Annotated in this window: 56 protein-coding genes and 1 pseudogene (1 of these 57 running past the window's edge); 19 read left to right on the top strand and 38 right to left on the bottom strand. The window is 28.6% G+C overall.

Translation table 11 applies throughout. The features are described 5' to 3' along the window. The 3 genes in view from ABY863_RS01025 to ABY863_RS01015 are tightly spaced (at most 27 nt apart) and all read left to right on the top strand, a layout consistent with a single transcriptional unit that may run on beyond the window. Window positions 1-817: the 3' portion of a dimethylarginine dimethylaminohydrolase family protein gene (locus tag ABY863_RS01025; protein WP_372792394.1), read on the top strand. The gene continues 98 nt to the left of window position 1, outside the view; the window shows 817 of its 915 coding nt (coding positions 99-915); its start codon lies off the left edge, out of view; the stop codon is at window positions 815-817. Between the two features lie 3 nt (window positions 818-820). Next, window positions 821-1,759, top strand: coding sequence for a citrulline utilization hydrolase CtlX (gene ctlX, locus ABY863_RS01020; RefSeq protein ID WP_372792393.1), 939 nt, complete (start codon window positions 821-823; stop codon window positions 1,757-1,759). A 27-nt stretch (window positions 1,760-1,786) separates the two neighbouring features. Continuing rightward, window positions 1,787-2,203 (top strand): Rrf2 family transcriptional regulator, encoded by a 417-nt coding sequence (locus ABY863_RS01015; RefSeq protein ID WP_372792392.1) that lies wholly within the window; start codon window positions 1,787-1,789, stop codon window positions 2,201-2,203. A gap of 61 nt (window positions 2,204-2,264) precedes the next feature. Here ABY863_RS01015 and ABY863_RS01010 read toward each other — a convergent pair whose 3' ends face one another. The 5 genes from ABY863_RS01010 to ABY863_RS00990 all read right to left on the bottom strand — a co-directional run bounded on the left by ABY863_RS01010 (window position 2,265) and on the right by ABY863_RS00990 (window position 7,566). Next, complete coding sequence (locus ABY863_RS01010) at window positions 2,265-4,061, bottom strand: hypothetical protein (RefSeq protein WP_372792391.1); 1,797 nt, start codon at window positions 4,059-4,061, stop codon at window positions 2,265-2,267. Between the two features lie 183 nt (window positions 4,062-4,244). Next, window positions 4,245-4,967, bottom strand: a complete 723-nt coding sequence (locus ABY863_RS01005) for a head GIN domain-containing protein (RefSeq protein WP_372792390.1) — start codon at window positions 4,965-4,967, stop codon at window positions 4,245-4,247. A gap of 93 nt (window positions 4,968-5,060) precedes the next feature. After that, window positions 5,061-6,824, bottom strand: a complete 1,764-nt coding sequence (locus ABY863_RS01000; RefSeq protein ID WP_372792389.1) for a PspC domain-containing protein — start codon at window positions 6,822-6,824, stop codon at window positions 5,061-5,063. Beyond that, a complete protein-coding gene (locus ABY863_RS00995) occupies window positions 6,821-7,162 on the bottom strand; it encodes a PadR family transcriptional regulator (protein WP_372792388.1) in 342 nt (113 codons plus the stop codon). The genes ABY863_RS01000 and ABY863_RS00995 overlap by 4 nt, the downstream gene beginning before the upstream one ends. A gap of 32 nt (window positions 7,163-7,194) precedes the next feature. Continuing rightward, window positions 7,195-7,566 carry a DUF4870 domain-containing protein gene (locus tag ABY863_RS00990; RefSeq protein WP_372792387.1) on the bottom strand — a complete coding sequence of 124 codons (372 nt, stop codon included), beginning with the start codon at window positions 7,564-7,566 and terminating at the stop codon, window positions 7,195-7,197. A gap of 156 nt (window positions 7,567-7,722) precedes the next feature. Between ABY863_RS00990 and ABY863_RS00985 the strand changes: the two genes are divergently transcribed. Next, window positions 7,723-8,184, top strand: a complete 462-nt coding sequence (locus ABY863_RS00985) for a DUF4442 domain-containing protein (RefSeq protein WP_372792386.1) — start codon at window positions 7,723-7,725, stop codon at window positions 8,182-8,184. A 15-nt stretch (window positions 8,185-8,199) separates the two neighbouring features. Further along, window positions 8,200-9,000, top strand: coding sequence for a TIGR00266 family protein (locus tag ABY863_RS00980; protein WP_372792385.1), 801 nt, complete (start codon window positions 8,200-8,202; stop codon window positions 8,998-9,000). Between the two features lie 35 nt (window positions 9,001-9,035). Here ABY863_RS00980 and ABY863_RS00975 read toward each other — a convergent pair whose 3' ends face one another. From ABY863_RS00975 to ABY863_RS00960, 4 genes are all read right to left on the bottom strand, one after another. Further along, window positions 9,036-9,671 (bottom strand): hypothetical protein, encoded by a 636-nt coding sequence (locus tag ABY863_RS00975; protein ID WP_372792384.1) that lies wholly within the window; start codon window positions 9,669-9,671, stop codon window positions 9,036-9,038. A 3-nt stretch (window positions 9,672-9,674) separates the two neighbouring features. After that, window positions 9,675-10,169, bottom strand: coding sequence for an RNA polymerase sigma factor (locus ABY863_RS00970; protein WP_372792411.1), 495 nt, complete (start codon window positions 10,167-10,169; stop codon window positions 9,675-9,677). Window positions 10,170-10,347: 178 nt separating this feature from the next. Next, entirely contained in the window at window positions 10,348-11,043 is a 696-nt protein-coding gene (locus ABY863_RS00965) for a DUF4369 domain-containing protein (RefSeq protein ID WP_372792383.1), read from the bottom strand. Between the two features lie 54 nt (window positions 11,044-11,097). After that, window positions 11,098-12,399: a DUF819 domain-containing protein gene (locus tag ABY863_RS00960; protein WP_372792382.1), complete on the bottom strand. Its 1,302-nt coding sequence runs from the start codon at window positions 12,397-12,399 to the stop codon at window positions 11,098-11,100. 101 nt (window positions 12,400-12,500) lie between these two features. On the opposite strand from ABY863_RS00960, the gene ABY863_RS00955 reads away from it, so the two are divergent. Both ABY863_RS00955 and ABY863_RS00950 read left to right on the top strand, forming a co-directional pair. After that, window positions 12,501-14,699 carry a S46 family peptidase gene (locus ABY863_RS00955; protein ID WP_372792381.1) on the top strand — a complete coding sequence of 733 codons (2,199 nt, stop codon included), beginning with the start codon at window positions 12,501-12,503 and terminating at the stop codon, window positions 14,697-14,699. Between the two features lie 34 nt (window positions 14,700-14,733). After that, the gene (locus tag ABY863_RS00950) at window positions 14,734-16,911 is read left to right on the top strand and encodes a S46 family peptidase (protein ID WP_372792380.1); all 2,178 of its coding nucleotides are present in this window, start codon (window positions 14,734-14,736) and stop codon (window positions 16,909-16,911) included. 61 nt (window positions 16,912-16,972) lie between these two features. On the opposite strand, the gene ABY863_RS00945 is transcribed toward ABY863_RS00950, so the two are convergent. From ABY863_RS00945 to ABY863_RS00920, 6 genes are all read right to left on the bottom strand, one after another. Continuing rightward, window positions 16,973-17,143 (bottom strand): Arc family DNA binding domain-containing protein, encoded by a 171-nt coding sequence (locus tag ABY863_RS00945; protein ID WP_372792379.1) that lies wholly within the window; start codon window positions 17,141-17,143, stop codon window positions 16,973-16,975. 3 nt (window positions 17,144-17,146) lie between these two features. Continuing rightward, window positions 17,147-18,085, bottom strand: coding sequence for an alpha/beta hydrolase family protein (locus ABY863_RS00940; RefSeq protein WP_372792378.1), 939 nt, complete (start codon window positions 18,083-18,085; stop codon window positions 17,147-17,149). Continuing rightward, window positions 18,075-18,578, bottom strand: a complete 504-nt coding sequence (locus tag ABY863_RS00935; protein ID WP_372792377.1) for a hypothetical protein — start codon at window positions 18,576-18,578, stop codon at window positions 18,075-18,077. The genes ABY863_RS00940 and ABY863_RS00935 overlap by 11 nt, the downstream gene beginning before the upstream one ends. Before the next feature lies 1 nt (window position 18,579). Continuing rightward, window positions 18,580-18,747, bottom strand: coding sequence for a DUF4177 domain-containing protein (locus ABY863_RS00930; RefSeq protein ID WP_372792376.1), 168 nt, complete (start codon window positions 18,745-18,747; stop codon window positions 18,580-18,582). Beyond that, window positions 18,748-18,918: a hypothetical protein gene (locus ABY863_RS00925; RefSeq protein WP_372792375.1), complete on the bottom strand. Its 171-nt coding sequence runs from the start codon at window positions 18,916-18,918 to the stop codon at window positions 18,748-18,750. An 81-nt stretch (window positions 18,919-18,999) separates the two neighbouring features. Then, window positions 19,000-19,860: an SPFH domain-containing protein gene (locus tag ABY863_RS00920; RefSeq protein ID WP_372792374.1), complete on the bottom strand. Its 861-nt coding sequence runs from the start codon at window positions 19,858-19,860 to the stop codon at window positions 19,000-19,002. A 111-nt stretch (window positions 19,861-19,971) separates the two neighbouring features. Here ABY863_RS00920 and ABY863_RS00915 point away from each other — a divergent pair, with 111 nt between their 5' ends. Beyond that, entirely contained in the window at window positions 19,972-20,760 is a 789-nt protein-coding gene (locus ABY863_RS00915) for a S1/P1 nuclease (RefSeq protein WP_372792373.1), read from the top strand. Between the two features lies 1 nt (window position 20,761). Here ABY863_RS00915 and ABY863_RS00910 read toward each other — a convergent pair whose 3' ends face one another. The 4 genes from ABY863_RS00910 to htpG form a co-directional block, all read right to left on the bottom strand. Beyond that, entirely contained in the window at window positions 20,762-21,550 is a 789-nt protein-coding gene (locus ABY863_RS00910) for an RluA family pseudouridine synthase (RefSeq protein ID WP_372792410.1), read from the bottom strand. A 232-nt stretch (window positions 21,551-21,782) separates the two neighbouring features. Beyond that, the gene (locus ABY863_RS00905) at window positions 21,783-22,166 is read right to left on the bottom strand and encodes an NUDIX hydrolase (protein ID WP_372792372.1); all 384 of its coding nucleotides are present in this window, start codon (window positions 22,164-22,166) and stop codon (window positions 21,783-21,785) included. Between the two features lie 5 nt (window positions 22,167-22,171). Then, the gene (locus ABY863_RS00900; RefSeq protein ID WP_372792371.1) at window positions 22,172-22,861 is read right to left on the bottom strand and encodes a hypothetical protein; all 690 of its coding nucleotides are present in this window, start codon (window positions 22,859-22,861) and stop codon (window positions 22,172-22,174) included. Between the two features lie 141 nt (window positions 22,862-23,002). Then, window positions 23,003-24,892, bottom strand: a complete 1,890-nt coding sequence (gene htpG, locus ABY863_RS00895) for a molecular chaperone HtpG (RefSeq protein WP_372792370.1) — start codon at window positions 24,890-24,892, stop codon at window positions 23,003-23,005. 126 nt (window positions 24,893-25,018) lie between these two features. Here htpG and ABY863_RS00890 point away from each other — a divergent pair, with 126 nt between their 5' ends. Together ABY863_RS00890 and ABY863_RS00885 are read left to right on the top strand one after the other, a co-directional pair. Next, on the top strand, window positions 25,019-26,584 hold the full coding sequence (locus ABY863_RS00890; RefSeq protein WP_372792369.1) for a GMC oxidoreductase: 1,566 nt from the start codon (window positions 25,019-25,021) through the stop codon (window positions 26,582-26,584). An 11-nt stretch (window positions 26,585-26,595) separates the two neighbouring features. Then, complete coding sequence (locus tag ABY863_RS00885) at window positions 26,596-27,288, top strand: nitroreductase family protein (protein WP_372792368.1); 693 nt, start codon at window positions 26,596-26,598, stop codon at window positions 27,286-27,288. 40 nt (window positions 27,289-27,328) lie between these two features. On the opposite strand, the gene ABY863_RS00880 is transcribed toward ABY863_RS00885, so the two are convergent. Continuing rightward, entirely contained in the window at window positions 27,329-29,740 is a 2,412-nt protein-coding gene (locus tag ABY863_RS00880; protein ID WP_372792367.1) for a prolyl oligopeptidase family serine peptidase, read from the bottom strand. A 291-nt stretch (window positions 29,741-30,031) separates the two neighbouring features. Between ABY863_RS00880 and ABY863_RS00875 the strand changes: the two genes are divergently transcribed. Continuing rightward, complete coding sequence (locus ABY863_RS00875; protein WP_372792366.1) at window positions 30,032-31,039, top strand: 3-oxoacyl-ACP synthase III family protein; 1,008 nt, start codon at window positions 30,032-30,034, stop codon at window positions 31,037-31,039. A 196-nt stretch (window positions 31,040-31,235) separates the two neighbouring features. Here the strand turns inward: ABY863_RS00875 and ABY863_RS00870 are convergent, their stop codons facing one another. Together ABY863_RS00870 and ABY863_RS00865 are read right to left on the bottom strand one after the other, a co-directional pair. Then, the gene (locus tag ABY863_RS00870) at window positions 31,236-33,617 is read right to left on the bottom strand and encodes a TonB-dependent receptor domain-containing protein (RefSeq protein WP_372792365.1); all 2,382 of its coding nucleotides are present in this window, start codon (window positions 33,615-33,617) and stop codon (window positions 31,236-31,238) included. A gap of 33 nt (window positions 33,618-33,650) precedes the next feature. Beyond that, window positions 33,651-33,779, bottom strand: coding sequence for a hypothetical protein (locus ABY863_RS00865; RefSeq protein WP_372792364.1), 129 nt, complete (start codon window positions 33,777-33,779; stop codon window positions 33,651-33,653). 201 nt (window positions 33,780-33,980) lie between these two features. On the opposite strand from ABY863_RS00865, the gene ABY863_RS00860 reads away from it, so the two are divergent. Continuing rightward, the gene (locus ABY863_RS00860) at window positions 33,981-34,343 is read left to right on the top strand and encodes a CoA-binding protein (RefSeq protein ID WP_372792363.1); all 363 of its coding nucleotides are present in this window, start codon (window positions 33,981-33,983) and stop codon (window positions 34,341-34,343) included. A 28-nt stretch (window positions 34,344-34,371) separates the two neighbouring features. Here the strand turns inward: ABY863_RS00860 and ABY863_RS00855 are convergent, their stop codons facing one another. Both ABY863_RS00855 and ABY863_RS00850 read right to left on the bottom strand, forming a co-directional pair. Beyond that, window positions 34,372-34,653 carry a chaperone modulator CbpM gene (locus tag ABY863_RS00855; RefSeq protein ID WP_372792362.1) on the bottom strand — a complete coding sequence of 94 codons (282 nt, stop codon included), beginning with the start codon at window positions 34,651-34,653 and terminating at the stop codon, window positions 34,372-34,374. After that, window positions 34,650-35,543: a DnaJ C-terminal domain-containing protein gene (locus ABY863_RS00850; protein WP_372792361.1), complete on the bottom strand. Its 894-nt coding sequence runs from the start codon at window positions 35,541-35,543 to the stop codon at window positions 34,650-34,652. The genes ABY863_RS00855 and ABY863_RS00850 overlap by 4 nt, the downstream gene beginning before the upstream one ends. Before the next feature lie 195 nt (window positions 35,544-35,738). Here ABY863_RS00850 and ABY863_RS00845 point away from each other — a divergent pair, with 195 nt between their 5' ends. Both ABY863_RS00845 and ABY863_RS00840 read left to right on the top strand, forming a co-directional pair. After that, window positions 35,739-37,475, top strand: a complete 1,737-nt coding sequence (locus ABY863_RS00845; RefSeq protein WP_372792360.1) for an ABC transporter ATP-binding protein — start codon at window positions 35,739-35,741, stop codon at window positions 37,473-37,475. Window positions 37,476-37,492: 17 nt separating this feature from the next. Next, window positions 37,493-38,233, top strand: coding sequence for a hypothetical protein (locus tag ABY863_RS00840; RefSeq protein ID WP_372792359.1), 741 nt, complete (start codon window positions 37,493-37,495; stop codon window positions 38,231-38,233). A gap of 19 nt (window positions 38,234-38,252) precedes the next feature. On the opposite strand, the gene ABY863_RS00835 is transcribed toward ABY863_RS00840, so the two are convergent. From ABY863_RS00835 to pyrR, 12 genes are all read right to left on the bottom strand, one after another. Continuing rightward, window positions 38,253-39,020: an NAD(P)H-binding protein gene (locus tag ABY863_RS00835; protein WP_372792358.1), complete on the bottom strand. Its 768-nt coding sequence runs from the start codon at window positions 39,018-39,020 to the stop codon at window positions 38,253-38,255. Window positions 39,021-39,038: 18 nt separating this feature from the next. Next, on the bottom strand, window positions 39,039-39,920 hold the full coding sequence (locus ABY863_RS00830; RefSeq protein WP_372792357.1) for a hypothetical protein: 882 nt from the start codon (window positions 39,918-39,920) through the stop codon (window positions 39,039-39,041). A 134-nt stretch (window positions 39,921-40,054) separates the two neighbouring features. Then, entirely contained in the window at window positions 40,055-41,011 is a 957-nt protein-coding gene (locus ABY863_RS00825) for a tRNA dihydrouridine synthase (protein ID WP_372792356.1), read from the bottom strand. Between the two features lie 88 nt (window positions 41,012-41,099). Further along, complete coding sequence (locus ABY863_RS00820; RefSeq protein ID WP_372792355.1) at window positions 41,100-41,720, bottom strand: class I SAM-dependent methyltransferase; 621 nt, start codon at window positions 41,718-41,720, stop codon at window positions 41,100-41,102. 253 nt (window positions 41,721-41,973) lie between these two features. After that, entirely contained in the window at window positions 41,974-43,206 is a 1,233-nt protein-coding gene (locus ABY863_RS00815; protein WP_372792354.1) for a DUF3999 family protein, read from the bottom strand. Beyond that, on the bottom strand, window positions 43,190-45,754 hold the full coding sequence (locus tag ABY863_RS00810) for a DUF2339 domain-containing protein (RefSeq protein ID WP_372792353.1): 2,565 nt from the start codon (window positions 45,752-45,754) through the stop codon (window positions 43,190-43,192). Before ABY863_RS00810 ends, ABY863_RS00815 begins: the two co-directional genes overlap by 17 nt. Window positions 45,755-45,989: 235 nt before the next feature. Beyond that, window positions 45,990-46,880 (bottom strand): DUF6268 family outer membrane beta-barrel protein, encoded by an 891-nt coding sequence (locus ABY863_RS00805; RefSeq protein ID WP_372792352.1) that lies wholly within the window; start codon window positions 46,878-46,880, stop codon window positions 45,990-45,992. A gap of 129 nt (window positions 46,881-47,009) precedes the next feature. Next, window positions 47,010-47,927, bottom strand: coding sequence for a ribonuclease Z (locus tag ABY863_RS00800; RefSeq protein WP_372792351.1), 918 nt, complete (start codon window positions 47,925-47,927; stop codon window positions 47,010-47,012). After that, window positions 47,924-48,283: a T9SS type A sorting domain-containing protein gene (locus tag ABY863_RS00795; RefSeq protein WP_372792350.1), complete on the bottom strand. Its 360-nt coding sequence runs from the start codon at window positions 48,281-48,283 to the stop codon at window positions 47,924-47,926. Before ABY863_RS00795 ends, ABY863_RS00800 begins: the two co-directional genes overlap by 4 nt. A gap of 19 nt (window positions 48,284-48,302) precedes the next feature. Beyond that, a complete protein-coding gene (locus tag ABY863_RS00790) occupies window positions 48,303-48,635 on the bottom strand; it encodes a hypothetical protein (RefSeq protein WP_372792349.1) in 333 nt (110 codons plus the stop codon). A gap of 5 nt (window positions 48,636-48,640) precedes the next feature. Continuing rightward, window positions 48,641-49,570, bottom strand: a complete 930-nt coding sequence (locus ABY863_RS00785) for an aspartate carbamoyltransferase catalytic subunit (protein WP_372792348.1) — start codon at window positions 49,568-49,570, stop codon at window positions 48,641-48,643. Between the two features lie 5 nt (window positions 49,571-49,575). Beyond that, window positions 49,576-50,115, bottom strand: coding sequence for a bifunctional pyr operon transcriptional regulator/uracil phosphoribosyltransferase PyrR (gene pyrR, locus ABY863_RS00780; RefSeq protein WP_372792409.1), 540 nt, complete (start codon window positions 50,113-50,115; stop codon window positions 49,576-49,578). A 188-nt stretch (window positions 50,116-50,303) separates the two neighbouring features. On the opposite strand from pyrR, the gene ABY863_RS00775 reads away from it, so the two are divergent. The 5 genes from ABY863_RS00775 (at window position 50,304) to ABY863_RS00755 (ending at window position 56,549) form a co-directional block, all read left to right on the top strand. Further along, on the top strand, window positions 50,304-51,650 hold the full coding sequence (locus ABY863_RS00775; RefSeq protein WP_372792347.1) for a tetratricopeptide repeat protein: 1,347 nt from the start codon (window positions 50,304-50,306) through the stop codon (window positions 51,648-51,650). A 35-nt stretch (window positions 51,651-51,685) separates the two neighbouring features. Continuing rightward, window positions 51,686-52,618 (top strand): DUF368 domain-containing protein, encoded by a 933-nt coding sequence (locus tag ABY863_RS00770; protein ID WP_372792346.1) that lies wholly within the window; start codon window positions 51,686-51,688, stop codon window positions 52,616-52,618. Window positions 52,619-52,621: 3 nt separating this feature from the next. Next, the gene (locus ABY863_RS00765) at window positions 52,622-53,644 is read left to right on the top strand and encodes a DUF368 domain-containing protein (RefSeq protein WP_372792344.1); all 1,023 of its coding nucleotides are present in this window, start codon (window positions 52,622-52,624) and stop codon (window positions 53,642-53,644) included. After that, window positions 53,637-54,383 carry a shikimate dehydrogenase gene (locus ABY863_RS00760; protein WP_372792342.1) on the top strand — a complete coding sequence of 249 codons (747 nt, stop codon included), beginning with the start codon at window positions 53,637-53,639 and terminating at the stop codon, window positions 54,381-54,383. Before ABY863_RS00765 ends, ABY863_RS00760 begins: the two co-directional genes overlap by 8 nt. Window positions 54,384-54,512: 129 nt before the next feature. Then, on the top strand, window positions 54,513-56,549 hold the full coding sequence (locus tag ABY863_RS00755) for a DUF349 domain-containing protein (protein WP_372792340.1): 2,037 nt from the start codon (window positions 54,513-54,515) through the stop codon (window positions 56,547-56,549). 72 nt (window positions 56,550-56,621) lie between these two features. Here ABY863_RS00755 and ABY863_RS00750 read toward each other — a convergent pair whose 3' ends face one another. Further along, the gene (locus ABY863_RS00750; RefSeq protein WP_372792338.1) at window positions 56,622-57,287 is read right to left on the bottom strand and encodes a T9SS type A sorting domain-containing protein; all 666 of its coding nucleotides are present in this window, start codon (window positions 57,285-57,287) and stop codon (window positions 56,622-56,624) included. 69 nt (window positions 57,288-57,356) lie between these two features. Further along, window positions 57,357-57,671, bottom strand: a pseudogene (locus tag ABY863_RS00745) (hypothetical protein); the annotation flags it as partial.

The following is a 57,671-nucleotide window of genomic DNA, read 5'->3' as shown; positions in this document are numbered from 1 at the left end:
ATATGACCCCAAATCTATAGAGCACATTAAATCAGGAACATACCCTTTAGAAAAAGATATGGTTCTTGAAATGGAAGCTCTTAATAAAGTATTTGAAAAATATGAGGTAAAAGTTTATAGACCAAATGTAATAAAGGACTATAACCAAATATTTTCTAGAGACATTGCCTTTGTTATTGAAGATAAGTTAATTAAATCAAATATATTACCAGATAGAGAAAAAGAAATTGATGCAATTAAATATGTTTTAGATAATATTGATCAATCCAATATTATTGAAACGTCTAGTGATGTTCATTTTGAAGGTGGCGATGTTATGCTGTGGAACAATCATATTTTTATAGGCACTTATAAAGGTGATGACTATAAAAATTATATTACTGCTCGAACAAATATGAAAGGTGTTAATTTTATTAAAAATTTGTTCCCAAATAAAATAGTTAAGGAATTTGATTTAGTGAAGTCTAATGAAATTGCTAGAGAAAATGCATTACATTTAGATTGCTGTTTTCAACCAGTTGGAAAAAATAAAGCGATTATCCATAAAGAAGGGTTTAGAAATGAAGCCGATTATCAATATTTGGTAGATTTATTTGGTATGGAAAATTTGTTTCATATTACAAAAGATGAAATGTATCAGATGTTTTCAAATGTATTTTCTATTTCAAATGAAGTTGTAGTATCAGAGCAAAATTTCACAAGATTAAATGATTGGTTAAGAGAACAAGGGTTTATTGTTGAAGAAATACCTTATGCAGAAATAGCAAAACAAGAAGGACTTCTAAGATGTTCCACAATGCCTTTAATAAGAGATTAAATTATGAAGCAAATTACAAATACCATTTTAATGGTTAGGCCAGTTTCATTTCGTATGAATGAACAAACTGCAGTAAATAATTATTACCAACAAGTTTTAGATAATTTAACACCTGAAAGTGTTCAGTTTAAAGCTTTACAAGAGTTTGATAGTTTTGTTGAAAAATTAAGAGCAGTTGGAGTTCAGGTTATTGTTATTGAAGATACTAAAGATATTGATACGCCAGATTCAATTTTTCCAAATAATTGGGTGTCATTTCATGAAAGTGGAGATGTAGCATTATACCCAATGTTTGCCGAAAACAGACGATTAGAAAGAAGAGAAGATGTGTTAGAAACGCTTGAAGAGTTAGGGTTTGTAATTGAAAATGTAATAGATTATACTTCTGCGGAAGAAGAAAAATTATTTTTAGAAGGTACGGGAAGCTTATTATTAGACAGAGAAAACAGTAAAGCATATTGCGCTTTGTCTCCAAGAGCTGATGAAGATTTATTGATTGAATTTTGTGAAGATTTTGAATACACACCAATTTCTTTTGTGTCATATCAAACAGTTAATGATAAGCGATTACCAATTTATCATACCAATGTTATGATGTGTTTAGCTGAAAAATTTGCTGTAATTTGTTTAGATAGTATTGATGATAAAAAGGAAAAGAAAAATGTGATTAAACATTTAAAAGAAGATAAAAAAGAAATTATAGTAATTTCTGAAGAACAGGTGAATTGCTTTGCAGGCAATATGTTACAAGTTTTAGGTGAAAATGATGAACGTTATACTGTAATGTCAAATTCAGCTTTTGAAAGTTTAACGAAACAACAAATTAATCAAATTGAGAAACACAGTAAAATACTATCTAGTTCATTAGACACTATTGAAGCCTGTGGTGGAGGAAGTGCTAGATGTATGATGGCAGAAGTTTTTTTACCAAAAAACGATTAAATTTATTCAAAATTAATTAAGTAAAGAATGCTCTCTAAAAAAACAAAATATGGGCTAAAAGCATTAAGTTTCCTTGCGAAGCAAGAGCAAAATGTACCCGTTTTAATTTCAGATATTTCAACTTCTGAAAATATCTCAAAAAAGTTTTTGGAAAGTATTTTACTTACTTTAAAAAAGAGTGGTATTCTTTCATCCAAAAAAGGCAAAGGCGGTGGTTATTTTTTATTAAAAAAACCAAATGAAATAAAAATAGCAACAATTATTAGATTACTTGAAGGTCCAATAGCTATGTTACCTTGTGTAAGTTTGAATTATTATGAAAAATGTGATGACTGTGCTAGTGAGGAGAAATGCAGTTTAAGTATATTAATGGCTGAAGTACGAGATAGTACATTGAAAATACTTGAAAGTAAAACCTTAGAAAACTTTAACTGTGGAGATTAAACAGTGTTGATTAAATAGATAAATTAAAAAAGGTCTTTCATTTGAAAGACCTTTTTTATGATTATACTTTAACTAAAATTGGGATTTGAACATTAAATAATTTGTTTTTTAAAGTTTCTAACTCATTTAATAAATTTTCTTTGTTTGATTCAAAAGAAGAAAATAAATTGTGATAATATTCAATTCCATCATTTAAATTACTTTGAAATGTATTTAAATATTTTTCATTTTTTGAGTTTAAAGAATCTTTAAACTCATCTACTTTGTTTGTGAAATAATCAACATACATATGTAATTCCTTAATAAACATATGTGGACGGTCATTTGTATCAACCACATTTATTTTTCCGTATATATGAGCCACCATTTCTTTTAATGAAAGTTCTTTTGAAAAATAAGCCATATTTGGCCCTGGGCAAATTGCAACACCTTGCTTTTCACCTTTATGTTCAATATCGTATTGAATAAGAGCAGCATTTGATAACCCTTCACATAAACAAGCTTTATCCGTAATTTGACTTGCCTTTTTTTGATACTCAGTACTACTTAAACTTTCAAGATTTAGCTCATTTAATTTTATAGTCTGATATTTTTTAGATGCAGTACAAATTACTTTTTCAGTAAATTCGGTGTTAGATGATAAAAATTTCTTTGGACAAGAACTTCCGGGTTTGTTATTTGCTATTCTTTCATTCTTAAGAATTTCATTGGTGTTTCCTCTTAAACTATTAAAAGGTACGCCTAAAGGAGAAATATTACTTAAATATAAATCTTTTTCTTTAGCCGCTTTTAATGCTTCCATAGTTTGTTTATCAACCGTTGAAGCCTCAGGAACTAATAAAAAAGGTGATCCCCATCCTACTGTATCAATATTGTAATTATCTATTAAAAACTCATGTTCTTCAGAAGTTCCAACACCACCTTGAGCAGTAATTTTTAATTCTAAAGGTGAGTTTGGGATGTGTTTTCCTTTATTTTCTAAAGCTCCAACCAAAATGTTGTGAACATCGCTTATTAAATCATCTTTATGGTTTTTAAATTCTTCTAATATAGGTCCCATTAAATAACCATCAGAAGCAAATGCGTGTCCGCCACAGTTTAAGCCAGATTCTATCCTATATTCAGAAACCCAAAGGCCTTTTTTAGCTAAGAATTTCCCTTGAATTAGTGCAGATCTATAATCACTTACTTTTAGAATAATTTTTTTCTTTTGAATACCATCTTCATTTGGAAAAAAATCATTAAAATTTTCAAAATAACTATACAATCTTGGGTTCATTCCGGCTGAAAGAACAACAGATGATTCTAAATTACTATTCGCAAAACCTCTTAATGCAGCATGTGCATCATTAAATTCAGATGGTAATAATTCGTTTTTACTATAATTTGGCTTATCTAGCTTCGTCATAATATTTACATCTATACTACCTGCTTTTAGGTTATTTTGAATCCAGTTAGTTACATCTTCTTTTAAAGTATTACTGTGAATTGTTTCTATGAAACTTTGTTTTAATTCTGAAAAATCTGGAAGCATATCCATGTATTTTTCAAATTCACTACTTTTTTCTTCAAAACTCTTCTTCAGCGTTTCAAATTTATGTTTTACAATAGTGTCAACCGTATTTAGATATGACGTAATTCTTTTAGCTCTATAATCTTCAACTTTTGTAGAAATTGCTTTAAAAGGAATTTCAAATTTAGTTGAATAGTATTCATTCATTTTTTCAATTATAATGTCATCAACAATTGAAATAACAGATGATATACCATATTTTGCAACTTTAATAGGACTGTCTATTGTAAAAGCAAGCCCCATAACTGGTATATGAAATGAATGTGGGTTTGTTTTTTTTTGCATATTATTTCTTTAATATTTAATATTCAGATTGTTATTAAACGCAAAAATAGGGAACTTGTTTTCATTAATGGTGACTAATATCATAATTCTTAAAAATTGTGATATCATTAAGAGTATTAATTTAAAAAAAAGCCAATTCAAACTTATTGAATTGGCTTAACAATTTAAATAAATAAATTGGAATTAGCTTCCTGATACACTACCTCCAGATGAGGTATCTTTGTTTACGTCTTTTGGGTTTCCTTCATAATCAATATCTCCGCCGCTACTTGCTTTTGCAGTAAGTTTACCTGTAACATTTACATTAATATTTGCTCCGCTACTTACTTTGGCGTAAACATTTACAGCTTCTAACTCATCAGCATCAATAGAACTTCCGCTGTTTGCATTTGCTGAAAAGGTTTCTGTATTTCCAAAAATATCAATATCTGAACCACTAGATGATTCACTTGTAACTTCACTAGCATTTACATGAATTTTTATTGAGCTTCCGCTACTTGAATCCAAATCTAAAGAAGTTACTTGTAATGTGTTTTCAGACTTTACTGAAGCACCGCTTGAGGTTTTTATTTTTGCAATGGTATTTGTTGTTAAGTATACATTTCGTTTTTTAGCACGGTTAACATTTTTATCGAAATAAACTTTTAATTCACCATTTTTCACTTCAGTAATTAATAAATCTAATATGTTTTCATCAGCTTCAACATTAATTTTTGTTTTGTTTCCTTGTGTTAAGTACAAATTAATTCCTTGTTGTACTTTAATTATATCAAAGTCTGAACTAATGGTTCTATCTTCTGAAATTACATTTCCATTACCTTTTATTCCTGTTATTCCATCTAAAAAACAAGACGAAGTTGTAAATACAAGTATAAGTATTGCTATTATTTTTGTTGCTATTCTCATGAGTATAAGTTTTAGTTATTCAAATGTATTTTTAAACTAGTTTTTTACAAAATATATATGTTTGAACTGTTTAATTAAGTAGCTGAATTGTTATTATTTAATAATAATTCCATTTTCATCAATTTTAACTTCGGCATCCTTAACGCCATCATTTACTTTAAGCTTCACGCCATTTTCATCGATGTTTAGATTAAAATGTTCATTTTCTCTTTTAAAATTATTTCCAAAGATACTTGGGTCACAGTCTAAACATTCTAATCCTTTTTCAGTCATTTTATAAAGATGTTTTGGCATATCACTGTCATGAATATCTTGAATATTATCTACATCATCTAAAAATGTACGTGTTGAGCTGTCTAAATAAATTAGAGAATTTACGGGTAAATTAATTGTAATATCAATTAATTGGTCTTTAAATTTAGTGTTAATATCAGATAAAAAATATCCGTTTAATTCTAAATTTTTATCATTTAAATTGAATTGATATTCAATTGCTTCAGCATCATTATTTGCTGTTAAACGATTTTTGCCTTCAGACTCTTTTCGGATTTTTACAAATGCATTTGTTTTATCGGTTGATTTTATGTCAACATTAATTCTAGTTGAAAATAGTTTTTCAAGATCTTTATCATAGACGGTTTCTGAATTGTATTCTCTTCTTAATTCTTTACGATTCGATAAATTATCATTTCCAATCATTTTTATTTTTAGAGTATCATTTGCTATTATTGGTAGCTCTTCAGTTTGGTTATGTACACCGTCATAAGCAGTTCTGGTTGCAAAATTTGCGGCTGCAATACCTAAACCTAACAATGAAATTATCCAAATACCTAATAATGATAATTTTGTGGTGGTACTAAATGATTTTACATTGCTTGATATTATTTTTAGGCCAAGTATAAATAGTACAATAAATGGAACTGCAATGGCTAAAAACCCAAATAATATAAGGAGCCAAGTTGGAATGATAGAGTCAAAAAAGAAGGGTCTATGTAAGAAGTCAAAAAAGATTGGTGAGTGATTCAAGTAATCTCCTTCAAACCCAATTATTCCAAAGCTTCCCCAAGAAAAAGCTCCAATTATTAATATTATTAAAGTTATGGCAGCTACAAATATTAATAAAGCACCTATAAATTTTCCAAATACATTTAAGATTGCTAAAATTATTTTACCTAAAGTTTCTACTATTTCTTGTATGCCAGATTTTGCTTTACTTTGAAATTGAGAACTTTTAACTTTACTAGTTACATCGTTTACACCGTCTTTTACACGTGATGTAACACCTTCAAATTCTTCTCTAATTTTACGTTCAATATTGCTAATATTTACAGGCTCACCTTTCATTTGTAATTTTTCAGCGGTGGTTTCAGCTACAGGAATTAAAATCCATAATATTGGATAGATTAAAAATCCAATACCAAAGCCAAACAATAAAACCAGCCAAATAATTCTCATCCAAATAACATCAATTCCTATATAATGAGCTAAACCAGAGCAAACACCACCTAAAAATTTATCATCGCTATCTCTAAATAGTTTTTTTGATGAAGTTTTCGTTTTGTATATTGGTTCATCTTCAAAAATTTCTTCATCAACTAAATAATCTTCAGGTTTCCCCATTATTTTAGTGATTTCGTCAATGTCATTTTGATTTACAACCTGACGTTGGTCTTTTATTCTTTCAGAAAGCAATTCTCCTATTCTAAGTTCAATATCATTTAATATTTCATCTCTTCCTTGTGGATCATCGCTTAAAGATCGTCTAATGGCATCTAAATAAAGTTTTAACTTTTGATAAGCTATTTCATCGATATGAAAAAAGATACCTCCTAAATTTATGTTTATTGTCTTATTCATTTTGTTGTTGATTTTTTGGTAGTTACTAAGTTTACTGCTTCTACAAGGTCACTCCAAGTGCCATTTAATTCTTTTAAAAATAATTTACCTGTTTCAGTTAATGCGTAATATTTTCTTGGTGGTCCTGATGTTGATTCTTCCCATCGATAGCTGAGTAAACCAGCATTTTTTAATCTAGTTAATAAAGGATAAACAGTTCCTTCAACAACTAATAATTTTGCGTCTTTTAGCTCCGATAGTATTTCAGAAGTATAAGCATCTCCATGTTGTAATATTGAAAGTATGCAGTATTCTAAAACTCCTTTTCGCATTTGAGCTTTTGTGTTTTCTATCTTCATAAGTTGAGATTTAAGAGTTTAAAAGCATTATGCTATTTAATAAATTCTATTGTAAATGGGTAGTTATAATACTCTCCACTGTTTGCCTTAATACTTGCTGAAATAATTAAAATAAATTTTAAAATAATTGCTGGTATTATTCCAATTACAATTGCTATAATTCCTAAACCTAAAGTAAATATGGCAATTGGTATTAATAATAATGCTAATAAAAATCCGTATAGTATTAAACTAAGTTGAAAATTTACTGCAGATTTTCCATGAGTGTCTATATAAGTACTCTCATTTTTTTTAGCTGACCACAGCACCAGTGGTGCAATAATATTTCCGAAAGGAAAAAACCATCCAGCAAAACCACTTAAATGTGTAATAGAACTGTAATTTTTATCGTTTTGTGTAATCATAATTGTGATGTTTAACTAATTTCTTATGCAAATATATATATAAAAGACAGTAGTATGCAACACATAGTACTACTATTTAACATTTAATTAACAAAATAATATTTTAACACGCTCAAATATTTTAAGTAACTTGTTCACATAATTATTAGGATATATATGGAAGTTACTGTAAAAAAAATGAATAGATTTTTAATGTTTAAGTTACCATCTGCTTATTTATGTGGTGTTAAATTAAAAGAATTAGACAAGATAAAAGCAGTTGTTAGTGTAAGGTTTAAATGGATCAATCAAAATCCGTTTAATTCTATGTACTTTGCAGTACAATCAATGGCTGCGGAGTTAACTACTGGTGCAATTGTTATAAAAAAAATTAGAGAAAGCGGAAAAAACATATCTATGTTAGTTACCAATCATAATGGGAGATTTTCTAAAAAAGCAGTTGGGTTAATTACTTTTACCTGCACTGATGGAAACTTAATTGATGAAGCTTTAAAAAGAACCATTGCAACAGGAGAAGGACAAACAATTACTATGAAATCTATTGGGATTAATGAAAATGGAGAAGAGGTTTCAGCCTATGAATTTGAATGGAGTGTAAAATTAAAATCAAAAAAATAATCTTAAACTAAGACTATGAATGCACACGAAATAGAATATCAGATACATGGTGAGGAAATGCAATATGTTGAAATTGAATTAGATCCGCAGGAAGGTGTTGTTGCAGAATCAGGTAGCTTTATGATGATGCACGATGGAATTACTATGGAAACTATTTTTGGAGATGGTTCAAAGCAAGACGAAGGTATTTTGGGTAAATTATTTTCGGCAGGAAAAAGATTATTAACTGGTGAGAGTTTATTTATGACCATTTTTTTTAATGTTGGTAGTGGTAAAAAGAAAGTTTCATTTGCCGCTCCTTATCCTGGACAAATTTTTCCAATTGATTTAACTGAAATGGGAGGTAAGTTTATTTGTCAGAAAGATGCTTTTTTATGTGCTGCGAAAGGTGTTTCGGTTGGGATTGAATTTTCAAAAAAATTGGGTAGAGGGTTATTTGGAGGAGAAGGATTTATTATGCAAAAATTAGAAGGTGACGGTTTGGCTTTTGTTCATGCTGGCGGAAATATGTCTAAAAAAGTATTGCAAGCAGGTGAAGTTTTAAAAGTTGATACGGGTTGTGTGGTTGGCTTTACAAAAGATGTTAATTATGATATTGAATTTGTTGGCGGAATTAAAAATACAGTTTTTGGAGGAGAGGGATTGTTCTTTGCTACATTAAAAGGACCAGGGACTGTTTATATACAGTCATTACCATTTAGTAGATTAGCGGGAAGAATTTTGGCCTTAGCTCCTAAAACAGGTAATAAAACAAGAGGTGAAGGTAGTTTGCTTGGAGGTATTGGCGATTTATTGGATGGAGATAATAGAATTTAATAATAAAAAAACCGAAGACATCTTCGGTTTTTTTATTATTCTAAAATTTCTAATTCTTTAAAGTTTTTATTTAATTTTTTGAGTAAAATTCCATAAATAATACGGTAATAAAGCAATAAAAAACCAATCATTACAACAAAGCCAATAATTTGAGCAATTAGTAAAATGTTAAATAATTTATCATCAGCCAATGCTAAGTGTTTAGGATTGAAAACTTCAACTAAAAGATCTGTATCAGAAAACATCATAAAATTAATGATGATAGATAGAATTATAGTTACAATAATGTTATAGTATACATAATAGTTTACCGTTTTGCGGGTTCTAATTATTTTTTTCATTAGCAAACTAGTTGAATCAATTACACATATTGCATTGTAATTTTTGTAGAATAAATAAATAAAACCAACAACTACAATATAATGTATTATATATGAAATGTTCAGTAAAGTTTTTAAATGCAATTTTTCATAAATTTCAAAATAACTATCAGGAATTAATAAATTAACAAACCCCCAAAATAGAAATTCAAGAATGCAAATAATAAAAATCCACTTTACTATTGTGGATGATTTTTTATGTATCATCTTATAAATCTCATCATAAGATAGTTTTTGAAAGGAATCATCTTGCTTCTTCCAATCTTTTTTTAATAAATCTAGTTCATCCATAACTTACGGATTTAGTATTGTTCTTAAACGAGTTTTTATTCTGTTCATTTTCACGCGAGCATTCACTTCTGAAATACCTATTGTTTCAGATATTTCTTTATAATTTTTATCTTCTAAATACAAGAAAATTAATGCTTTATCAATATCTGATAATTGATGAATTGCCTTATACATTAGTTTTAATTGTTCTTCTTCTGTATTATCGTAATCGCTTGATTGAATTCTGTGTAAAACACTATCAAAATCTTGAGTTATTACACTTCTTTTAGATTTTCTATATAATGTAATTGCGGTGTTTAAACCAATTCTATACATCCAAGTGCTTAACTTTGAATCACCTCTAAATTTAGGATATGCTTTCCAAAGTTGTATGGTAATTTCCTGAAACAAATCATTGTGAGCTTCTTGATTATTCGTGTAAATTCTACACACTTTATGAATTATATTCTGATTTTCTTGAAATTCAGAAATAAATTTATGTTCAAGGTCTTTAGTCACAATTTTGGTTTCGTTCAATTAATAAGTATCATTTATAATTGAAATGTTACATTTTTGTTTAAAAATAAAAAGAAGCAGTCTAAAAAATGGAATTTATGTTATATTGACCTTGTCAAAATATTTTAATTAATTGAGAATCAAAGTTAACTTCGATAGGCTCAATTTGACAATTCGAATTTTATTCATTTTTTTTAATGCCTTCAATAAAATCATTTAGTTTTAAACCATATTTAGAAGCTTTCACGTTTTTTGATAATGAATTGTTTACGGTATCTAACAATTTAATATTGGCATAATATAAGTCGGTTAATGCAATATATGGAGCTACTTCATAATCTCCATTATTTACAGCAAAATTTGTAGAATAATAATACTTACGTTTAATTAAGTTTGTTTCTTGTTTTTCAATTTCAGAAATTAAGGCAGTATCACCAATTTTTTTAGCATCAAATTTTTCTTTAAATAAGTCTAATTTTTTTCCACTAAATTTCTGAGCCATTGCATTATGTTCTTCAAGTAATGTTTGATTTTTAGAGCCCGTAATTTTTGCTGAAGTTGCGAATTTTGAGAGTTTTGATGTAATTGTAATTTCACCTTTTTCACCAAAAAATAATATTTTCTGATCTGATTTCTTGTCTAAAACAAGATAATATATTTCTGGAGTTTCAATTTCATCAGCAAATGTAAAATTACCTTTTCCATTTAATTGAATAGAATCAATAGATACAAGTATAGTATCATTAAATTTTTGAAGATATAATGTTCCTTTTTTAAGGCCATCAATATTTCCTTTAACAATCATGCTACCACTTTTAGTATTGTTACAAGAAATTAAGAAACTAAGAATTGCAATTAAGCTAACTATTTTTTTCATTTTTATAATTTAAGGGTGTAAATATCTAACTTTTTTTTATTTTTTTGAATAAATTTATGAAGCAACTATTCGCATTAATTCAGCAGTTAACATAGCACCATAAGTACCAACAACATAACCAAAAACAGCTAATAATACTCCAACAGAAGCTAAAGATGGATGAAAAGCAGCTGCAATAATAGGTGCAGAAGCCGCACCACCTACATTTGCTTGACTTCCAACTGCTAAAAAGAAGAAAGGAGCTTTAATAAGTTTTGCTACAATAATTAATAAGATTGCATGAATGGTCATCCAAACAAGGCCAATTAAAATTAACCCTGGATTTTCTAAAATTTTACTTAAATCCATTTTCATTCCAATGGTAGCTACCAATATGTAAATAAAAAGACTTCCAATTTTACTAGCGCCAGCACCTTCATAGTTTTTGAATTTAGTAAATGAAAGAATAATGCCAATTATGGTAGCTATACTTATCATCCAAAAAAATTGTGATCCAAATGATGACATTGGAGAGGTTTTATCACTTATTGCGTCAAAATTTTCAATCAAAAATGAAGAAATTTCATTTGCTCCAAAATGTGAAATTCCTACAACAGTAAAAGCAATTGAAAGAATAATAATTAAATCGGCTAAAGATGGGTTTCTTGTAATTTTATCTGCGTATGTAGATACTTTTTCTTTTAAGCGTTCAATTGCAGAAGTATCAGCATTTAACCACTTATCAATTTTTTTAGATTTACCAATTCCCACTAATACAATAGCCATCCATATGTTTGCTACAACAATATCAACTAAAACCATTCCTCCATATTTTTTAGGATTGTATTCGTAAATTTCTAGCATAGCAGCTTGGTTGGCTCCACCACCAATCCAACTTCCGGCTAATGTTGCTAATCCTCGCCAAACTGCATCAGGACCAGCGCCACCAACTGTTTCTGGCGAAAATATTGAAATTAGTATAATAGCTAAAGGACCTCCAATAATAATACCAGCAGTTCCTGTTAAAAACATAATCAATGCTTTTGGACCTAAATCAAATACGGCTTTTAAATCAATACTTAAGGTCATTAATATTAAGGCTGCAGGTAATAAAAACCGGCTTGCAACATAGTATAAATTTGAGGAGTGTTGGGTGATATTACCTTCAATATCAACTGATTCCCATTCGGGAGCTATAATTCCTAATGATGTGAAAATAGCAGGTAACATATAGGCCATTAATAATGATGGAACAATTTTGTAAAATTTAACCCAACCATTATTTTCACTTGAGGATGTATAAAAGACAAAACCTAATGTTAGCATAATAATTCCAAAGGCAATGGTATCTTGTGTAATAAATGGTGTTGTATCCATGGTTTTTTTGAGTTTTGGCTAAAATACTATTTTTTTTAATGAATATAGACTTATAAAATTGAGAATGGTTGGTTATATTTGTTCAATAAAATTTAATTAAAATGAAATATATAAAAGTCTATTTAATAGTAGCATTATTAGTTGTTTCTTGTAAAACTGTTCAAGAAACAACACAAGTTGTTAAAACTGATGTTCCTATTGTTGATACTCGTGAAATTCAAGGAGGAATGTGGATTCCTTCATTGTTAGAAGGTATAAATGAATTGGAAATGCAACAGTTAGGCAGTAAAATGACTGCCAAAGATATTTATGATGTAAATAATTCTAGTTTAAAAGATGCCATTGTACATTTTGATGGTGGTTGTACCGCAGAAATTATTTCTCCAAATGGATTACTTTTAACAAATCATCATTGTGGTTATGGTGCAATTCAATCACATTCATCTGTTGAAAGTGATTATTTAAAAGATGGATTTTGGGCTATGAATTATGAACAAGAATTGCCTAACCCAAGTATGTCTGTAACTTTTATAAAAAGAATAGATGATGTAACTAGTAATGTTTTTTTAGGTGTAACAGATGCTATGGACGAAGGTTCAAAAATGAAGTTAATTAACCAAAATATTGAAAAAGTAACAAAATCAGCTCAAAAAGAAGCTTGGCAAAAAGCAAATGTAAAATCGTTTTATGATGGGAATCAATACATCCTATTTATTACTGAAGAATTTAATGATATTCGTTTAGTAGGAGCCCCACCAACAGCAATTGGAAAATTTGGTGCAGATACTGATAATTGGGTTTGGCCACGTCATACGGGAGATTTTTCTATGTTTAGAATTTACGCAGATGCTAATAATTTACCAGCAAATTTTTCAAAAGAGAATGTTCCATACAAACCAAATCATTATTTGCCAGTTTCATTAGATGGTGTTGAAGAAGGTGATTTTACGTTGGTTTTTGGATTCCCTGGACGTACAAATGAATATTTACCAGCTGTGGGAGTTGATCAAATTGTGAATGTTTTAAATCCTGCTAAAATTGAAGTAAGAGAAAACGCTTTAAAAATAGTTGATTCTTACATGCGTAAAGATCCAGCTATTAAAATACAATATGCAGCAAAATTTGCTTCAACAGCAAACTATTGGAAAAAGTGGATTGGAGAAAATCAAGGAATTAAAAAGTCTAATGCTATTGAAAAGAAAAGAGTTTTAGAGCAAGAATTCACTAAAATAGTGAATGAAAAAGACTTGGTTGGCTACAAAACCTTACTTTCTGATTTTGAAAAATTATACAAAGAAATTGAAAGTGTATCATTAGCACGTGATTATTGGATAGAGATAGCTTACCGAAATGTTGAATTGTTAAACGTTACTTTTAGAGCTTTTCAAATTGAACAAGCCTATTTAAAAGGAGGAGATAAAGGATTTGAAGATGCTAGAGAATCAGTTTTAGGAAGATTTGAAGGAATGTATAAAAATTACAGTGCTGAAGTTGATAAACCTGTATTTGAAAATTTAGTGAGTTTATACGCAGAAAAAGTACCAAAGGAATATTTGCCAGAGAATATGGTAGGTGTTGATTTTACAGCATTAACGAATGATATCTATTCAAATTCAAAATTATTGACTTATGAAGGAGCTAAAGATTTATTAGCAGGTTCAGCTGAAGAAGCTATTAAAAAGTTAAATGAAGATAAAGGGTATGCTTTTGGAAAAGAATTACACACTATTTTTTACACCAAAATGGAGCCTAAATTTCAAGAATTAAATTTACAATTAATAGCTATACAAAAGCAATACATGAAAGGTTTAATGGAAGTATTTCCTAACAAACGTTTCTTCCCAGATGCGAATAGCACTTTGCGCGTAACATATGGGCAAGTAAGAGGTTATGAGCCAAAAGATGGAGTTTATTATAATACAACAACTTATTTAGATGGTGTCATGGAAAAATATGTTCCGGGAGATTATGAGTTTGATGTGCCTCAAAAATTACAAGATTTATATCATTCAAAAAACTATGGTCAATATGCTGAAAATGGTAAAATGCCAGTTTGCTTTATAGGAACAAACCATACAACAGGAGGGAATTCTGGTAGCCCAGCAATTGATGCACACGGTAATTTAATTGGTTTAAACTTTGACAGAGTTTGGGAAGGAACGATGAGTGATATGAATTATGACCCAGATATTTGTAGAAATATAATGGTAGATATTCGCTATGTATTATTTATTATAGATAAATATGCAGGTGCACAAAATTTAATTGATGAAATGACTTTAGTTCATCCAAAAAAATAAAAAATAATTAAATAAATAATTAAACGTAAATCAAATGAAACAAATAAAATTATATTTTTTTATTGCGACAATCTTTTTGTCGCTTAGTATTTCAGCTCAAAAAGCAGAAAAGATTGACACTAGAGATATCCAAGGCGGAATGTGGGTTCCTTCATTATTAGAAGGAATGAATGAACAAGAAATGCAATTATTAGGTAGTAAAATGACTGCCAAAGATATTTATGACGTAAACAATTCTAGTTTAAAAGATGCTATTGCACATTTTGCTGGTGGTTGTACTTCTGAAATTATTTCACCAAACGGTTTACTTTTAACAAATCATCACTGTGGTTTTGGTGCTATTCAATCACACTCATCTGTAGAACATGACTATTTAAAAGATGGTTTTTGGGCAATGAGCTATGAAGAAGAATTACCAAATGAAAGATTAAGTGCAACATTTATTAAAAGAATAGATGATGTAACAACTCAAGTTTTTGAAGGTGTTACAAATGATATGGATGAAGCTGCTAAAATGAGCTTAATAAGTCAGAATATTAATAAGGTATCTAATTCAGCTCAAAAAGAAGCATGGCAAGATGCAAATGTAAAATCATTTTATAAAGGAAATCAGTATTTGTTATTTGTAACAGAAGAATTTAAAGATGTACGTTTAGTAGGTGCGCCACCAACATCAATTGGAAAGTTTGGAGCAGATACAGATAACTGGATGTGGCCACGCCATACAGGAGATTTTTCCATGTTTAGAGTGTATGCAGATGAAAATAATCGTCCTGCAACATATTCTAAAGATAATAAACCATACAAACCAAATCATTATTTACCAATATCATTAGATGGTGTTGAAGAAAATGACTTTACATTAGTTTTTGGTTTTCCGGGACGTACAAATGAGTATTTACCTGCTGTTGCAGTTGATCAAATTGTAAATGTTTTAAATCCAGCAAAAATTGAAGTAAGAGAAAACGCTTTAAAAATTATTGATTCTTATATGCGTAAAGATGCAGATTTAAAAATTAAATATGCCTCTAAATATGCTTCAACTGCAAATTATTGGAAAAAATGGATAGGTGAAGATCAAGGAATTCATCAAACAAATGCAATTGCCATTAAAAAAGAATTAGAAAGTGAATTTTCGAAAATAGTTAAAGAAAAAGATTTAGTAGGTTATACTACATTATTATCTGATTTTGAGAAATTATATAAAGAAATAGAAAGTGTTTCATTAGCCCGTGATTATTGGATAGAAATTGCTTACAGAAACGTTGAGTTATTGGGTATTACTTTTAGAGCTTTTCAAATTGAACAGGCATATTTAAAAGGAGGAGAGCAAGGTTTTGAAAAAGCAAGACAAAATATTTTAGGAAATTATGAAGGAACTTATAAAAATTACAGCGCCTTAGTTGATAAGCCTGTATTTGAAAAGTTAGTAGCTTTATATGCTGAAAAAGCACCAAAAGAATATATTCCAGCAAATATGAATGGGGTAAATTTTTCAACTTTAGCGAATGATATTTATGCAACATCTAAATTAACAAGTTTAGAAGATGCAAAAGAATTATTGTCTGGTTCAGCAGAAGAAGTTATCAAAAAATTAAATAATGATAGCGCTTATAAATTTGGTAAAGAATTACACACAATTTTTTACAACAAATTAGAGCCTAAGTTTCAAGAGTTAAATTTACAAATTGAGGCTGTTCAAAAAGAGTATATGACAGCTTTAATGGAAGTATTTCCTAACAAACGATTTTTCCCAGATGCGAATAGTACATTGCGTGTTAATTATGGAATGGTGCAAGGATACAACCCTAAAGATGGTGTAACTTATACAACCAAAACGTATTTAAAAGGTGTTATGGAAAAATATGTTCCTGGAGATTACGAATTTGATGTTTCTAAAAAATTACAAGATTTATACAATACAAAAGATTATGGTCAGTATGGAGAAAATGGTAAAATGCCAGTGAACTTTTTGTCAACTAATCATATGACTGGTGGAAATTCAGGAAGTCCTATGATTGACGCACATGGGAATATGATTGGTTTAGCTTTTGATACCACTTGGGAAGGTACAATGAGTGATTTATATTTTGATGCTGATATTGTTAGAAGTATATCTGTAGATATTCGTTATGTATTATTTATTATTGATAAATATGCAGGTGCTAAAAATTTAATTGATGAAATGACTTTAGTTCATCCAAAAAAGTAGTAAAAACGTAATAAATATTATAAAAAAACTCCAAATGAAAATTTGGAGTTTTTTGTTAGATTTATTCTTCAGGAGTTTTGTCCTTCGGTAAACGTTTGGCATCTTTTAGGCACTTGTTTAGCATCCATTCTAATTGTCCGTTTGTTGAACGGAACTCATCAGCGGCCCATTTTTCAACAGCTTTAAGCATGTCTTCATTAATTCTTAGTGCAAATGCTTTTTTCTTTGACATTGTTTATGCTTTAATAAATGCTACAATAGAAGTTATTAAGGCTTCCATTATTGGTAAATCTGGATTTGTATAGGAATTCATATTTTCATTTACATCTCCATTTATTTCTTTAAAAATATGATTCATATTTTTAATTAATACTAATTCTGAAGTTGTGTTTGCTTTATGCAGCAATTCAGCTTCTGAAACATTCACTTGAATATCGTTAGTACCATTTATGATTAAAATAGGTTTTGTTAATTTTTTAAGTTCAATTTGTGGATTGTATTTTATCCAAGATATTAAAAATGGTTGAACAGATTTGTTGAATAATGAAATTAGCATAGGGTTAAATTCTTCAACAGTATTACCCTTTTTTAACTCAGTTAAAATTTTAACGGTTTCATCTTTTAAAAATGGAGCTTGTTTTGAAATTTGTTCCACTAATATTTCATCAATAGTTCTTCCAGCTCCTGCTATAGAAATAAATCCATCAATATTATTTGCACTTGCTAGTATACCAACTAAACTACCTTGGCTATGTCCAGCAACAATAATTTTAGAATAATTATTGGAGTTTTTAAAATACTGAATAACAGATTTAGCTTCTTCAATGAAAACATTAAAAGTTAATGATTCTACTTTCTTTTTATCTTCTTTTGTATATGAAAGTACACTTTTATCGAAACGATAGGTTGCAATATTATTTAAAGATAAGCCTTCAGCTAAAAATTTTAATGAATTGTTTTTCATTGCAACATTATTCCCATTTCTATCCGTTGGGCCTGATCCAGGAATTAAAATTACCAATGCACTTTTTTCTAATGAGTTAGGTTTTAATAGTGTACCATTTATTGTTACAGAATTAGTTGGAATACTTAATTCAGATTCAGTATAATTCTTCTCTTGTGCCATTACAAAAGTTGAAATAAATGCGATAAAAAATGTTAGTTTAATATTCATTTGTTACTATTTTGTTTTTATAAGTGTCTATAGCTCTTTGAATTTCTTCTTTTTTTTGAGTTCCTATTAAGATTTTTTTTCCATTAGTTAACTCTAATTGCAAACCAATATTTCCTTTTGTTGTGAAAGATTTTACTTTTTTACTAAATTTCATTCCCCAGCCGTTATATTCTGAAATGGCATTATAATTTCTAATATAACATTTCGATATTGAACTCCAAAAAATTAGTTTGTATGAAAAATGAAATGGGTAAAATTGATAATGAATACCAATCTCATCAACACGTGTTTTTAATTTCATAAAAAGAAACAATATAGCTACAAGAGCAACAAAAATTAAACCGCTTAAAGCACCTATTTTTTCGCTAAAACTTGCAGTTGAATTTACTGGCCAATTATTGGATGTTGTAATTCCAATAGCAATAAAAGCTATTGAATGTATTATAATTACAAGTGGTTGATTAAATTTTTGTTCTTCTATAAAAACTTTCACGTTACATTCTGTTTTTGTCTCGTTCTAAAATGACTTTCGAAAAATTACCATGATTATCTCCAATGGCACTTTTCACTTCCCAGCCTTCTCGCGAGAATTGATTAAGAGCATCTTCAAACACATCATCTTTTTTCCAAAAACTTTTTTTAATAATTTTATATTCTTTCATCTATCTATTTTTTTCTCGTTCAAGAACTGCTTTTCTAATGTTAGCAGATTGATCAAAACCAACATTAATAACACTCCATCCTTGAGAAGCATATTTGTTAAATAAGTCTTCAAAAGTTTCATCTTTATAAGCCCACATACTATCTGGCTTTATGATTTTATATTCTTTCATAGTATAGCTTTAAACAAATAAATTTATTGGAAGTGTTGTTAGTATAATGATAATAATTATAATAAAATAAATAACCATTTTTTAGTGATTTAAAGTTCCTGTATTAACTATTGGAGAAACATCTTTATCGGAACAAAGAACTACCATTAAGTTGCTTACCATTGCCGCTTTTCGTTCTTCATCTAGCTCTACAATATTTTTTCTGTTAAGGTGTTCTAAAGCCATTTCAACCATGCTAACAGCACCTTCTACAATTTTATGCCTAGCAGCAACAATTGCTGTTGCTTGTTGGCGTTTTAACATGGCACTTGCAATTTCTTGAGCATAAGCTAAATATCCAATACGCGCTTCTAAAACTTCAATACCAGCCATATCTAAACGTTCCGCAAGTTCTTTCTCTAATGCCTCGCTAACTTCATTAACACTAGCTCTTAAAGTAATTTCTTCAGCTTTGCCCTCATCTTCAAAATTATCGTAAGGATATAAACTCGCCAATTTACGAACTGCTGCATCTGATTGAACACGTACAAAATTTTCATAATTATCAACGTCAAATGCTGCTTTATAAGTATCTTTTACTTTCCAAACGGCAATGGTACTAATCATAATTGGATTTCCAAGTTTGTCATTTACTTTAACGCGTTCACTGTCAAAGTTGCTAGCTCTTAATGAAATACTTTTTTTTGTGTATAAAGGATTTGCCCAATAAAAGCCGTTTTCTTTTACCGTTCCAATGTATTTACCAAACAATAAAATTACTTTTGAAGTATTAGGGTTTACCAAAAAGAATCCGGGCAAAGTGGCAATTGTTAACAGTAAAAAAATGAAAAATAATGGGATTATTGAATTTACAATGCTTGTAATTGCACTAATAATGAACACAATTAATAAGATTAGCATTGAATAGCCGCTTGATAATTTTATAATTTTTTCTTGACTCATAATACTTGATTTAAAGTGATATTAAAATGATATTATAAAGATATAATATATTTTTTATTTTTTCCAAATTTTTAACAAACTTTATTTTTATATTTGCTTAAAATAAAAAAAATGAAATCAGTAAAAATAATTTATATTCTAGTATTTTTTTTAATTACATCTTCTAGTTTAAATGCAAGTTCTCCTGAATGGGGAGCAACAGGTCATAGAACTATTGGGAAAATAGCAGAGGGTTATTTAAAAGGAAAAACTAAACGTAAAATTGCAGAACTATTAGATGGACAAAGTTTAGCGTTGGTATCAACTTTTGGAGATGATATAAAATCAGATAAACGCTACAATAAGTTTTATACGTGGCATTTTGTAAATATGCCTTTTGAGGTGAAATATGAAGATTCTGAAAAGAATCCTGATGGTGATATGGTTACCGGAATTGAGAAATGTAAAGAAATTATTTTAGATAAAAGCACGTCAAAAGATGACAAAGTTTTTCATTTAAAATTGCTAGTTCACTTAATAGGAGATTTGCATCAGCCAATGCATGTTGGTAGAAAAGAAGATAAAGGAGGGAATACTATCCAAGTACAGTGGTTTAATAATGGAACAAACTTGCATAGGGTTTGGGATTCGGATATGATCAATCATTTTGACATGACTTATACTGAGCTTGCTAATAATTCAGATAAAATTTCTAAAGAACAAATAGCATTTTTACAAAAAGGAACTATCGTAGATTGGGTAAATGAAACTCAAACATTTACTGTAAAAGCTTATGCTTCATCTGAAATTGGTGAAAAATTAGGTTATAATTATATGTATGATAACTTTGGATTGGTACGTTCTCAATTGCAAAAAGGAGGAATTCGCTTAGCGAAGGTTTTGAATGAATTGTTTGATTAGGTTACAAATTATATGTATTCCAACGTCTTTTTTCACGAACCAGTATGGAATTAAATTTTTGAGGAATTTCAATTTTTAATTCTATAATTTGAAAAGTTTTTGGATGTAAAAATTTCAGTTCAGCAGCACATAAAAAAAGCCCTTTACCTTTGTGAAGGGTTTCTTTGTTTCCATACAATTTATCCCCTAAAATAGGGTGTCCAATTGATGCCAAATGAATACGAATTTGATGTGTTCTACCTGTTTTAGGAGAAACTTTTAAGCAACTTAATTGTTGGTATTTTAAAGAGTTTACTATTTTAATAGTTTCAAAACTTGTTTCAGCGTCCTTATCTTCAATTGGTGTGTTTATAATTTTATTGGTATGTACTTTTCCAATTACAATAGCACAGTATTTTTTTTGTATTGTGTGATGACTAAATTGATTTCCTAATTCAATTTGAGCTGTTTTTGTTTTTGCAATTAATAACAATCCAGAAGTTTGATTGTCTAATCTATGCACTGGCGTTGGCCAAGGTAAACTATCTTTGGAATTGCTTTTTTTTAAATTAAAAGGCAATGCATTGTATACAGTTTTGTAAGCATTTCCATTGACCGATAAACCTGCAGGTTTATTTATAACAGCCATTTCTTCATCTTCATAAACCACATCTATAGAACATTCAAAAATTTTTGGTTGTGTTTGTGGGACTTCAAGCAGTTCTAACACAAAACCATCTTGAATCCAAGTTCCAGTTTGTGCAACTTTTCCATTTGCAATAATTTGTCCTCTTTTAATCGCTTTTTTTATTCCTGCATTAGACGGAATAAAAGAGTGGAATATGGTTGGAGCATACTCTTGTAACCGAATATTTTCTATGCCTTTTGGTACAATATGAGAATGGATAGTTTTAATAATCTTGTTTTAGGTTAGTTTTTGTTTCAATAAAAGATGATACTAAAATAATAAAGTTACACTTACATTAGTTTTAAACTACTAATAATTTGTTAAAATGTAAGTAATTGATAATTATGCAGTTATGTTATAGTAATTGATTTTTATAAAGTAATTGAATAATCTCTTTATAATCGAAGGATAATTTTAATTTTACGGCTTCATCGTATGAAAACCAATTATAATCTAGAACTTCTAATTCTTGAACCTTTATTTCGCCATTCCAATTTCCTAAAAAGCGATAATAGTTTCTATCTTGCCAAATACCTGTTTTTAAAATTGAAGTAGGAGAGAAGTTTAAATTACATTCTTCTTTTACTTCTCTTATTACATTTTGTTCGGCGGTTTCACCTTTTTCAGCTCTTCCGCCTGGGCAACCCCAAAATTCAGGATAGTTTTCAGTATAATTTGAACGCTGAAGTAAGAGTATTTTTTTTCCTTGAAGTATAATTCCGGATGCAGCTAAAATCATAAAATTCAATTATTTTTAATAATTCCTAAGGTTGCAGTTTCATTGGTAGCAAGATTCCATTCTTTACTTGATAATAAATTTCCATTTGCATCATAAACACTAAATTCAGCAGTATTTGGTCCAGAAAATCCTTGGTTTAGAGCTTGAAAATCAATTCTATTGTAACCTTGTTTCAAATCAATATACAATACATAGTAATTTCCTTTTAAACCAATATTATCACTTACAACTTGTTCATTTAAGTAAATTTTAATTCTATCACCATCAACATAACTATAATCTCTACATTCAATTTTTACAGTTTTAGTAGCACTATTGATAGTACCTAAACTAAAATTACTTTCTAGTTTTTTATTAGTTACATCTTTACCTTTCCAATATTTTTTTCCAATGATGTCTTTGTTTTCGGGTAATTCTTCTAATAAAAAATTTTGAGTTTGTGCTGTAGGTTTATTTTTTTCTAAATTTTTATGAATCGCTGCAGTATTTAATTTATTTTCATTTCTAAGATCAAAATCTGTAATTGGTTGTACTTTAGTAATTGCGGAAGTTGCTTTTAATTGATAATTTCCTTTAATAGCATTAATTTCATTATCAGTTTTTTTAAATTTTGTAGTGTCATTTTGTGAAAATAAACTAACAGAACTAAAACTAATTAGTAAAATTAAAAAAAGCGATTTTAAAGTCTTATTCATTTTTTGTATTTAGATTTTAGTACTAACAAAAAAAGTGCCATTTAATTTAAGTAAGTACTATAAAAAGTAAAAATAATAAAAAAAGCCTCAATTAGTATTGAGGCTTGGTATTAATTGTTTGTTAAACTATTTTGAAGAATATTACTTAATTAATTCAAAACTACGTTTAATAAATTTTGTTAGCTCTTCACCGTGTAACAAGTTTTGTGAAAGTTTAGCCAAATCAAAAGCTTGTTTTATTAAAGCTTCTTGTTTCTTTTTGGTTTTGGTAGCTAAAATTTTACCAACCAATTCGTTATTTGTGTTGACTACTAAATTGTACATATCAGGAAAATTACCCATTCCCATCATTCCGCCACCGCCTGAAGCTTGCATTTCTTTCATTCTACGCATAAATTCAGGTTGCGTAATAATAAAAGGATTTGCATTTGAATCCATTGCTTCTAATTGAACCGTATATGTTTGTTTTGGAATTGCTTCTTCAATTAATGGTTTTAATGTTTCCTTTTCTTCATCAGAAAGTTTACTGATTGAAGTTTCATCTTTTTTAATCAAATTTTCAATATGATCAGAGTCAACTCTTACAAATTGAAGATTTTCTTTGCTTCCTTCTAATTTTTGAATGAAGTGAGAAACAATAGGAGAATCTAGTAATAATACTTCATATCCTTTTTCTTTTGCAGCTTCAATATAACTGTGTTGCGCTTTTTCGTTTGAAGCATACAAAACAATTAAGTTACCATCTTTATCTGTTTGAGTTGGTTTTATTTTTTCTTCTAATTCTGAAAAAGTAAAATAGGTTTTATCAACTGTTGGATATAATGCGAATTTGTCAGATTTTTCGAAGAATTTATCTTCTGAAAGCATTCCATATTCAATTATAATTTTAATATCATCCCACTTTTCTTCAAAAGCTTTACGGTCATTTTTAAATAAACTAATTAATTTATCAGCAACTTTTTTTGTAATATAAGATGCTATTTTCTTAACAGCACCATCAGCTTGTAAATACGAACGAGAAACGTTTAATGGAATATCAGGTGAATCTATTACACCACGTAACATTTGTAAAAAATCTGGTACAATTCCTTCAACATTATCGGTTACAAATACTTGATTTTGATATAATTGAATTTTATCTTTTGTTGGATCTAAATTTTTATTCAACTTTGGAAAATATAAAATTCCAGTTAAATTAAACGGATAATCTACATTTAAATGAATATGGAATAAAGGTTCTTCAAATTGCATTGGATACAATTCTCTGTAGAACGAATTGTAATCTTCATCTTTTAAATCGGCTGGAAGTTTTGTCCAAGCTGGATTTGGATTGTTTACAATATTAGCAACTGTAATTGTTTCTGGTTTTGCACCTTCAGGAGCATCTTCAGCTAAAGGCAACGTTTCTTCACGTGTTCCAAATTTAATTGGAATAGGCATAAATTTGTTGTACTTATTTAAAAGCTCTGTTATTTTACGTTCTTCTAAAAATTCTAAAGAATCATCGTCAATATGTAAAACAATCTCGGTTCCTCTTTCTGTTCTTTTAGTTTCCTCCAATGTATACTCAGGACTTCCATCACACTCCCAACGCACAGCTTTTGAACCTTTTTGATAAGATTTTGTAAAAATTTCAACACTGCTTGCAACCATAAAAGAAGAGTAGAAGCCTAAACCGAAATGACCAATAATTCCCGTGTCTTCAACTTTGTCTTTGTATTTTTCAACAAATTCTTCAGCTCCAGAAAAAGCAACTTGGTTAATATATTTTTCAACCTCTTCAGAAGTCATTCCAACTCCTTGGTCAATAATTCTAATTTCTTTTTTTTCTTTATCAACTATTACTTCAATAATTGGATTTCCAATATCTCCTTTAATTTCACCTAAAGTTGATAAGTGTTTTAATTTTAAAGTTGCATCTGTTGCATTTGAAATTAATTCACGTAAAAATATTTCGTGATCTGAATACAAGAATTTTTTTATAATGGGAAAAATATTTTCAGCCGTTACATTAATACTTCCTTTTGTCATATCTTAAGTTTTTAATTTTAATATTTATGTTATTTGTTAGTCAAAAAAAATACCAAACTTATTTCTGTGACAAACTGACACTATTAAAAATAATTACATAAATTGTGAACTATAAATAAAAGTAGCATGACTCAATATGATTATGTAATTATTGGAAGCGGATTTGGAGGTTCAGTTAGCGCATTACGATTGTCTGAAAAAGGATATAAAGTGTTGGTTATTGAAAAAGGTAAATGGTTTAAAAGTGAGGATTTTCCAAAGACAAATTGGGAATTAAAAAAATGGATTTGGGAACCAAAATTTAAGTTAAGAGGTTTTTTTAAAATGACTTTTTTAAACCATGTAACTGTGCTATCAGGTGTTGGTGTTGGTGGAGGTTCATTAACGTATGCGAATACATTGCCTATTCCTAAACAACATTTTTTTACATCGGGAAGTTGGGCAACTTTAAATAATTGGGAAGAAAAATTAAAACCACATTACCAAACGGCCTATAAAATGTTAGGAGCTGCTATAAATCCTAAATTACTTGCTTCAGATTTAACAGTTCAAGAAATGGCAAAAGATATTGGAAAAGAAAATCATTTTGAGGCTGCTAAAGTTGCCGTTTATTTTGGTGAAGCTGGGCGAAAAGTTGAAGACCCTTATTTTAATGGAAAAGGACCTGATAGAACTGGATGTACACATTGTGGAGCTTGTATGACAGGTTGTAGATATAATGCCAAAAATACATTAGATAAAAATTATTTGTATTTAGCGCAGCAGTTGGGAGCTGAAATTTTAGCAGAAAAGGAAGTTTTTAATGTAATTGTTTTAGGTGCAGAAGATGGCTCTGATGGCTATAAAATTGAATTTAAATCTAGCATTGGTAAAAAGAAAAAAGAAAGTATAACTTCAAAAGGTGTTATTTTTTCAGGTGGAGTTGTAGGAACAGTTCCATTATTATTAAAACTGAAGGAAAATTCTTTACCTAATTTGTCAGCATATGTGGGGAAAAATATTCGTACAAATAATGAATCTTTATTAGTTGTTACTTCAACAGATAAAAACCCAAAAGATTATTCAAAAGGACTGGCAATTGGCTCAATTTTACATACTGATGAAAACAGTCATTTAGAGCCTGTGCGTTATGGTGAAGGTTCTGGTTTTTTTAGACTTTTAACAATGCCACTAGTTTATCATAAACTTGCACTATTTAGGTTTTTAGGGATTTTTGGCTTGGCTTTAAAAAAACCTTTAAGACTATTTAAAACTATTTTCGCTAATAATTATGCAAGGCGAACAACCGTTTTATTGTTTATGCAAACGTTAGATAGTTCACTTAGGTTAAAACTAGGAAAAATTACAAAAATGAAAACAGAGCAGGAAGATGGTCTCAAACCAAATGCATTTATCCCTGAGGCGCTCACTTTAGGTAAAATATTTGGAAAAAAAGTAAAAGGAATTCCATATGCTAATTTCACAGATGTATTGCTTGGAACACCTACTACAGCTCATATTTTGGGAGGAGCAGTCATGGGAGAAAATGTTTCAAAAGGAGTAATTGATAGACATTGTAAAGTATTTGGTTACAAAAATATGCTGGTTTGTGATGGTTCAATGATTTCAGCAAATCCAGGTGTGAATCCATCATTATCTATAACAGCAATTTCAGAATATGGTATGAGTAAAATCCCTAATAAAGAATCTTAAATTATTTTAAAATGAAGCAAGCAGAAGATTATATAATTGTAGATGGATTTAAGCATATTAGCTATAAAAGCGAAACATTTTCTGAAGCCAAAATGATTCTTAGATCGAAAGAATATTATGAGGGGGTAGATAAGCGAAGATCAGTTCGTCATTTTTCCGATAAACCAGTCCCAATTGAAGTTATAGAAAATATGATTAAATCTGCTTCTACAGCACCTTCAGGCGCGAATAAACAACCTTGGACTTTTTGTGTTGTTAAAAATGCTGAAATAAAGAAAAACATTAGAAAAGCTGCTGAAGAAGAAGAACGAAAAAGTTATAATGAACGAATGAGCGATAAATGGTTGGAAGATTTAAAACATTTAGGAACTGATGCTAATAAACCTTTTTTAGAAATTGCTCCATACTTAATAGCCGTGTTTAAACGACCTTTTGAATATGGCGTAAATGGTGAAAAACACGAAAATTATTATGTAAATGAATCTGTTGGTTTGGCTTGTGGTTTTTTAATTTCAGCGATACACAATGCAGGTTTAGTTACTTTAACACATACGCCAAGTCCAATGCGTTTTTTAGAAAAAATATTGGAAAGGCCAGCTAATGAACGTGCCTTTTTATTGTTGCCTGTTGGATATGCAGCTGAAAATGCGTTTGTGCCAGATATTCAGCGAAAACCACTTGAAAAAATTATGGATTTGTATTAAAAAAAGCAGCTTTAGAGCTGCTTTTTTATCGTATCCTAAATTATTTTCGGTTTTTAACATATTCTTCTAGCCATTGATCTTGTTCCCAAAGTAAGTGTAGTACAGATTCTTTTGCGCTGTAACCGTGACTTTCTTTAGGTAACAATACTAAACGAACTGGAGCTCCAAGTCCTTTTAATGCGTTAAAATATCGCTCACTTTGTAAAGGGTAAGTACCTGAATTATTATCTGCTTCACCATGAACTAGCAATAATGGAGTTTTCATAGTATCAGCATGCATAAATGGAGACATTGCATTGTAAATTTCTGGCGCTTCCCAATAATTTCGTTCTTCACCTTGAAAACCAAAAGGAGTTAACGTTCTATTGTACGCTCCACTTCTTGCAATACCAGCAGCAAATAAATTTGAATGTGATAATAGGTTTGCAGTCATAAATGCCCCATATGAATGTCCACCAACAGCTACCTTATTTCTATCAATGTATCCTAATTTATCAACAGCATCAATGGCGGCTTTGCCATTTGCAACTAATTGTTTTATAAAAGTATCATTTGGTTCTTCATCTCCTTCTCCAACTATAGGGAATGCTGCTTTTTCTAAAATAACATAGCCTCTAGTTACCCAAAATACTGGAGAACCATAATTAGGATATGTAAAGTTATTTGAATTTGAAGTGCTTTGTCCAGCACTATTTTTGTCTTTATATTCTACAGGATATGCCCAAACAATCATTGGGTATTTTTTACCTTCTTCATAATTTGTAGGTAAATACAAAATTCCTGATAAATCTAATCCATCTTCACGTTTGTATTTAATTACTTCTTTATGAACATTTTCAATGCTTTTAAAAGGGTTTTCAAATTGAGTAAGAGGAGTAAGACTATTACTTTTTTTAATGTTTCTTACATAATAGTTAGGATATTCATTTTTAGATTCTATTCTAACAATGATTTCTCCTTTTTTAATATCTAAAACCGAAGAAATATCTTCAACTTTATCAGATAAGTTTGATTGGTATAGCCTTTTTGTTTTTAAAGTTTTTAAGTTCATTTCATCAATAAAAGGAAATTTTCCTTTTTCACTATATCCATCACCAATTAAATAAGCATTGTTATTGACTAAATCTAAAACTTCACGATTAAAATTATTTCTTTTGGTAACAAAATTTCCTGGGTCGCTATAATTATCTTGATAGTTTCTATTGAAAACAATTACAGGTTTCAAATTATTGTTTGAAGGGTTAAATAGATAAGATCTTGTATTTCTATTATTTCTCCAATAATCATTGGCAATTGCTGTTTGGTCATTTCCCCATTCAATACCATAAAAACGATCAATAGTTTTAATTAAAGAAGTTTTTTCTCCAATAAAAGGCGCATCTAATTGAAATACCTCATCTCTAAAATCAACTTCAATGCTTGGGTCACCTTCATCTAATGCCTCACACCAAAAAAGTGTAGCTGGTTTGTCATCTCTCCAAGAAAGGTTTCTTTTACCTTTTCTTTCTGCCATAAATCCTTGAGGTAAATCTTCAATTAATGGAATTTCTAAAATTGTTTTTACAAAAACTCCATCTGAATTGTAAATAGTAGTTTCAGAGGCAAATCTGTTATAAGGAACCAAGTAAGAAAAAGGTTTTTTAATTGTTGAAACTAAAACGTAATCACCATTAGGTGAGAATGATACATTTGTAAACATGTCATTTTTTTTCCATAGTTTTACTTCACCATTTAAATTTACTCTATACAATTCTGAAAGTACTAATTGTTCGAAATTATGTTCGTCAGCTGGGTTTTTTAGAAGATCCTGATACGTTCTATTTTGAGCTTTTACTCCTTCTTCACTTAAAGATACAGTTGGTCCTGTTGGAACAGCTGTTTTAGTATTAATAAGCGCTAATTTTTCTTTAGAAATTACTTTTATAAGTAAAGAATTATTGTCTTTAAACCAAGAATACGGACTGCGAGTATTTGCATTTATATTTGCGTTTGTTATTTTTTTTACAGATTTTGTTTGTATATCTAATACCCAAAGTTCAACACCAGTAGTAACGGTGTTAGTAAAAGCCATTTTTTCTTGATTAGGAGACCAAGAGAAATTTGCAAATCTTCCATTTTCGGGTAATCCAAGCACTTTTTCATCTGTATTATTTCTTCCAACTCGTATTTTTATATTGGTATAATAATTTTCTCTACTGCCAATATTAGTTACTGGATTAATTCTTAGTCCACCAAGTCTCATTTCAGTTTCAGAAAGTTCATCAATGCTTTTAAAATTGCTTCGATAAAGAAAAACAATGTTTTCTCCTTTATCATCCATTCTAATAGATGGAGCTATAGGAGCTTCTGCTAGTTCAAGGATTTCTTTTGGAGGTTTTTGATAAGTTAAATTTTCTTGGGAATAAACAATTGTACCTAAAAATAGTACTAATAATAATAGAATATTTTTCATTTTAATTTAGTTGATTTTATTTAAAGTTTTTTCAAATTTATCAAAACAGAAAGATTTAATTACCTAATAAAATGTTAAATGGCAGCTAATTTATAATAGATATAAATAAAATTCTTAATAAATTGTTTACCTTTCTAAAATAATAAATAAGTATGTCACTCATATTTCAGATAACTTTGATAAAATGATTTTAGTAAATTGCTAGATTAAAATATGGAATTGCAATTATTATTGTTGTGAATACTTGAAGATTTTAGTATGTTTGAAACCAATAAATAAAAATATTAATATATGTATAATTCAAAGATAACCGGACTTGGTTATTATGTCCCTGATAATATAGTGACAAATGATGATTTATCCAAAATGATGGATACTAATGATGAGTGGATTCAGGAAAGAACAGGAATCAAAGAGCGAAGATGGATTAAAGAGGGAAGTGAAGATACATCTGCAGTTATGGGGGCTAAAGCATCTCGAATTGCAATTGAAAGAGCTGGGTTATCAAAAGATGATATAGATTTTATAGTATTTGCTACTTTAAGTCCTGATTATTATTTCCCTGGTTGTGGAGTTCAATTGCAAGAAATGCTTGATATGAGAACTGTAGGAGCTATAGATATTAGAAATCAATGTTCTGGTTTTATTTATGCCATGTCTGTTGCAGATCAGTTTATTAAAACTGGAATGTATAAAAATGTGCTAGTGGTTGGATCTGAGTTCCATTCTGGAGGTTTAGATAAATCAACTCGTGGTAGAGGTGTTACTGTAATTTTTGGAGATGGAGCAGGAGCAGCAGTTTTATCAAGAACGGAAGACAATTCAAAGGGTATTTTATCTACTCATTTACATTCTGAAGGGAAACATGCTAAAGAATTAATAGTAGAATCTCCAAGTATAAAACATTGGGTGCCTGCATTAATTGCTGAGAGCGATGAGAATGATGAATCTTATTATCCTTATATGAATGGTACTTTTGTATTTAAGCATGCAGTAGTACGTTTTTCTGAAGCTATTATTGAAGGTTTACAAGCTAATAATTTAGAAGCTTCAGATATAAATATGTTAATTCCGCATCAAGCAAATTTACGTATTTCTCAGTTTGTTCAGAAAAAATTTAAGTTAAGTGATGACCAAGTTTATAATAACATTATGAAGTATGGTAATACAACTGCGGCATCAGTAATAATTGCATTAACAGAGGCTTGGGAACTAGGTAAAATAAAAGACAATGATTTAGTTGTTTTAGCTGCTTTTGGTAGTGGATTTACTTGGGGAAGTGTTATTATGAGATGGTAATTTTAACGTAATATGATAAAATAATAAAAAGCCTCAATAACGCAAGTTTTGAGGCTTTTTTAAAAAGATTTTAACTAATTCAAATAATTATATCTTTTATGTTTAATGGTTTTTTTTAGACTGCAATTTTACAATTATAATACTCGTATCATGTTAATAATTGGTTAATTAAATGTGAATAATTACTTAAATATTTTTATATAAATCCACCACCGCCTTGAGTTTCGTTGTTATCTCTAGATTTTCTATTTTTAGCTTTATTTTTCCCTCCACCAAAATTGTACATAAAACCTAAATAAGCTGTTCTGCTTTCCCAATTAAATTGTCCGTTAAATGGATACGGGTTTTCAGATTCAAATTTAAATTTCATTCCTTCAAAAATGTCATTCACTCGCAAGCTTATGGTGCCTTTTCCATCTAAAACATTTAAACTTGCTCCAGTATTTATCATCCACATTGGGTCTACTTTAAATTGAATAGATTCTCCACCGCCTCTATACATTCCAAATAATTGAAAACGTAAGTTTTTAGTTGCTTTAAAATTGTTGTTTACTCTAAAGTTTAAAGAACTGTTGGTTATTTCAAGCTCTTCACCATTTGCAATTCCACTTTCTTTTTGAGTGTATAAATCAAAACTTGCATTAACTCTCCACCAATCTGCAAACTTATGATTGCTTGATAATTCTACACCATAACGGTTGTTGCTTTCTGTGTTGAAGTATGATATTTCAACATTATTTTCATCAAAAGGATCTTTATTTAAAACTCTTGTAATATTGTCATTCACTCTTCGGTAAAATGTTCCAAAAGTGAAAGAACCTTTTTCGTATTGACGTGTATAGTTTAATTCAAATGAATTTGTAAACTGAGGTTTTAAATTTGGATTTCCAACTGATGTGATTTGCGGTGTACTCCATTCTCTAATAGGGTTTACTTGTCCAATTGAAGGGCGATCTACTCTTCGACTATAGCTTAATTGATATTGATTTTTTCCCGAAGGATTAAAAGTGAAAAATGCGGAAGGGTATACTGAAAATATCTCATCACTATAGATTGCTGTTTCTGTTCCTTTTATAAAAGTTCCATCTACTTCATATTGTTCTATACGAGCGCCTAGTTGCATAGATAATTTATCAAATTGATGGTTAAAGTTAACATACCCTGAATAAATATTTCTGTCATATTTAAATGAAGAATTATTCACATCTAGCTGTGTTGTTACTCTATTATTTTTTGTATCATTTACTCTAACTTCAGCTCCTAATTCCAATTTTGATTTTTCTGAAATAGGGTTTGTATAATCTATGTTAAATAAGGTGTTACTTTTATCATTTTCAATAAGATCGGTGTAATTTAAATTTAAATCGTTAGGATTAATAAGTTCATTGTATGCTGTGTTTTCTGGTTCATCAGAATTTGAAAAGTTAGCTTCAAATTCTAGATTATGTCCTTTCTTCTCAAAATCTAATGTATAATTTAAATTGTAAGTTGCTGAATTTGTTTCTCCGTTCACTAACATTGGACTTTCAGTGTCTAAAATAGTATTAAAAGACACACGTGTATTTCCTTTAAATGTATTATCTGATTTATTTTGAATGGTGTAAAATGATACGGTATTTTTATCGTTTAAATATACGTCAGCACCCAATTTTAATAAGTGAGAAGTTCTATCATCTAAAAAGAAGAAATCTTGAACAGAATTATTATCAGTTCTAATAACCTTTCCATAATTTTCGTTTTTCCCATCATTTAAGCCGTAATTAGCAAAGAAATTTACTTTTCCAGTTTTCAAATTCATATCTAATGAACCATTAAAACGTGTGTTTTCACCAACTGTTAATCCTGTATTTACCGAACCATTGAATCCTAAATTTGCATTTTTATGTAAAACAATATTTATAATTCCACTCATTCCTTCAGGATTATATTTTGCTGAAGGATTGGTAATTAATTCAATACTTTTAATAGATGTAGAGGGTATTTGTTTTAGTAATTGGGCAGCATCAATATTTGTTGGCTTGCCATCAACTAACACACGTACATTTTCATTTCCACGAAGGCTAATATTACCAGTTTGGCTATCAACAGAAACAGATTGTACATTATTTAATAATTCTGAAGCTGTTGCACCAGCCGAAGTCAAATCTTTTCCTACATTAATTACTTTTCTATCAATTTTTTGAGTTACAGTTGAGGTTTCTGCAATAATAGTTACTTCATTTAATTTAGAAGCTTCTTCTTTTAAAGCTATAGTTTCTAAATTTATTGAAGAATTTGCTCTGGTAATTGTAATTTTTTTTACTTCAGTTTTATAACCAATAAATTGTATTTCAACAGTGTTTTCACCTTCAGGAACTTCTTTAATGCTAAAATTACCCATATCGTCTGTTATCCCACCAGTAATTGTCTTTTTTGACGCATCTTTTATTATAATAGTAACATATGGCAAAGCCTCATTAGATGTGGCGTCTATAACTTTTCCTGAAATAGTTCCAGTTTTAACATTGCTATTTGAAGGAAGTTGGGCTGAAACAGTCATGGAAATTATAAGACTGAATAGGAATAATATTTTTTTCATTTGAGTTAAGTTTTTTAGTAATAATTGAATAATTTAAATAAATCTTAATTGTGAAAAAGAAGAATATCGTCTTCTATTATTCCAATTTGTTCGTTTCAAGTTTGAGATTAATTCAAATGGTGATTGACTTGTTTTACTGTTTTGTGTGTTTATTGATTTCATAATTGTTAGTTTTAGAATTTTATAAAGCAAATATATATTATATTTATAGTACTATGCAAAACAAAGTACTATATTAAGAAATATTTAACTTTTAATTAATGTTTATATTCACAAATAATAGTGTAAGCTTTGTTGTTTATAATAGACTACATTAAAATATATATGTTACTTTGTTTAACATATTTTAACAGACTTTAACAAATGAAAAAGAAGACTTTAGTATTGGGAGCATCAATAAATCCAAGCAGATACTCATATTTGGCAATTCAGCGATTAATTTCTAATAAGCAAGAAGTTGAAGCTATTGGGAGTAAAGAAGGAGAAGTAAGTGGTGTGAAAATTTGTACAACTAGAAAAATATTTAAAAATATTCATACCATTACTTTGTATTTAAATAAAAGAAATCAGGTTCAATTTTATGATTATATAGTAGCGTTAAATCCAAAAAGAGTTTTATTTAATCCAGGAACTGAAAATATAGAATTGGAAAAATTATTATCTAAAAATAATATTGCTTTTGAAAAAGCTTGTACTTTAGTTTTGTTAGGATTAGGGGAATATTAATAAATATGTAGAAATTAGGTAGCTAATATTATAATAATTTATTTTTAGTGATGATTAATTCCTTTTGTAATTCTTCTATTTTTTCAAGTAAATTTAATACAACATCAATTCCTTCAATATTAACATTTAATTCTTGATGTATTCGAATCATTTTTTCAACATCAGAAATTTTATCATGATGAATATATTGAGTCTCCTCAACTGAAATAATTTCAATTAACCCAAATTCATTTAAGCTGTTAAAAAATGACATTTCAACATCATAATGTGTGCATAAGTTATTTAGGAGAATAAAGTTTTTTGTGCTCATAACATTCTTAATTTAGAAAGTTCTGTGAATAGTTCTTTTTCTTTTTCTGTGAGTTTTGTGGGTGTAACTATTTGATAAGTAATATATAAATCACCAAAGGATCCTTCTTTTTTATAAATAGGAAAACCTTTTCCTTTTAGTTTTACTTTTGTTCCATTTGGAGTTTCAGGTTTTATCTTTAGTTTCACTTTACCATCAAAAGTATCTACGGTAATATCCCCGCCTAATAATGCCTTGTACAAATCTAAATCTACATTGGTATATAAATTATCATTTTCTAGTTTAAACTTTGTATTATTAGTTATAGAGAATTTAATATGCAAGTCACCTTTTGGTCCTCCATTAACTCCTTCGCCACCGTGACCTTTAATTTTTATAATTTGTCCATTTTTTACTCCTGCGGGTATTGTGAGTCTAATGTTTTTGCCATTTACAGTTAATGTGCGCTTGTGAGTTTTATAAACATCTGTTAAATTAAGTTGTAACTCGGCATTGAAATCTTGGCCTCTATATTTTACGGAACTCCTGCTGCTTCTTGATGAGCGACCTCCAAACATAGATTCAAAAAAGTCAGAGTAATCACTTTCATTAAAACTACCTCTTGATCCTTGTTGTGAACTTCGCTGATATTGCTGTTGTTTTTCTGCTTTCTCAAAATGTTCAGCATGTTCCCAGTCTTTTCCATACTTATCGTATTTTTTACGATTCTCTTTATGACTTAAAACTTCGTTAGCTTCATTAATTTCTTTGAATTTTTTTTCAGCTTCTTTATTATTTGGATTTAAGTCTGGGTGGTATTTTCTGGCTAATTTTCGATAAGCTTTTTTTATTTCACTTTCTGTTGCATTTTTTTGAATGCCTAATATTTTATAATAGTCTATAAAAGCCATTTTTATATTTTTTTGAATGTAAAACTTTACTTAAAGTTACGCATTAATTTTTATTAATTATTGTGTTTATATTCATAATAATTTTAATTTTGAATCAATCTTGAAGAAGAAGATTTTAGTTAATTTGCATTAAATTAACTACTGCCTAATTGTCAATTGTACTATTTTGGCTTAATATTCGACTATAATAAATCTATGAGTAAAAATAAAGTATCATTTTATTGGGCATTTAAAGAATTTATTTGGCCAAGAAAAAAAATCGTTTTAGCAGGAATCATTTTAATAATTGTAAAAAGTTTAGCGGGATTGGTATTGCCTTATGCAAGCAAAAATTTAATAGATGAGGTTATCCCAGCAAAAGATATGCATGCATTAACAACGTTACTAATTGTAGTTTGTTTATCTATCTTAATTCAAGCTGTAACTTCCTTTTCATTAACTCGTTTATTAAGTGTTGAAGCTCAACATTTAATATCATTGTTAAGAGCAAAAGTTCAAAAGAAACTGCTCACATTACCAATAAGTTTTTTCGATAATAATAAATCTGGAGCACTTGTTTCTCGGGTAATGAATGATGTTGAAGGTGTTCGAAATTTAGTAGGAACAGGTTTAGTACAATTAGTAGGAGGTACGTTTACGGCTGTTATTTCATTGGTTATTTTAATAAAAATTAACGCTTTAATGACATTTTTTGTATTAGTTCCAGTTTCAATTTTCGCAATTGTTGCCATGAAAGCATTTGGATATATTCGTCCTATTTTTAGAGCCCGAGGTAAAATAAATGCTGAAGTTACAGGTCGTTTAACAGAAACTTTAAATGGTGTTCGGGTAATTAAAGGATTTAATGCCGAAGATCAAGAAAATAAAACTTTTGAAAAAGGAGTAGAACAATTGTATTTGAATGTAAAAAAGAGTTTAACAGCTACAGCTTTAATTACAAGTTCTTCAACATTTTTATTAGGATTGGCATCTGCTGGAATTATGGGGATTGGAGGGTATTTTATTATGAAAAATACAATGACCTATGGTGAATTTATTTCCTTCACCTTGTTTTTAGGTTTTATGATTGCGCCAATTGTGCAAATGAGTAATATTGGAAGTCAGTTAACTGAAGCAATGGCAGGGTTGGATCGTACCCAAGAATTAATGAATATGACAGAAGAAGACAACCCTGAAGTTAGAACTGTTAATTTAGACACTATAAAAGGTGATATGCTTTTTAAAAATGTTTCTTTTTCTTATGAAGAAAACAAAGAAGTACTTCACAATATTTCTTTTGAAGCTCCTTCTGGGAGTGTAACAGCATTGGTGGGTTCATCAGGTTCTGGAAAATCTACCATTGCAGGTTTGGCAGCAACTTTTTTAAACCCTTCGGAAGGAATTGTTTCTTTAGATGGTATAGATTTAGCCACTGTTAATTTAAGCAGTTTTAGAAGTCATCTGGGAGTTGTGCTTCAAGATGATTTCTTATATGAAGGCACAATTCGTGAAAATATATTATTTCCAAGACCAAACGCCACTGAAAATGAATTACTAAAAGCGGTAAAAGGTGCATATGTTAATGAGTTTACAGATAGATTTGAGGAAGGTTTAGATACTGTAATTGGAGAGCGTGGTGTTAAATTATCAGGTGGTCAACGTCAACGTATTTCTATTGCTAGAGCATTGTTGGCAAACCCTAAAATTATTATTTTAGATGAAGCTACTTCAAACTTAGATACTGAAAGTGAGTCTTATATTCAGAAAAGTTTACAGGAATTAATGAAAGACAGAACAACTTTTGTAATTGCGCATAGATTGAGTACCATTCAAAAAGCAGATCAAATATTAGTTATTGAAGAGGGAAATATTGTAGAACGTGGAAAACATGATGAACTGATAGGTAAAAAAGGTAGGTATTTTGATTTATATACGTACCAAAGTAGGATTTAGAATATTTTTATAATTTAATGATGACCCAAAATAGTCTTTCAGTTTCAAACGATAATGAGAAAGAACAATTATTGTTGAAAGCTCAAATAAGCATTTTAAAACAAGAGTTAAATGAGATTGAACAAAAGATAAGTTCTTTTGAAGCGATACTTCGGTCTCATCTAACAAATTTATTGATTGAAGAACAAGAGTTAACGGTACTTTATAAAAAACTACAAAAGGCAAAAAAAGAAAAACGGCTAGCTCAAAAAAAGAAGGGTAAAAAGTTTAAAGAAGTTATAGGCTTAAAAGTAATTATTGATAAAAATAAGGCTACTTATAATACTGAAGAACAAAAAAATAAAAAGCGATTGTACAGAGAAGCAATGTTATATGTTCATCCAGATAAATTTTCAATGAATGAAGGGAAAATTGACATTGCTACAGAAATAACAACCAAACTAATTGAAATATACCAAACGGGCAGTTTAGAGGAACTTCAAACTTACCACACTCATATTTTTAGCGGCAATGCACTCTTGCATTTTTCAGAATCAGCATCAGTTTATTTAGACATAACAGTTAAAGATACTTATTTACAGAAGGAATTAGAGCAACTTAAAAGTCAGTTAAAAAATACTAAAACGAAACATACTTATAAAGTTTTAACTGAATATGAAAATCCGATGCTATTTATTGATGAGCTTAAAGAATATTATACGGATCGAATTTTTAAACTAAAAAAACGGACAAGAAAGGCAAACTTGTTTGATCTATAATTTGTTAAAGTGAGTTTCGTCAATAAAGCATGAGATTTGAATATTTAAAATTGTAATCCAAAATAGATTTCAATTTTTCAGAACTTATAATTTTATATTCATTCATTGAATTTTCATTAAATAGGGTATTTTCATTTCCTAATTTAAGATTTTCTTTAGTGTAAAAATCTCTCCTTTTAGGGTGTGAATCAGCACAAGCATTAAGTATTGTATTCCAAACATTTTTTAAAATTAGTTGTTCAATAATCCTTATGCAGTCATCTCTATGTATTAGATTTACAAATCCTTCAGGGTTTTCCATTTTTTTATTTAGTGGAATAAAATTCCCAGGAATTCTGTTGTAGCCAAATAATCCACCAAATCGAATAATGGTAGTTTTAATTTTTTTATTTTCTATAAATAATTTTTCAATATAAAGTAATTGGGTATTTTTAGTACTAGATTCTTCTGTTACAATTAGGTTTGAATTTTCATAAACTGAAGTAGAACTAACAAATAGTACTTTTTTTATTTGAGATGTTTCAATGTGTTGCAATAAATTTTTATAGTCATTAATATTTTTTGATGTTATAGCAATAATTAAAATTTCTGAATTTAAAAAGCCAGATATATGGTCATCTAAATTATTAATATCAATTAAAAAGGGAGTGATATTTTCTGATTTTAGCTTGTCTAATTTGCTAATAGAAGTAGTAGAACCACGAACAATATAATCGTCACTTGCGAGTTTTGAAGCTAACGGTAGACCTAACCACCCACATCCTAGTATGCTAATTTTTGGTTTCATATTTCAATTTTTACCTTATTATATGTTATACACATTGTAAGTTCTAGTCCATTCAATAGATTGATTAGGTTCAATTGCTATATTAAAAAATAATTCAGGACAAATCACATGCTTACAACCCCAAAGATTCACTTTTGAAGTTTTAAAACTCCCAGATTCACTAATTCCAATGTTGTTTTTAAGATTAATTAATTCCCAACTTGCTTCTACATTCTCACTTCCTGTAAGATTGCTGAAAAAAAATTCATCATTTATTATTCCGTTAAATTTAATTTCATTTTCCCCAATATTAATTTTTTCTTCGGGGTTTACAGTTTCCTCAAATAGTTTTGGTTTTAGCAAAAATGGAAATTTTAATATATAATTGCTTCCAATTAAATCTTTATTTATAGCCAAAAAATTATGGTTGTATTCAGTAGTATTTATCGCTTTTCTACCCGTATTCTGCATATTATATTTAACTCTAAAGCTACTTTCAAATAATTCAATTTCTTTTTTTAAGATATATGAATAGCCATTTGCAACTTTTGAATTACACTGAATTACAATTTTATTAGATTGAGTATTAATTATAAATTCAGAGGGTATAACCTCGTGTTTCTTGTGAAAGAAATAGTTAAGCTCTTCTTTTTTTAACAATCCAATCCCAATTTTATGAAACCAACTACCAATGCTTGTTTCTTCAAAACCAAGTGCGGTGTCAATTCCAAATTCATTATAAAATCCTTTTCCATAATTCTGTTCATCCTTGCAATCAGTTTTTTCAACTCCCGAGACTAACTTATCTTGAAATTTTACTGTTTCAATTTTTCCAGTCCAATCAAATCTAGAAAAATTATAATTTTCTTTAGGTAGACCGATGTGAATTTCTAAATTATCGTTCTTAAGGATGTGTGGCATATAAATAAAAGTTTAACGAATTAAAACCAAAAATAAAATAATTCAAGAATTTTATAGTAATAAAAGCAACATTAAATATCATTTCTCTAAGCTGATTTTTAGTGTTTTTAAGTATCTTTTAAAAATAATAAGTTCTAAATTATTTTATGCTCTGCATCTAAAATTTCTTTCACGGCTATTTGATAATTCCTTATGTTGCTTGCCTTTTTAATTTTCTTTAGAGTCTTTTTGGGATTTAAAAATAGCACTGCAAAATATTCCCATAGATGATACATTTTTAAAAGCAAATGCGATGCACCGGATAAAGATTCACTATAACCTTCAAAAAGTGTGTCATGAAACTCCTTAAATAGTTCAATTTTGTTTTTAGGATAATTATAACTGTTATTCTTTATCATGCTTGGTAAAAATGGATCTGAGATAAGACCTCTGCCAATCATCCAATGGTCTATACTTGGAAACTGTTCTTGCATTTCTTTAAATTTAGAAACAGAAGAAATATCACCATTGTAATATAGTTTGTGGTTTGTATTCTCTATACATTTTTGAAAAGCATTTAAATCTACACCTCCTTTATAAAGCTGTTTTCCCAAACGTGCATGAATTGCAATATTTTTAATGGGGTATTTATCTAAGATTGGTAGCGTTTGAAGAATTTCGTCACTATTTTCATAACCTAAACGCATTTTCATTGATACAATAACATCAGATTCTTGATGTACTTTATGAAGAATAGTATTAATTTTTTCAGGTTGACCTATAAGACCCGAACCCAAACCACATTTTGTAACCATGGGATACGGACACCCTAAATTCCAGTTTAATTCTTTATAGCCAAGTTGCTTAACATAGTTTGCCACAAATAAAAATTCATCGGCATCATTTGTTATAACTTGTGGAATAACTTCTAATTCAACGTTGTTTTCAGGAAGAATATCGCGTTCATAAGCAGGTTTTATAACAAGTTTCCCATTTAGTCGAATATAAGGAGAGTAGAAGGTGTCAATTCCACCAAAATAGTTGTTAAAGGCGTTTCTAAACCTAAAATCGGTAAATCCCTGTAAGGGTGAAGATAGTAATTTGTAACTCATATAATTTTGTAGTTGTACAATTTAAATATACTTTAAACTGTTCAGGTTTTTTCTTTCAATTTAGGTTGTTAAATTTTTGATTTTGTAACTAAACTTTTTTACAAATCATTAAAAATAGAGGATATTTTTTAGTTTCATTTTTCAACTCCTTTTCTATTACATAGCTTATATTATAATATTCAGTTTTGAAACCATTGTTTAATAATATCTTAGTTAATTCATTTTTATCAAATCCATTATGCCCATCAAAATCAGGGTGATCAATATGAAAAGAACCATCTTCTTTAACTAAATCAGCAATACATAAATATCCATCTGTTTCTAATAAAGAATGAAATATTTTAGAGACCTTATTTAAATCATGAATGTGATGTAAAGTCATTAATGAATAAATGACATCAAATTTACCAATATCTAAATTTTCTTCCAATAAGTCGACTAAAAGTGGTTTGAAATTAGTTAATGATAAGTTTTTAATTTTATCTTCTAAAACTTGTATCATTCCTTCTGAATTATCAGCAAGTGTAATTGTTTTGAAAACATCTTTTAATTGATAACTCAACAATCCCGTTCCACAGCCAAATTCTAAAGCAATATTAGTAGGATTGGGTTGAATAAAATCTACTATCTCATTTGCAAAAAAAGCTGCTCTTTCAATTTTCATTGGGTTGTTATCCCAATCTTTTGCTTGTTTATCAAAGTGTTTCATTTTTCTTTTTATAGGGTATTGAAAGTGTTACATATTATTAAATAAGCCCACTAAATAGTACAGCCACTGTAATTAAAATAGTGTTTAATAAGCCATAAATACCAAATGAAAGTCTAATTAGAATTGTTGATAAAATAAACCCTAAATTTCTTAAAACTTTATTAAACTTATTAGTAAGTGCAAAGTTAAGTAAAAGTAACAATACATCTGTAAGAATTAGTACAGTGAGAAATTCATCAAAAAATATTTTAATTTATTTTTTTTGCATCATTTTTACTGAAAACCATCCAAGTAATAATATGATTACTGTCATAACTGCCCATAACCAATTTTTATTTTTAAATAAGGGCTCTTTCTTTAAAATTTCTTTTTTATCAATAAGTTGCACTTGTCCTAAATTTAATACAGTTAAAGTGTTAGGAATTTTTGAAGTAAAACGCTCAATGTCATAACTTGATTTTATTGCATTTTTGTTTCCGTATGTTAAGAAGTAAGTTGCAGGTTCAGTGAAACGAACAATCAATTCATGCACATAACCATTTACTGAAATTGTATCAATTGTTAAAGGTTTATTATCATGATTGTAAATGCTAATTTTTAATTTCTGGAGAATGGTACTTTCAAATTTAAATTCATTTTTTTCAATAGAGTTTAGTGTTCCAGATGTTAAAAATTCATATTGGTATTTCCATCCTTGCTCAGTTTTAAGGCTATCAGCTAAATATTCTATGGTTATAGGTCTGTAAAAATCGAAATTATCTTTAACATTCATTTTAATAGAACTTACCGGAACTGGTGATTTTAAATTGATTTCAAGTTGTGTAATTTGTTGTTCTTTTTGCTGAATTGTTTTTATGTTTTCAATTGTATAATTATTAAAACTACCATTGTTAGTTTCGTAGTGTGCTATTTTAGCAATAGACAAGTCTGGTTTTTCATCACTTTTTATCAGTAATCTAAAAAAACGATATTTTGAAGTAGGAAAAGTTACCTTGGTAAATTGAAAATTAGTTTCTGAATTTTTGATAGATAAAATTCTGTAATCATTAACAATTTTATACCATTCTTGTTGGTTTTGGCTTCCTTCTAAGTTAATTTTCCAATCAAAATTTGGTTGATTAAAATCTAGCTTTAGCTCATTTATGGCATCTTCTGTTGGAACTTCCAGCGTAAAATAATAACCTTTCTCATTATGAGAAGAATTCAACAACTTAAAATTCACATTTGTATCAACTATTTTTTCTTTTTTAAGTTGCAACATATATGAAGCTTCAATAGTGTCATTGCTAGAGTTAATTCCATAAATGCGCATATCAACTAAATTAGGAGACACTTTCCCAAAGATTTCTTCAGGCAAAATAATTTTATGCCAAGGTTTCGTAATTCCTTGTAGTTCTCTTTTATAACTGTATTGATTTATTTGCGCATATGAAAATGAGCAAAAGAATAATAGTATTAGTATGTTTATTTTATTCTTCAATTTCATTGGAAATGAGATGTTTAAATTTATTGTATAAAAATGAAATAATTAGCAAAAGTATTCCTAATGAAAGAAAAACAATGGTTTTTGAAATGGTATTAAGATGAGAAATATCATATAAAAATAATTTTATAAGTGTAACTCCAAATAACCCAATCGCTCCAATGCGCAAATGTTTTTTCTGTTTCCAAATCCCTAAAGAAATTAATAATAATGAATAAATTCCCCAAAGTATACTGAGTCCAAGTTTGTAAGATTGAGAAGAACCTGAAAGATCCATTATATTTATTAATTCGCTGCTGGCAATCCATAAGATAGTAATGTGTAGCAACAAATCAAAAGCCATTTTAAGATTTGTTTTCATAAATTCTTGTTTTATGTATGTATAACAGGCAACAAGTGCTAGTATAACAAAAACAAATGAAACGTACCTGATTCCAATATTAAAACTTCCAATTTTATAATGAACGGTTAATGTTTGTTGTAAAAAACTTTCGCGTAATTCACTAAGTTCATACAATCCTTGAGTTAAAAAAATTGCAATTGCAATGGTATTTAAACCTAGATTAATCAATCCCAACTGTCTATTTTTGATTTTTTTGATATTTACAAAAGAAAGTATTGTAAAAAATAATAAAGAATAATTGAGTATCCACAAGGTTTTAAATTTTCTTAAATCATAATTATAATATTGTTCATAATCACCCATTGTTAAAATAGAATCTGAATATAGTTGATTCCAATAATTTGTTATTTCCATTCTGAAAGCACCATAGATAGTGCTTAAAAGAACTCCAAAAATTAAAAAGGAAACTACTTTTTGTAATTCCATTTTAGTGTCTAATGAAGATTTGTATTTTTTGTTCAAATTTAAAAAAGCAATAAAACTGAATGAAGCAATAAATAACAATGAACTCAAGAAATGAATATTTAGAATTGGAGTTATTGTTGTTTCATTTGTATTATAAAAATTTAAATGGTAATCGGCTGTCCAATCTTGAAAAATGCTAAAAGAAGCCAATAGCATTAAAGCATAAGAAATATTTTCATAAATAGGAATTTGTTTTGTTCTTCCAATCCAAAATAATAAAGCAGCTTCACCAACCCATAATAATGTAACCCAATTTCCATCTAATTGAACTGGAATAGCAATAGTGATAAAAACTAATACGAGTCCTGAAACAAGATAAAACAAGTTTTTGTCACCTAGTTTTTGTTTATAAATGATGGCACTTATGATAAAATGGATAATTCCGTTAAAAAGCGTAAACACACCCAATAATTGAGCTCCAATTTCATGACTTTCTAAAATAGTGTAACCAATTCCATAAAAAATAGATGAATTTGCAAGGAGCAGTAAAATGTCTATAGTTTCAAATTTTTCCTTTTGGAGTAATTTAAAAGCAAGAAATGTAGCATAAAATATTGCAAAAAACAGGAATAAAAAGATTAATGATATACTTAAGTGTTCCGTTATTTCAAATTTAGATTCGTACCAAGAATAATAGATGAGCCAAGTAAGTATAAATGATGAAAAATAAAGAGGTTTCCAATATCTTTTAAATGAAATAATTAGAATTCCAATATTTATAACTACCATATAACTGAAAAGAACGGCAACATTTCCTGAATCTTCACTTAATAAAAAAGGAACTGCGTATGCACCTACCAATCCTATAATTGCAATTATTTGCTTATTGTAATTTAAGGCTGCAAAAACAGTGAAAGCAGTAAATACAACCATTAAAATAAACGTCATTGTTTGAGGAAATAAACTGTAAAAATTATAGGCTATAAAAGTCATAAAGTACAAAATAGTCATAGCTCCACTTACCAAAACCGCACTAAAATTCTCGTAGCTTTTCTTTAATTTCATCCCAAAACCTAAAAGACCTAATCCTACCAGATATCCTAAAATTACTCGAGTTAAAGGACTTATTAAATCATTTTCAATCGAATATTTTGCGCCTATTCCTACTCCAATAATTAAAATGGCAATTCCAATTTTATTAATTAAGTTTTCCCCAATAAATTTTTCCCAATCAAAATTTATTTTAGGCTGTTTGCTTATGTTTGGAGTCTCATATTTGATTGGCTCATTAGCGATTTTTGTTTGTGGTTTTTTGAAATATTCAGTTTTTTTTGCTTTAGGAATTGCAATCCACAATATAAAATAAAGAAAAAATCCAATGCCAAAAAAGAAGGTTAAAAACAACCAAAGAATACGTACTACTATTCTTGGAATATTAAGATAATCAGCAATTCCAGAACAAACACCACCTAAAACTCTCTTATTGGTATTCCTAAACAATTTTTTGGAAACTTGACTAGTATTAGGTTGTTCAAGTTCAGGTTTTTCAGGTATAATTTGCTCGGGAATAGTTTCTTTATTAGTAGAATCTTCACTAATGGAACTTTTTGGTTTTTCAGCATTTTTCAGCTTTATTATTGCTTCTTGTAATTCGTGAATATCTTTTGAAAAAGTTTCCTGCCTTTTCAAAAGCGATTCCAGCTGATCAAAAAGTTGTTTTATACTGTCATGGTTAGTAGTCATTTAGTAATTTTTTGTTCGTTAGAGCTGTTTATATTTATTATAAATGTAACGATTTTAAAATAAAAAAGAAATTTCAGATTGAAAAAGGGTAGTACTCTTAAATTTAAAGGTCTTATTTTATATAGAAGTTAACAAAGATATACTATAAAGACCACATTATATCTCATAAAAATTAATTCACTAGGCTAAAGTTACTCAAATTGTTTCTTCGATAATAGAAAGGGTCTTATAATATTTAATGCTTTTTAGAAGTAATGTGAAATCGATATTTTGCTTCAACCTTAAAGAAAATATTACTTGTTAAATTGCTGTTTAATTGAGTTCTATAATCTCCAAAACGAAATGAGGATAATGCAAGATTATTTTTTTCATCTATTGAATAAACTTCAAATTTATTTGTTGAATATCCAGATTTTAACCTTAGTAAAACACTTTTATTAAAAATGCTATATTGAATATATGTTGAAAATTCTAATGAGTTATTTTGTGTGTAATACTCACTTAATTTATTTTCATCCATAAATTTATAACTGTCTCCAAGGCCAATATAATCAAATCCAATAGTTATATTTTTTTGTATTCTGTAATTTATATCTGTAACAATAGGCAACGATAAATTAATTTCTAAACGTTCATTTGGACTTGTATAATAAAGCCCAAATATAGGAGTTGTAAAAATACCAAATGCCTCAGTACTTGCATACAATCCAAAACGATAATTCAGGTTTTTATTTTTTTTATATTTCCATTCTAATAAACCTCCAATGTAAAAATCGTTGTGGCTTATATTTTTATAATCTGATGCAATTTTTGGGAGTAAAATGTAGTTCCCTTTCCATTTTTCGGAATGATTTATTGATATTCCAGCTGTTAAACGTGTTGTATAAAAATGGTTATAATTGGTACTAGGAAATAATTGTAAAGATGAAGAACTATAATTTATCCCAGTAATTAATACATTTTTAGATTTTAAAACTATTGGGAATATTACTTCTGTTTGAAATGATTCAATGGTCGTATTTTTATTTGTATTTTCAAATGAAGTGTCTTCTGATTGCCGGTAGTTAATTGTGAAGATATCTACATATTCTTGAGAATTACACAGTATTGGAAAAATTGTAAGCATTAACAAAAATATTTTTTTTGTCATATTTTTTTGATAAAGATAGCTTTATTAATTTCATATCACTTTATAAGATTATAAAATGCATTATAAGCTAAATAAACAAGTTAATGCCTAGTATATTTAATGGAATTAAATAATATCAAATGCTTTACCTGCTTCAGCTAACAGCGTATTTTTAAATACTTCTTGGGCTTCAGATTTAAAATCTTCAATATTTTTGTACCTTCCACTGTAGTGACCAACAATTAATTGTTTTACGTTTGCTTGTTTAGCTATACTAGCTGCTTGCTCAGCAGTTGAATGTTTAGTTGTTGCAGCAAGATTTTCTCGGTCTTTTAAAAATGTGGTTTCATGATACAAACAGCTTACATTTTTAATAATAGGAATAATTTCAGGGAAATAAGAAGTATCACTACAAAATGCATAACTTTTAGGTTCTTCAGGATCTAAAGTTAGTATTTCATTTTTTATTATTTTTCCGTTTTTCAACGTAAAATCTCTACCAATTTTTAAGTTCTGGTAATCGCAAATTTCAATTTCGGAACAATTGAGTATGGAATTCATGTTTAATTTACGTTCTCCAACTTTTTCCTTAAATAAAAACCCGTTTGTATAAATTCTATGATTTAGTGGGATGGTATAAACTTCAACCTTGTCATCTTCAAAAATAAGTTTACTTTTTTTTGATGTAAGTTCATGAAACAATAAAGGATAATGTGTCCATGAGTTAGATAGTTTTAATTGTAAAGTAATAATTTCTTTCAACCCTTTCGGAGCATAAATATTTAATTCAGTTTCTCTGTTTAGTAATCTAAATGTAGAAATTAATCCAATTAAGCCATAAATATGATCTCCGTGTAAATGCGAAATAAAAATATGTTTAATTTTAGAAAATTTAATACCATATTTACGCAATTGAACTTGAGTACCTTCCCCACAATCTATTAGGAAGTTATGATTTTTAATTTCTAAAAATTGAGATGTTGGATGAGCATTTACTCTTGGTGTAGCAGAATGACAGCCTAAAATTGTGAGTTTTAAACTCATTTAATAACAAGTCTTTTTGAGATAATTTCGTTGTCAGTTTGAAGGGTGTATATGTACATTCCTTTAATTAAATCATCACGATTGAATTGAAGAGAATTGTATCCAATTTCAGAACTAATTCGTTCAATATATACAGTTTTACCTAATAAATTTTTTACCGTAAATTCAACTAATTGAATTTTAGAAGATTGAAAATTAATTTTAGTTGTAATATTAAAAGGATTTGGATATGCGGAAATTGAAGATAATGTAGCTTGTTGCTCATTTTTTTTAATAACCATATTGCCCTTTTCATTTTGCTGCGCAAAAGAAAATGCAGAATATAATAAAATTGTTATCAAAAGTAGTTTTTTCATCAATAAGCCCTAATTGGTTTTAAAATCCTAAATCTCGTTCAATAGCATCCATATCAAGAATGTCTATAGCCTCTGTTAATGTTGGTACAACATTTAATTCGTCTGGAACAATATCAATATTTATTCCTTTACAAATAAGAACAAAACTTGTGCCATTTTCTTGGTGTTGAACACTTAGTTTCAAAAATAAGATTAATTCTTCAATTTTAATGTTAAATTCTTCTGAAAAATCAATAATTAAATTTTCATTTTCAAATTCAGGATAGCGATTTTTAAAATCTAAATAAAATTCAGCAACTGAATTTGTGTTTGGTTTTATATGTGTGTATTTTTTTGTTTTAGCAATAAACATGATAGTTACTGTTTAATTTGTTGAGCTAATAAGTATATAACCGCCATACGAATAGCAACACCATTTTCAACTTGATTTAATATGATTGATTGCTCAGAATCAGCAACATCACTTGATATTTCAACACCTCTATTAATAGGTCCTGGGTGCATAATCACAATTTTTTTATCGAGTGAATCTAATAATTTTTTATTAATTCCAAATAGTTGAGAATATTCTCTTGTTGAAGGAAAATAATTAATTTCCATTCGCTCATTTTGAACTCTCAGCACGTTTGCTACATCACACCAATCTAATGCTTTTTTAATGTCGTATTCAACACCAACTCCTAAGCTTTCAATGTATTTAGGAATTAATGTTTTTGGACCACAAACTTTAATTTCTGCACCTTGCAATTTTAAAGCGTAAAAATTTGAGAGTGCTACTCTAGAATGTAAAATATCACCAACTATAACTACTTTTTTACCAGCAACACTTCCTAGTTTTTCACGTATAGAGTAAGAATCTAGCAAAGCTTGTGTTGGATGTTCATGAGTACCATCACCGGCATTTACAATTCTAGCATTCACATGTTTTGACAAAAAGTCACAAGCCCCAACATTTGGATGTCTCATCACTATAATATCAACTTTCATGGATAAAATATTATTGGCAGTATCAATTAAAGTTTCTCCTTTCTTTACGGAAGATTGACTTGCCGAAAAGTTTATAACATCAGCAGATAATCGTTTTTCTGCCAATTCAAAAGAAAGTTTTGTTCTTGTGCTGTTTTCAAAAAATAAATTGGCAATGGTAATATCTCTAAGTGAAGGAACTTTTTTAATAGACCTGTTTATAACTTCTTTAAAGTGATCGGCTGTTTTAAAAATTAAGTCTATATCAGCTTTGTTTATATGTTTTATTCCTAAAAGGTGTTGTACGCTTAACTGACTCATAAAAACTAATTATTAATTATGTATACTGCATCTTTTGTATCTTTTTCTTTCCAATGCACGATTACTTTTTCTTCATTAATAACATCAACTTGTCTTCCTAAATAATCGGGTTGTATTGGTAAATGGCGACTAAATCTTCTGTCAATTAAAACTAAAAGTTCAATGTTTGAAGGTCTTCCAAAGGATTGAATAGCCGTTAAAGCAGCTCTAATACTTCTGCCTGAAAAAAGTACATCATCAATAAAAACCACATTTTTATCTTCAACAATAAAATCTATCTGGGTTTTATTTGCTTCTAAAGGAGCTTCACGTCTTCTAAAATCATCTCTATAGAAAGTGATATCTAAATGCCCCAATTTTATATTTGAAATACCATATTCGTTTTGCAAAATGGTTGCTAAACGTTCTGCAAAATAGATGCCTCTTGGTTGAATTCCAATTAAAACCGTATTTTCAAAGTTATTATGATTCTCAATTAACTGACATGCTAATCGATGTAATATAATGTGAATTTCTTTTGAGTTAAGTAGCGTTTTTTTACTCATGGCAATACCAAACATTGTTTGGAAAACAAATATACAGCATTTTGTTAATTAATTTGTTAAAAAGATTAGAAGTTAATTTAATTTTTTTTTAAAAGTTCTTGTACTTTTATTGCAATAAAAATAAGCTATTTGTTAGTATGCCTTTAACTCCAAAAGAAAATAATATTTCGTTGTCAAAATTTGAATCAATGCTTAAAACAAATAGCGTTTATTTTTTTGATTCTATTGAATTTGAGGAGATTATACATTATTATTTAGATTCAGGAAAAAATTCGTTAGCTAAAAAAGCTATAAAATTAGGTTTAGATCAACATCCTAAATCTGTTTTATTAAAACTCCTACAAGCAGAATTATTAATTTTTGATGATGAAATTAATAAAGCAACTATTTTATTAAAAGAATTACAAGCCATTGAACCTACTAATGATGAGGTTTATGTACAACAGGCAAACCTATGTTCAAAAAAAGATGATCATAACGGAGCTATAGAATTATTGAAAATTGCATTGGTTTATACTGATGATGAAGCTGATATTTATTCTTTATTAGGAATGGAATATTTATTCTTAGATGATTTTGAGCAAGCAAGAATGAATTTTAAGAAGTGTTTAGAATTTGATTTAGAAGATTATTCGTCACTTTATAATGTAGTTTACTGTTTTGATATGGAAAATATGCATCAAGAAGCAGCAGATTATTTAAATTTTTATATTGATAAAGATCCATATAGTGAAGTAGCTTGGCATCAATTAGGAAGACAATATTATATTTTAGAAAATTTCAATGAAGCTTTAAGAGCATTTGACTATGCGGTACTAATTGACGAGTATTTTGTTGGTGCATATCTTGAAAAAGCTAAAACTTTAGAAGAATTAAACCGTTTTGGAGAAGCTATTGAAAATTATAAAAAAACGATTGAATTGGACGACCCAACATCGTTTGTTTTTTTACGAATTGGAGAATGTTATGAAAAATTAGATAAAACCAATTTAGCTATTCAATATTATAAAAAAGCGGTGCATGAAGATCCACTATTAGACAAAGGTTATCTTGCTATTGTAGACGTATATCTTAAAAAAAGCAATTATAGAAAAGCACTGTCTTATATTGATAGAGCTATTGAAATTGATGAACAAAATTCAGTTTATTGGCGAAAATCTGCTGAAATTAATTTAAATTTAGATCTATTTGAAGAAGCTGTAAATGCTTTTCGTCAATGTATTTTATTACAAGATACTGACCTTATAATTTGGTTAGGATTAAGTGATACTTTATCTTTTTTAGGTGAATATGAAGATGCATTAAAAAATTTGTTGAAAGCAAAAACTTATTTTAAAGATTTTGCAGAAATAGAGTATAGGTTAAGTGCACTTTATTTTAAATTTAAAAATTATAAAAAAGGAGCTTCACATTTAAAAGCAGGGTTAACCATAGATTTTGAATATAAAAACATTTTGAAAGAATTATTTCCAGATGTTTTTAAAATGCAAGAGGTAAAAGACATTCTAAGTAGTTTCAAAAAAAAATCACAATAAAAATGCTACATTTGTTCAACTAAGATTTTAAACAAATGCAGCAGCGAAATTTCATTCATTATATTACAGTTTTATTAAAAGGAATGGCAATGGGTGCAGCTGATGTAGTTCCAGGAGTCTCAGGAGGTACAATAGCTTTTATATCAGGTATTTACGAAGAGTTGTTAGATTCGATTAGTTCTGTAAATTTTACCACATTAAAATTATTAAAAACCCATGGAATTAAAGCTTTTTGGAAAGTTATTAATGGCAATTTTTTAGTTTCACTTTTGTTGGGAATTTTTATAAGTATATTATCTTTAGCAAAATTAATTTCTTGGCTTTTAGAGCACAAACCAATATTGGTTTGGTCATTCTTTTTTGGGTTGGTTTTGGCAAGTATTTTATATATAGGAAAACAAATTACAAAGTGGGATAGTATTTCAATTATTGGATTATTAGTGGGAGCAGGAATAGCATATTATATTACAACCTTGCAACCTTTAATTTCAGAAAATTCATCTCCTTTATTTTTATTTTTAGCAGGAGCAATAGCAATTTGCGCTATGATTTTACCAGGAATTTCAGGTGCATTTATTTTAGTATTATTAGGAGCATACAAACCAGTGTTAGATGCAATTCATAATAGAGATTTTAAATTAATAACAATTTTAGCTTCTGGAGCCATAGTTGGGTTATTATCTTTTTCAAAATTACTAAAATGGTTATTTAATCATTATAAAAATTATACTTTAGCTGTGTTAACAGGTTTTATTTTAGGGTCTTTAAATAAAATTTGGCCTTGGAAACAAACATTAACATGGCGAGTTAATTCTCAAGGTATAAAAGTGCCTTTTAATGAGCAAAGTATTTCTCCTTTTTCTTTTGAAGGAGATTCGCAGTTAGCCATGGCAATACTTCTTTCAATTGTTGGATTTGCGTTGATTATTCTATTAGAAAAAATAGCTAATAGTTCAAGTAAAAAATAATTTATGGCAAGAGAACGTAGTTTGTTAGATAAGTTTTTCCTTTTTTTAAAGGGACTTTCTATGGGAGCTGCAAATAAAGTCCCTGGTGTTTCTGGAGGAACTGTTTCTTTTGTTTTAGGTTTTTATGAAGAAATGATTTATTCGTTTCGGAAGATAAATTATAAAGCCTTTTTATTATTAATAAATGGTAGGTTCAAAAGTTTTTATGCTTACACAAATGCTTCTTTTTTAATACTTGTTTTTGGTGGAAGTATGTTTAGTTATTTTAGTGTTTCTTTGGTGTTAGACTATCTTTTAGAACAATATGAATTGTATGTCTGGAGTGCTTTTTTTGGATTGATTTTAGGTTCAATCTATTATATTTCTAAAGATTTTAAAGATTGGCGTAGAAGTAACATAATTTCAATAGTGATTGGGACGGGACTTGGAATTGCTATAAGTTTTATGAACCCCGCAAAAGAGAACGATAATTTATGGTTTGTATTTGCTTGTGGAATTATTGGCGTTTCAGGAATGACATTACCAGGACTTTCTGGCTCATTTATTTTAATTTTATTGGGTAATTACGTTTTGTTATTGGTAGATTCTGTGACCATGTTATATACAACATTTGCTGAAATATTTATGGGTGATTTTAGTTTTATTAATAATGTAGAAAGAATACGATATCTTAAAATTATAGCCTCTTTTACAGCAGGTTCGGCATTTGGTTTGGTTTTTACATCCCATATTTTAGGGTATGTATTAAAGCGTTGGCACCAAATTGTAACAGCATTAATTATTGGTTTCATTACAGGCTCTTTAGGGATTGTTTGGCCTTGGAAAAAAGAAATCTATAAAATAGAAAATGGTAAAGGATTGATAGATATTCATGGAAATAAAGTGATAGAAAATTTTCAAAGATATTTTCCAGACTTTTCACAACAGGAAACTTGGATAGCCATTTTATTTATTATAATAGGCTTAGGAATTGTTTTATTAATTGATAAATATGGTGCAGACCGCAAAGAATATATTGATGGGTAGTCGTTTTAAATTTGGTTTAATAGGGAAAGATATTTCCTATTCTTTTTCAAAAAAATATTTCACAGAGAAATTTCAAAAATTAGGTTTAAATACCTACAAATATAATAACTATGATATTCCTGAAATAGAGGAATTTCCTTTTATTATTTATCAGCAAGAAGAACAATTTCAGGGATTTAGTGTTACAATTCCTTACAAACAATCTATTATGAAATATTTAGATGAAGTTGATGCTGATGCTCAAAAAATAGGAGCAGTAAACACTATTAAAGTTACAGAAGACAATAGATTAATTGGTTACAATACAGATGTTTATGGTTTTCGAAAATCGATTGAGCCTTTATTGCAAAAACATCACAAAAAAGCACTTATTTTAGGTACTGGTGGAGCTTCTAAAGCTGTTGCCAGTGTTTTAGAAAAGTTAGAAATTGAATATGATTTTGTATCTAGAAATGTTTCAGAAAATAGTTTGTTATATTCAATGCTAACAAAAGAGATTATTGAAGAGTATACTGTTATTATAAATTGTACTCCACAAGGAACTCACCCAAATATAGAAGATGCTCCTAACATTCCTTACCAATTTATTACTGATAAACATGTATTATTTGATTTAATTTATAATCCTTCAGAAACTAAATTTTTACAGGAAGGTAAAAAGAAAGGAGCCATCATAAAAAATGGTTTTGAAATGCTTGAGTTGCAAGCAGAAAAGTCATGGGAAATATGGAATTCCTAAAAAATAAATACCTAAATTTACGCAACTTTAATTAAGACTTTACATCTTAATTATGAAATAGTATTTTTAAAAAATAACTATTTTTAGAATTATTAATGAAATAATTAACCGAACCTTAAACATTTTTATATGTTAGACGAAAATAAAATATTGCCAAGTGAAGAAGAAAATAATGTGACTCCACAAAATTCTGAAACTCAAGAAGAAAAAACACCAATTAATTCTGCTGAAGAGGAAATTTCTTTGAAAAATGAAGTAGTCAAAGAGAATGAAGAAGAAGAATTACCTATAGTAGATGATAGTGTTCTAGCTTCACAAACTACTGAAAGTATAGATGAAGAAAAAAAACCAGAGGTTTTATCTAAATTAGAAACTCCTTTAGTTAATGAAGCAATAGATGAAATTGAAACTAAAATTGCAGAAAGTTCAGAGAAAACAATCCATGCTTCTATTGAAATGCTTGATTATGAAAGTTTGAGTTTAGAAGATCTGGTTACAGAATTAAGCAAACTTGTTAAAGAGCATCCGGTACAAAATATTCATAATAATGTAAATAACATTAAAAACGCATTTAATATTAAATTTGGAGAAGTATTAAAAAGCGAAAAAGCTAAGTTTATAGAGAGTGGAGGTGATGTTGTAGATTTTAAATATAGTAATCCTGTTAAAACTACTTATAATAGTGTCCTTTATGATTATAAGGTAAAAAAGACTGAGTTTTATGCAAAACAAGACAATCAACTAGATGAGAATCTTAAAAATAAGCTTAACATAATTGAAGACCTAAAACATCTAATAGATAATGCAGATGGGGGCACAATGTATAAACTATTTAAAGATATACAAGATAAATGGAGAGTAATAGGCCCAATTCCAAAAGCAAAATACAATGATACTTGGAGAACTTATGAACACCATGTTGAGCGATTTTATGATTTATTGCATTTAAGTAATGATTTACGCGATTTAGATTTTAAACATAATTATGAAGAAAAATTAGCATTAGTTGTTAAGGCTGAAGAATTAGCAGAATTAGAAGATATAAATTTTGCGTTTAATGAATTGCAAATTTTGCACAAACTTTGGAAAGAAGAAGTGGGACCTGTTGGTCGTGAGCATAGAGAAGAAGTTTGGGATCGTTTTAGTGCTGCAACGAGAAAAGTACATGATAAGCGTCATGAATTTTTTAAAGATTTAAGATCTAAGTTTGATGAAAATGTTGATGAGAAATTAGCTATTATTGCAAGTATTGAATCAATTGATACTTCTAAAAATAAAAGTAGAACTGATTGGCAAAAAAGTATTAAAGAGATTGAAGATTTACGTTCTAAATTTTTTAGTATTGGTCAAGTTCCAAAAGTTAAAAGCAATGAAATTTGGTCAAAATTTAAAGAAGTTACAAAAAATTTCAATATTGATAAAAATAACTTTTTTAAAGATGTAAAAAATGAGCATTTAGATAATTTAAATGAAAAGAAGTTACTTATTGAACGAGCTAAAGCATTAAAAGATAGTGAAGATTGGGATGTCGCTACCGAAATAATGAAAAAAATACAAGCTGATTGGAAAAATATTGGACATGTCCCTCGTAAATATTCTGATAAACTATGGAAAGAGTTTAAAGATGCTTGTAACCACTATTTTGATAGACTTCATTCTGAACAAGATGCTGGTAATAAAGTTGAAATGGAAGTCTTTATAAAGAAAAAAGATCTTTTAGCACAAATTAAAAGTACGGTTGAAGGCGATGAGGAAATTACATTAGATAATCTTAAAGAATATGTAAGTGATTGGCGAGATTTAGGTAGAGTGCCTTTTGAAATGAAACATATTGAAACTAAATTTAATAAAGTAATTGACAAAATTGTTGAATCAAGCGATATTGAAGCAAAAGATGTTGAAATGATTAAGTTTGAAAACCTAGTAAACAGTTACTTAGAGCAAAAAAATTATCATAAATTAAATAGTGAGCAGCTTTTTGTTAGAAAAAAGGTTGATGAAACTGTTAAGGGAATTCAGCAATTAGAAAATAATATAGGATTTATTTCTAATGCAACGGCTGATAATCCTTTACTTAAAAACGTTATGGATAATATAGCTGTTTATAAGGTTAAATTAGAAGTTTGGAAAACAAAATTGGAATATTTAAAGAAATTAGAATATTAGACAAAAAAATCCTGCCAATAGCAGGATTTTTTTTGTCTAATATTCTTGAACGTTGTATAAATTCAAAAAAAATTATTTTTTAATTACTTTTTTACTAACAACAATATTGTTTTCAGTTTTCAGTTTTAAAATATAAACGGCAGAAGCTAATTCATTTAAATTTAAACAAGATTTTTCATTTATTTTTTTAACTAATTTTCCATTTAAATCGTAAACATCTAATACAAATTTTTGGTTATACTCTAAACCTTCAATTTTCATGCTATTATCAATAAAATTCAATGAAATTTGGTCTTTTAAAAATTCTTCAACAGGTAAAGTTGAATTGGAAAAACCAAAATTAGAGGCTAATAAATCTGCACTTTGTTTATCTCCTGCAGGGTTTCTTAAAATTAAATTAAAATTTGTAACTATAGTTCCAGTTGGAATAATAGTACCATCAAAAGAATGTGTATTTAAATCTATTGTACCTACATGAGCACTCCCGTTCCATGTTAATGTAATTAATGAAGCAGTATTCCCCCAATTATCTGTATAGTATGTTGTTTGTGAATTCATACCAGTGTCAATCCATAAGTGCAAAACTACTACTTCAGATAGAGGGTCATATAAAGACCAATCACCACCTGCACCATAAGAAACTGTTATAACACCATTTGTAGTGTTAGATAATGATAGTTGTGAATAACTACTATAACTTAGAAAAACGAGTATTAAAGCAAAGTGAATTTTTTTCATTTTTTTTCATTTTAAACACTTAGTATTTCGAGAATTTCAAAATGTAAAGTAACTTTATAATTATCAATGTTAATCTGTAGTAAAACTCCAGGTTTGGCCAATAGTTTGTCCACCTTCACCATCTTTAACAACAACCTTCCAATAATAGGGTGTTGAAGCAATTAATGTTAGTGTCACATAACTTGTAGTTGATTGATTTGATGAAGCAACGGTTACAGGAATTAGATCTGTTCCAAAATAAATATCATAGGTTAATGTATCTGTTGTGTCAACATCATTTGCTGTCCATTGTAACGTAGCTGTAGTACCGGTTACTACCAAATTTAATGCTGGAGACACTAGTATTGGTGAAAATGGTAAATGATTTATGACACCTAAACCTTC

This window comes from Lutibacter sp. (assembly GCF_041562875.1).
GTDB lineage: Bacteria > Bacteroidota > Bacteroidia > Flavobacteriales > Flavobacteriaceae > Lutibacter.
This window is presented reverse-complemented; position numbering and strand designations above follow the sequence as displayed.

Bases quoted from the DNA above. Each gene is read 5' to 3' on its own strand.
- ctlX (WP_372792393.1), top strand. From the start codon at position 821: ATGAAGCAAATTACAAATACCATTTTAATGGTTAGGCCAGTTTCATTT.
- ABY863_RS01015 (WP_372792392.1), top strand. From the start codon at position 1,787: ATGCTCTCTAAAAAAACAAAATATGGGCTAAAAGCATTAAGTTTCCTT.
- ABY863_RS01010 (WP_372792391.1), bottom strand. From the start codon at position 4,061: ATGCAAAAAAAAACAAACCCACATTCATTTCATATACCAGTTATGGGG.
- ABY863_RS01005 (WP_372792390.1), bottom strand. From the start codon at position 4,967: ATGAGAATAGCAACAAAAATAATAGCAATACTTATACTTGTATTTACA.
- ABY863_RS01000 (WP_372792389.1), bottom strand. From the start codon at position 6,824: ATGAATAAGACAATAAACATAAATTTAGGAGGTATCTTTTTTCATATC.
- ABY863_RS00995 (WP_372792388.1), bottom strand. From the start codon at position 7,162: ATGAAGATAGAAAACACAAAAGCTCAAATGCGAAAAGGAGTTTTAGAA.
- ABY863_RS00990 (WP_372792387.1), bottom strand. From the start codon at position 7,566: ATGATTACACAAAACGATAAAAATTACAGTTCTATTACACATTTAAGT.
- ABY863_RS00985 (WP_372792386.1), top strand. From the start codon at position 7,723: ATGGAAGTTACTGTAAAAAAAATGAATAGATTTTTAATGTTTAAGTTA.
- ABY863_RS00980 (WP_372792385.1), top strand. From the start codon at position 8,200: ATGAATGCACACGAAATAGAATATCAGATACATGGTGAGGAAATGCAA.
- ABY863_RS00975 (WP_372792384.1), bottom strand. From the start codon at position 9,671: ATGGATGAACTAGATTTATTAAAAAAAGATTGGAAGAAGCAAGATGAT.
- ABY863_RS00965 (WP_372792383.1), bottom strand. From the start codon at position 11,043: ATGAAAAAAATAGTTAGCTTAATTGCAATTCTTAGTTTCTTAATTTCT.
- ABY863_RS00960 (WP_372792382.1), bottom strand. From the start codon at position 12,399: ATGGATACAACACCATTTATTACACAAGATACCATTGCCTTTGGAATT.
- ABY863_RS00955 (WP_372792381.1), top strand. From the start codon at position 12,501: ATGAAATATATAAAAGTCTATTTAATAGTAGCATTATTAGTTGTTTCT.
- ABY863_RS00950 (WP_372792380.1), top strand. From the start codon at position 14,734: ATGAAACAAATAAAATTATATTTTTTTATTGCGACAATCTTTTTGTCG.
- ABY863_RS00945 (WP_372792379.1), bottom strand. From the start codon at position 17,143: ATGTCAAAGAAAAAAGCATTTGCACTAAGAATTAATGAAGACATGCTT.
- ABY863_RS00940 (WP_372792378.1), bottom strand. From the start codon at position 18,085: ATGAATATTAAACTAACATTTTTTATCGCATTTATTTCAACTTTTGTA.
- ABY863_RS00930 (WP_372792376.1), bottom strand. From the start codon at position 18,747: ATGAAAGAATATAAAATTATTAAAAAAAGTTTTTGGAAAAAAGATGAT.
- ABY863_RS00925 (WP_372792375.1), bottom strand. From the start codon at position 18,918: ATGAAAGAATATAAAATCATAAAGCCAGATAGTATGTGGGCTTATAAA.
- ABY863_RS00920 (WP_372792374.1), bottom strand. From the start codon at position 19,860: ATGAGTCAAGAAAAAATTATAAAATTATCAAGCGGCTATTCAATGCTA.
- ABY863_RS00915 (WP_372792373.1), top strand. From the start codon at position 19,972: ATGAAATCAGTAAAAATAATTTATATTCTAGTATTTTTTTTAATTACA.
- ABY863_RS00905 (WP_372792372.1), bottom strand. From the start codon at position 22,166: ATGATTTTAGCTGCATCCGGAATTATACTTCAAGGAAAAAAAATACTC.
- ABY863_RS00900 (WP_372792371.1), bottom strand. From the start codon at position 22,861: ATGAATAAGACTTTAAAATCGCTTTTTTTAATTTTACTAATTAGTTTT.
- htpG (WP_372792370.1), bottom strand. From the start codon at position 24,892: ATGACAAAAGGAAGTATTAATGTAACGGCTGAAAATATTTTTCCCATT.
- ABY863_RS00890 (WP_372792369.1), top strand. From the start codon at position 25,019: ATGACTCAATATGATTATGTAATTATTGGAAGCGGATTTGGAGGTTCA.
- ABY863_RS00885 (WP_372792368.1), top strand. From the start codon at position 26,596: ATGAAGCAAGCAGAAGATTATATAATTGTAGATGGATTTAAGCATATT.
- ABY863_RS00880 (WP_372792367.1), bottom strand. From the start codon at position 29,740: ATGAAAAATATTCTATTATTATTAGTACTATTTTTAGGTACAATTGTT.
- ABY863_RS00875 (WP_372792366.1), top strand. From the start codon at position 30,032: ATGTATAATTCAAAGATAACCGGACTTGGTTATTATGTCCCTGATAAT.
- ABY863_RS00870 (WP_372792365.1), bottom strand. From the start codon at position 33,617: ATGAAAAAAATATTATTCCTATTCAGTCTTATAATTTCCATGACTGTT.
- ABY863_RS00865 (WP_372792364.1), bottom strand. From the start codon at position 33,779: ATGAAATCAATAAACACACAAAACAGTAAAACAAGTCAATCACCATTT.
- ABY863_RS00860 (WP_372792363.1), top strand. From the start codon at position 33,981: ATGAAAAAGAAGACTTTAGTATTGGGAGCATCAATAAATCCAAGCAGA.
- ABY863_RS00855 (WP_372792362.1), bottom strand. From the start codon at position 34,653: ATGAGCACAAAAAACTTTATTCTCCTAAATAACTTATGCACACATTAT.
- ABY863_RS00850 (WP_372792361.1), bottom strand. From the start codon at position 35,543: ATGGCTTTTATAGACTATTATAAAATATTAGGCATTCAAAAAAATGCA.
- ABY863_RS00845 (WP_372792360.1), top strand. From the start codon at position 35,739: ATGAGTAAAAATAAAGTATCATTTTATTGGGCATTTAAAGAATTTATT.
- ABY863_RS00840 (WP_372792359.1), top strand. From the start codon at position 37,493: ATGATGACCCAAAATAGTCTTTCAGTTTCAAACGATAATGAGAAAGAA.
- ABY863_RS00835 (WP_372792358.1), bottom strand. From the start codon at position 39,020: ATGAAACCAAAAATTAGCATACTAGGATGTGGGTGGTTAGGTCTACCG.
- ABY863_RS00830 (WP_372792357.1), bottom strand. From the start codon at position 39,920: ATGCCACACATCCTTAAGAACGATAATTTAGAAATTCACATCGGTCTA.
- ABY863_RS00825 (WP_372792356.1), bottom strand. From the start codon at position 41,011: ATGAGTTACAAATTACTATCTTCACCCTTACAGGGATTTACCGATTTT.
- ABY863_RS00820 (WP_372792355.1), bottom strand. From the start codon at position 41,720: ATGAAACACTTTGATAAACAAGCAAAAGATTGGGATAACAACCCAATG.
- ABY863_RS00815 (WP_372792354.1), bottom strand. From the start codon at position 43,206: ATGAAATTGAAGAATAAAATAAACATACTAATACTATTATTCTTTTGC.
- ABY863_RS00810 (WP_372792353.1), bottom strand. From the start codon at position 45,754: ATGACTACTAACCATGACAGTATAAAACAACTTTTTGATCAGCTGGAA.
- ABY863_RS00805 (WP_372792352.1), bottom strand. From the start codon at position 46,880: ATGCTTACAATTTTTCCAATACTGTGTAATTCTCAAGAATATGTAGAT.
- ABY863_RS00800 (WP_372792351.1), bottom strand. From the start codon at position 47,927: ATGAGTTTAAAACTCACAATTTTAGGCTGTCATTCTGCTACACCAAGA.
- ABY863_RS00795 (WP_372792350.1), bottom strand. From the start codon at position 48,283: ATGAAAAAACTACTTTTGATAACAATTTTATTATATTCTGCATTTTCT.
- ABY863_RS00790 (WP_372792349.1), bottom strand. From the start codon at position 48,635: ATGTTTATTGCTAAAACAAAAAAATACACACATATAAAACCAAACACA.
- ABY863_RS00785 (WP_372792348.1), bottom strand. From the start codon at position 49,570: ATGAGTCAGTTAAGCGTACAACACCTTTTAGGAATAAAACATATAAAC.
- pyrR (WP_372792409.1), bottom strand. From the start codon at position 50,115: ATGAGTAAAAAAACGCTACTTAACTCAAAAGAAATTCACATTATATTA.
- ABY863_RS00775 (WP_372792347.1), top strand. From the start codon at position 50,304: ATGCTTAAAACAAATAGCGTTTATTTTTTTGATTCTATTGAATTTGAG.
- ABY863_RS00770 (WP_372792346.1), top strand. From the start codon at position 51,686: ATGCAGCAGCGAAATTTCATTCATTATATTACAGTTTTATTAAAAGGA.
- ABY863_RS00765 (WP_372792344.1), top strand. From the start codon at position 52,622: ATGGCAAGAGAACGTAGTTTGTTAGATAAGTTTTTCCTTTTTTTAAAG.
- ABY863_RS00760 (WP_372792342.1), top strand. From the start codon at position 53,637: ATGGGTAGTCGTTTTAAATTTGGTTTAATAGGGAAAGATATTTCCTAT.
- ABY863_RS00755 (WP_372792340.1), top strand. From the start codon at position 54,513: ATGTTAGACGAAAATAAAATATTGCCAAGTGAAGAAGAAAATAATGTG.
- ABY863_RS00750 (WP_372792338.1), bottom strand. From the start codon at position 57,287: ATGAAAAAAATTCACTTTGCTTTAATACTCGTTTTTCTAAGTTATAGT.